The organism is Burkholderia sp. IT-111MI5 (genome assembly GCF_949752865.1).
In the GTDB taxonomy this organism is placed as follows: Bacteria; Pseudomonadota; Gammaproteobacteria; order Burkholderiales; family Burkholderiaceae; genus Burkholderia; species Burkholderia pyrrocinia_C.
The window spans coordinates 1-44271 of sequence record NZ_CATKIF010000021.1 but is presented as its reverse complement, the minus strand read 5'-3'; the positions used below and the strand labels follow the sequence as shown (position 1 = coordinate 44271).

Annotated in this window: 38 protein-coding genes and 3 pseudogenes; 24 read left to right on the top strand and 17 right to left on the bottom strand. The window is 67.0% G+C overall.

The genetic code is table 11. From position 1 onward, the window contains the following. From ACM6JT_RS18285 to ACM6JT_RS18275, 3 genes are all read left to right on the top strand, one after another. A partial coding sequence (locus tag ACM6JT_RS18285) for a YadA family autotransporter adhesin (protein WP_414857002.1) occupies positions 1 to 2335 on the top strand: 2335 nt, incomplete at its 5' end. A 94-nt stretch (positions 2336 to 2429) separates the two neighbouring features. After that, the gene (locus tag ACM6JT_RS18280; RefSeq protein ID WP_414857001.1) at positions 2430 to 3146 is read left to right on the top strand and encodes an OmpA family protein; all 717 of its coding nucleotides are present in this window, start codon (positions 2430 to 2432) and stop codon (positions 3144 to 3146) included. A gap of 322 nt (positions 3147 to 3468) precedes the next feature. After that, positions 3469 to 4194 carry a response regulator transcription factor gene (locus ACM6JT_RS18275; protein ID WP_204493971.1) on the top strand — a complete coding sequence of 242 codons (726 nt, stop codon included), beginning with the start codon at positions 3469 to 3471 and terminating at the stop codon, positions 4192 to 4194. 33 nt (positions 4195 to 4227) lie between these two features. Here ACM6JT_RS18275 and ACM6JT_RS18270 read toward each other — a convergent pair whose 3' ends face one another. The 5 genes from ACM6JT_RS18270 to ACM6JT_RS18250 form a co-directional block, all read right to left on the bottom strand. Beyond that, positions 4228 to 4923 (bottom strand): response regulator, encoded by a 696-nt coding sequence (locus tag ACM6JT_RS18270; RefSeq protein ID WP_414857000.1) that lies wholly within the window; start codon positions 4921 to 4923, stop codon positions 4228 to 4230. Between the two features lie 195 nt (positions 4924 to 5118). Next, positions 5119 to 8820, bottom strand: coding sequence for a YadA family autotransporter adhesin (locus ACM6JT_RS18265; protein ID WP_414856999.1), 3702 nt, complete (start codon positions 8818 to 8820; stop codon positions 5119 to 5121). An 813-nt stretch (positions 8821 to 9633) separates the two neighbouring features. After that, positions 9634 to 13107: an ESPR-type extended signal peptide-containing protein gene (locus tag ACM6JT_RS18260; protein ID WP_414856998.1), complete on the bottom strand. Its 3474-nt coding sequence runs from the start codon at positions 13105 to 13107 to the stop codon at positions 9634 to 9636. Positions 13108 to 13239: 132 nt separating this feature from the next. Further along, complete coding sequence (locus ACM6JT_RS18255) at positions 13240 to 16212, bottom strand: ATP-binding protein (RefSeq protein WP_414856997.1); 2973 nt, start codon at positions 16210 to 16212, stop codon at positions 13240 to 13242. A 186-nt stretch (positions 16213 to 16398) separates the two neighbouring features. Then, entirely contained in the window at positions 16399 to 17214 is an 816-nt protein-coding gene (locus tag ACM6JT_RS18250; protein ID WP_414856996.1) for a response regulator transcription factor, read from the bottom strand. An 832-nt stretch (positions 17215 to 18046) separates the two neighbouring features. Between ACM6JT_RS18250 and ACM6JT_RS18245 the strand changes: the two genes are divergently transcribed. The 6 genes from ACM6JT_RS18245 to ACM6JT_RS18220 all read left to right on the top strand — a co-directional run bounded on the left by ACM6JT_RS18245 (position 18047) and on the right by ACM6JT_RS18220 (position 23543). After that, positions 18047 to 19483, top strand: a complete 1437-nt coding sequence (locus tag ACM6JT_RS18245) for a sensor histidine kinase (protein ID WP_414856995.1) — start codon at positions 18047 to 18049, stop codon at positions 19481 to 19483. Further along, positions 19480 to 20133: a response regulator transcription factor gene (locus tag ACM6JT_RS18240; protein ID WP_414856994.1), complete on the top strand. Its 654-nt coding sequence runs from the start codon at positions 19480 to 19482 to the stop codon at positions 20131 to 20133. The genes ACM6JT_RS18245 and ACM6JT_RS18240 overlap by 4 nt, the downstream gene beginning before the upstream one ends. A 32-nt stretch (positions 20134 to 20165) precedes the next feature. Beyond that, a complete protein-coding gene (locus ACM6JT_RS18235; protein WP_407971739.1) occupies positions 20166 to 20945 on the top strand; it encodes a carbonic anhydrase in 780 nt (259 codons plus the stop codon). A 122-nt stretch (positions 20946 to 21067) separates the two neighbouring features. Next, a complete protein-coding gene (locus ACM6JT_RS18230; protein ID WP_034182183.1) occupies positions 21068 to 21778 on the top strand; it encodes an outer membrane protein in 711 nt (236 codons plus the stop codon). 254 nt (positions 21779 to 22032) lie between these two features. Next, positions 22033 to 22878 carry a hypothetical protein gene (locus ACM6JT_RS18225; RefSeq protein ID WP_414856993.1) on the top strand — a complete coding sequence of 282 codons (846 nt, stop codon included), beginning with the start codon at positions 22033 to 22035 and terminating at the stop codon, positions 22876 to 22878. Continuing rightward, positions 22875 to 23543, top strand: a complete 669-nt coding sequence (locus ACM6JT_RS18220; RefSeq protein WP_034181853.1) for a MarC family protein — start codon at positions 22875 to 22877, stop codon at positions 23541 to 23543. The genes ACM6JT_RS18225 and ACM6JT_RS18220 overlap by 4 nt, the downstream gene beginning before the upstream one ends. 325 nt (positions 23544 to 23868) lie before the next feature. Here the strand turns inward: ACM6JT_RS18220 and ACM6JT_RS18215 are convergent, their stop codons facing one another. The 3 genes from ACM6JT_RS18215 to ACM6JT_RS18205 all read right to left on the bottom strand — a co-directional run bounded on the left by ACM6JT_RS18215 (position 23869) and on the right by ACM6JT_RS18205 (position 26612). Next, positions 23869 to 24678, bottom strand: a complete 810-nt coding sequence (locus ACM6JT_RS18215; protein ID WP_105391765.1) for a TlpA family protein disulfide reductase — start codon at positions 24676 to 24678, stop codon at positions 23869 to 23871. Positions 24679 to 24688: 10 nt separating this feature from the next. Continuing rightward, positions 24689 to 25549, bottom strand: coding sequence for an ion transporter (locus ACM6JT_RS18210; protein ID WP_081938479.1), 861 nt, complete (start codon positions 25547 to 25549; stop codon positions 24689 to 24691). A gap of 478 nt (positions 25550 to 26027) precedes the next feature. Continuing rightward, on the bottom strand, positions 26028 to 26612 hold the full coding sequence (locus tag ACM6JT_RS18205; protein WP_034181855.1) for a DUF4410 domain-containing protein: 585 nt from the start codon (positions 26610 to 26612) through the stop codon (positions 26028 to 26030). 30 nt (positions 26613 to 26642) lie between these two features. On the opposite strand from ACM6JT_RS18205, the gene ACM6JT_RS18200 reads away from it, so the two are divergent. After that, positions 26643 to 26897, top strand: coding sequence for a hypothetical protein (locus tag ACM6JT_RS18200; protein WP_414856992.1), 255 nt, complete (start codon positions 26643 to 26645; stop codon positions 26895 to 26897). On the opposite strand, the gene ACM6JT_RS18195 is transcribed toward ACM6JT_RS18200, so the two are convergent. Then, positions 26858 to 27859, bottom strand: a complete 1002-nt coding sequence (locus tag ACM6JT_RS18195) for a hypothetical protein (protein WP_105391763.1) — start codon at positions 27857 to 27859, stop codon at positions 26858 to 26860. The genes ACM6JT_RS18200 and ACM6JT_RS18195 overlap by 40 nt on opposite strands. Before the next feature lie 133 nt (positions 27860 to 27992). On the opposite strand from ACM6JT_RS18195, the pseudogene ACM6JT_RS18190 reads away from it, so the two are divergent. The 3 genes and pseudogenes from ACM6JT_RS18190 to ACM6JT_RS18180 all read left to right on the top strand — a co-directional run. After that, a pseudogene (locus ACM6JT_RS18190) lies at positions 27993 to 28082 on the top strand (class I SAM-dependent methyltransferase); the annotation flags it as partial. A 94-nt stretch (positions 28083 to 28176) separates the two neighbouring features. Next, on the top strand, positions 28177 to 28431 hold the full coding sequence (locus ACM6JT_RS18185; protein ID WP_034182185.1) for a type II toxin-antitoxin system prevent-host-death family antitoxin: 255 nt from the start codon (positions 28177 to 28179) through the stop codon (positions 28429 to 28431). A 288-nt stretch (positions 28432 to 28719) separates the two neighbouring features. Further along, positions 28720 to 29769, top strand: coding sequence for a Fic family protein (locus ACM6JT_RS18180; RefSeq protein WP_034181857.1), 1050 nt, complete (start codon positions 28720 to 28722; stop codon positions 29767 to 29769). 293 nt (positions 29770 to 30062) lie between these two features. On the opposite strand, the gene ACM6JT_RS18175 is transcribed toward ACM6JT_RS18180, so the two are convergent. Continuing rightward, positions 30063 to 30539 carry a GNAT family N-acetyltransferase gene (locus ACM6JT_RS18175; protein WP_105391762.1) on the bottom strand — a complete coding sequence of 159 codons (477 nt, stop codon included), beginning with the start codon at positions 30537 to 30539 and terminating at the stop codon, positions 30063 to 30065. A gap of 198 nt (positions 30540 to 30737) precedes the next feature. Further along, positions 30738 to 31008, bottom strand: a pseudogene (locus tag ACM6JT_RS18170) (aldo/keto reductase); the annotation flags it as partial. Positions 31009 to 31121: 113 nt separating this feature from the next. On the opposite strand from ACM6JT_RS18170, the gene ACM6JT_RS18165 reads away from it, so the two are divergent. From ACM6JT_RS18165 to ACM6JT_RS18135, 7 genes are all read left to right on the top strand, one after another. After that, the gene (locus tag ACM6JT_RS18165) at positions 31122 to 31421 is read left to right on the top strand and encodes an ArsR/SmtB family transcription factor (RefSeq protein ID WP_034181860.1); all 300 of its coding nucleotides are present in this window, start codon (positions 31122 to 31124) and stop codon (positions 31419 to 31421) included. 39 nt (positions 31422 to 31460) lie between these two features. Then, entirely contained in the window at positions 31461 to 32813 is a 1353-nt protein-coding gene (locus ACM6JT_RS18160; RefSeq protein WP_414856991.1) for a pyridoxal phosphate-dependent decarboxylase family protein, read from the top strand. Between the two features lie 205 nt (positions 32814 to 33018). Next, positions 33019 to 33486: a cupin domain-containing protein gene (locus ACM6JT_RS18155; RefSeq protein WP_034181862.1), complete on the top strand. Its 468-nt coding sequence runs from the start codon at positions 33019 to 33021 to the stop codon at positions 33484 to 33486. A gap of 244 nt (positions 33487 to 33730) precedes the next feature. Further along, positions 33731 to 34444 (top strand): DUF6088 family protein, encoded by a 714-nt coding sequence (locus ACM6JT_RS18150; protein WP_181152255.1) that lies wholly within the window; start codon positions 33731 to 33733, stop codon positions 34442 to 34444. Next, positions 34441 to 35067 carry a nucleotidyl transferase AbiEii/AbiGii toxin family protein gene (locus ACM6JT_RS18145; protein WP_414856990.1) on the top strand — a complete coding sequence of 209 codons (627 nt, stop codon included), beginning with the start codon at positions 34441 to 34443 and terminating at the stop codon, positions 35065 to 35067. The genes ACM6JT_RS18150 and ACM6JT_RS18145 overlap by 4 nt, the downstream gene beginning before the upstream one ends. Positions 35068 to 35098: 31 nt before the next feature. Then, positions 35099 to 35920 carry an SDR family NAD(P)-dependent oxidoreductase gene (locus ACM6JT_RS18140; RefSeq protein WP_407971736.1) on the top strand — a complete coding sequence of 274 codons (822 nt, stop codon included), beginning with the start codon at positions 35099 to 35101 and terminating at the stop codon, positions 35918 to 35920. Between the two features lie 28 nt (positions 35921 to 35948). Next, positions 35949 to 36254: a hypothetical protein gene (locus ACM6JT_RS18135; RefSeq protein WP_414856989.1), complete on the top strand. Its 306-nt coding sequence runs from the start codon at positions 35949 to 35951 to the stop codon at positions 36252 to 36254. On the opposite strand, the gene surE is transcribed toward ACM6JT_RS18135, so the two are convergent. From surE to ACM6JT_RS18120, 3 genes are all read right to left on the bottom strand, one after another. Beyond that, positions 36187 to 36966: a 5'/3'-nucleotidase SurE gene (surE, locus tag ACM6JT_RS18130; protein WP_034181865.1), complete on the bottom strand. Its 780-nt coding sequence runs from the start codon at positions 36964 to 36966 to the stop codon at positions 36187 to 36189. The genes ACM6JT_RS18135 and surE overlap by 68 nt on opposite strands. Positions 36967 to 37299: 333 nt before the next feature. Then, on the bottom strand, positions 37300 to 37608 hold the full coding sequence (locus ACM6JT_RS18125; protein ID WP_034181866.1) for an AzlD family protein: 309 nt from the start codon (positions 37606 to 37608) through the stop codon (positions 37300 to 37302). Beyond that, positions 37601 to 38335, bottom strand: coding sequence for an AzlC family ABC transporter permease (locus ACM6JT_RS18120; protein WP_027789977.1), 735 nt, complete (start codon positions 38333 to 38335; stop codon positions 37601 to 37603). The genes ACM6JT_RS18125 and ACM6JT_RS18120 overlap by 8 nt, the downstream gene beginning before the upstream one ends. A gap of 125 nt (positions 38336 to 38460) precedes the next feature. On the opposite strand from ACM6JT_RS18120, the gene ACM6JT_RS18115 reads away from it, so the two are divergent. The 3 genes from ACM6JT_RS18115 to ACM6JT_RS18105 all read left to right on the top strand — a co-directional run bounded on the left by ACM6JT_RS18115 (position 38461) and on the right by ACM6JT_RS18105 (position 40564). Then, positions 38461 to 38919: an Lrp/AsnC family transcriptional regulator gene (locus ACM6JT_RS18115; protein ID WP_006749370.1), complete on the top strand. Its 459-nt coding sequence runs from the start codon at positions 38461 to 38463 to the stop codon at positions 38917 to 38919. A 220-nt stretch (positions 38920 to 39139) separates the two neighbouring features. Further along, the gene (locus tag ACM6JT_RS18110; RefSeq protein ID WP_027789976.1) at positions 39140 to 39709 is read left to right on the top strand and encodes a hypothetical protein; all 570 of its coding nucleotides are present in this window, start codon (positions 39140 to 39142) and stop codon (positions 39707 to 39709) included. A 165-nt stretch (positions 39710 to 39874) separates the two neighbouring features. Continuing rightward, on the top strand, positions 39875 to 40564 hold the full coding sequence (locus ACM6JT_RS18105; protein WP_414856988.1) for a YebB family permuted papain-like enzyme: 690 nt from the start codon (positions 39875 to 39877) through the stop codon (positions 40562 to 40564). A gap of 79 nt (positions 40565 to 40643) precedes the next feature. On the opposite strand, the gene ACM6JT_RS18100 is transcribed toward ACM6JT_RS18105, so the two are convergent. The 3 genes and pseudogenes from ACM6JT_RS18100 to ACM6JT_RS18090 all read right to left on the bottom strand — a co-directional run bounded on the left by ACM6JT_RS18100 (position 40644) and on the right by ACM6JT_RS18090 (position 42107). After that, positions 40644 to 40931, bottom strand: a complete 288-nt coding sequence (locus ACM6JT_RS18100) for a helix-turn-helix domain-containing protein (protein WP_034181868.1) — start codon at positions 40929 to 40931, stop codon at positions 40644 to 40646. Beyond that, positions 40918 to 41259, bottom strand: a pseudogene (locus ACM6JT_RS18095) (type II toxin-antitoxin system RelE/ParE family toxin). The gene ACM6JT_RS18100 and the pseudogene ACM6JT_RS18095 overlap by 14 nt, the downstream one beginning before the upstream one ends. 215 nt (positions 41260 to 41474) lie before the next feature. Continuing rightward, the gene (locus ACM6JT_RS18090) at positions 41475 to 42107 is read right to left on the bottom strand and encodes a LysE family translocator (RefSeq protein WP_131946554.1); all 633 of its coding nucleotides are present in this window, start codon (positions 42105 to 42107) and stop codon (positions 41475 to 41477) included. A 293-nt stretch (positions 42108 to 42400) separates the two neighbouring features. Between ACM6JT_RS18090 and ACM6JT_RS18085 the strand changes: the two genes are divergently transcribed. Continuing rightward, positions 42401 to 44173 (top strand): ShlB/FhaC/HecB family hemolysin secretion/activation protein, encoded by a 1773-nt coding sequence (locus ACM6JT_RS18085; RefSeq protein ID WP_414856987.1) that lies wholly within the window; start codon positions 42401 to 42403, stop codon positions 44171 to 44173. Positions 44174 to 44271: the final 98 nt, after the last annotated feature.

Here is a 44271-nt window from a genome sequence, read left to right as displayed (position 1 = left end):
CGAATCGCTGGCGGTGGTGTACGACAGCGCGGCGAAGAACCAGGTGACGCTGGGCGGTGCGAACGCATCGACCCCGGTTCAGTTGAAGAACGTGGCAGCCGGTACGGACGGCACTGACGCAGTCAACGTGGCCCAGCTGAAGGACGCGGGCCTCGTTGCGCCGGTCGATCCGACGAATCCGGGCTCGGGCCTGGCTTCGCTGGCGGTGACATACGGCACGAACACCGACGGTTCGGCGAACTTCGACCAGGTTGCGCTGAAGGGCGCGAACGGCACGACGATCACGAACGTGAAGGCGGGTGCGGTGAGCGCGGCCAGCACGGACGCGGTGAACGGTGCGCAGCTGCACGGCGTATCGTCGAGCGTGGCCGATGCGCTGGGCGGCGGCTCGACCGTCGACGCGAGCGGCAACGTGACGAACCCGACGTATTCGCTGGCCGATCCGGCGAACGCATCGCAGAAGCAGGACTACCACAACGTGGGCGACGCGCTGGCGAACCTCGACGGCCGAGTCGTGGACAACACGACGAACATCACGGTCATCAAGAACCAGCTCTCCGACTCGGGCCTGGTGGATCCGGTGACGGGCCAGTCGATCGCAGCGGTGACGTACGACCGCAACGCGGATGGCACGCCGAACTACAACTCGGTGAAGCTGGGCGGTGACAAGGCAACGGGCCCGGTGGCGCTGTCGAACGTCGCGGACGGCGTGGATCGCCACGACGCGGTGAACGTCGGCCAGCTGCAGGACGCGGGTCTTGTCGCACCGGTCGATCCGAGCAAGCCGGGCACGCTGGCGTCGCTCGCGGTGACGTACGGCAAGAACACGGACGGCACGGCGAACTTCGACCAGGTCGTGCTGGCGGGCGCGAACGGCACGACGATCACGAACGTGAAGGCGGGTGCGGTGAACGCGACCAGCACGGACGCGGTGAACGGCGCGCAGCTGCACGGCGTGTCGCAGAGCGTGGCCGATTCGTTGGGCGGCGGTTCGACGGTCGATGCGGACGGCAAGGTGACGAGCCCGACGTACGTGGTCAACAACCAGACGTTCAACAACGTCGGCGATGCGATCACGAACATCTCGAACAGCCTGTCGGACGGCTCGATCGGCCTCGTCCAGCAGGACGGGACGACGCGCGACATCACGGTCGCGAAGGACACGGACGGCACGGTCGTGGACTTCACGGGCACGGCGGGCGACCGCGTGCTGACCGGCGTGGCCGCGGGTGCGGTGAACGCGACGAGCAACGACGCGATCAACGGTTCGCAGCTGCACGGCACGGCGCAGAGCGTCGCGGACGTGATCGGCGGCGGCACGACGGTCGACGCGAGCGGCAAGCTCGCGGACACGGCGATCGAAGTGAACGGGCAGAAGTACTCGACCGTTGCGGAAGCAGTCCAGGCCGCAGCCGCGTACGGCGCGACCGATCCGCTGGCGGTGCGTTACGACCTGAACAGCGACGGCTCGGCGAACTACGGTTCGGTGACGCTGGGCGGATCGGGTGCGGCACCGGTGATCCTGACCAACGTCGCGGACGGTGTGAACCGCAGCGACGCCGTGAACTTCGGTCAGTTGAGCGACTTGAGCGACCGGTTCGGCGATCTCGACGGACGTGTCGGCGCGCTCGAGCAGAACCCGGGCAGCGGCGGCGGCGGTGGCGGTTCGGGCGACAACCCGTACTTCTCCGGCACGGACGTCACGCCGGGTTCGTCGACGGCGGCCAATGCCGGCACCGGCACGGGCAACACGGCGGCCGGTTCGGGTGCGAGCGTCGGCGGCGGCGCGAACAACGCGACCGTCATCGGTTCGAACGCGAGCGCCACGAAGGACAACGGCGCGGCGATCGGCTCGGGTGCGAAGAGCACCGGCGAAGGCGCGACCGCGATCGGCAGCAACGCGAGCGCGTCGGGCAGCCAGTCGGTCGCGATCGGCTCGGGCTCGGTGGCGAACGAAGCCAACACGGTCTCGTTCGGCAACGGCACCGACGACGGCAACCGCCGGATCGTCAACATCGCGGACGGCGTGAACGCGTCGGATGCGGCGTCGAAGGGCCAGCTCGACCGCGCGGTCGGCGGTCTGCAAGGGCAGATCAACGACGTGTCGAAGAACGCGTACTCGGGTATCGCCGCAGCCACCGCGCTGACGATGATCCCGGGCGTGGATCCGGGCAAGACGCTGTCGTTCGGCGTCGGCGGCGCGACCTACAAGGGCTATCAGGCCGTGGCGTTCGGCGGCGAAGCCCGCATCACGCAGAACCTGAAGATGAAGGCCGGCGTGGGTCTGTCGAGCGGCGGCAACACCGTCGGCGTGGGTGCGTCGTACCAGTGGTAATGCGCAGGGCGGGGCGAAAGCCCCGCCCGCACGACGCCAATCCGTTCACTCAATACTTTCTTACGGGCGTCCGCCTTCGGGCGGGCGCTTCATCATGACCATGAAATCACTGCTTGTGCGCGCCGCATCGATCGGCGCGATCGCGATGGCGCTCGGCGCCTGTACGACCCAATCGGGGCTGACCTACGACATTCGCGCAGTCTCCATTCCGGGTAAGCCCGACCGCCTGTTCCGCGTGAGCTGCGACGGGTTGCTCGGCAGCGCTAATTCGTGCGCGCGTGCCGCCGAGGAATTCTGTCAGGGCCAGGGCTTCACGCCGGTCGAGATGATCGATCGCGTGTACAGCCGTGCGCCGATGAAGGATCCGCGCGAGATCACGTTCATGTGCGGCAAGCCGCAACCGGTCGTGCAGCCCGCGCCGCAACCGCAACCGGCACCCCAGCCGGCCCCGCAACCGGCTCCGCAGCGCCAGGTGCTGCTGCAGGGCGACGCGAACTTCGCGACCGATAGCGCGGCGCTGACGTCGCAAGCCCGCAACGACCTCGATCGCTTCATCGCGGCCAATCGCGGCGTGGAGTTCGCACGCGTCGCCATCACGGGCTTCACCGATTCGACGGGCAGCGCGGCGCACAACCGCACGCTGTCGGAAGCGCGTGCGCGCACCGTCGTGAACTACCTGCGCGCGAACGGGCTGCGGGCTCGCTCGTTCGCAGCCGAAGGCCTCGGCGCGGCCGACCCGGTCGCGTCGAACGCGACGCCGGACGGCCGTGCGCAGAACCGCCGCGTCGAGATCCGCCTCGATGTGCAATAAAACGTTGCGCGACGCCGGCATGCCGGCGTTCCCCATGCCTGCGTCGGCCATGAGCTGACGCACGGGCGATACGCGACCGGACCGTCGCGCGTCGGTTTCCTCGGCAGGCTTCAGGCCGCCGGCTCCACAAGAGCCGGCGGCCTGTTTCTTTTGGGCGTAGGGCGCAGCGGCGGGCGGCTGTCGCCCGCCCCCGATCCGTGGATGCCCCTCCGGTTTCATGCGAAGATAGCGCCCAATCACGATCCAGAGCGGCGCGCAGCGCCGCCGTCGGCAATCGGGCGGCCATTCGGCGCCCGCGACATCAGCGGACACCCGGACGACTATGGGAAGCTATCAGATACGCGTGGTATTGGCCGACGATCATCCGGCATTGCTCGTCGGCGTCGAGCACGGGCTGTCGTCGGTGCCGACGATCCAGCTCGCCGGCAAGGCCGGCAACTCGACCGAACTCGTCGCGCTGCTCGATGCGGGCGCCTGCGACGTCGTGGTCTCCGACTATGCGATGCCGGGCAGCGCGCACGGCGACGGCATCGCGCTGTTCTCCTACCTGCAGCGCAACTATCCGGCCGTCAAGCTGGTCGTGCTGACGATGCTCGATAACGCAGCCGTGATCGGCGCGCTGGTGCGGCTCGGCATCGCGTGCATCGTCAGCAAATCGGACACGATCGATCACCTGATTCCGGCGATTCACGCAGCCGCGACGGGCGGCACCTATTACTCGCCGTCGGTCGAGAAAGTCGTGCGTACGTTGTCCGCGCATTCGAGCACGCGCGTCGCCGACCAGGCGCCGAGCCTGAGCGGCCGCGAGATCGAGGTCGTGCGGCTGTATGCGTCGGGCATGACGGTCAACGAGATTGCCGAGCAGCTGAGCCGCAGCAAGAAGACCATCAGCACGCAGAAGGCGCGGGCGATGGAGAAGCTGGGGCTGGACAAGGACATCGATCTGCTGCGCTACGCGATCGAGCACGGGATCGTCCCCGCGTCCGGCAGCGAGGGCAAGGGCGGGGACCAGGAAGGAGACGGAGAAGGGCGCGCCGATCCGGCCTGACCGGCGCGCCGTCGCGCGGCGCTGCGCCGCCAGTCAGTTCGGGTCGTTTTCACCGGCCGGCAGCGCCGCCGCATACCCGTAATCGGACACCAGCCCGCACGCGATCGCGTAGCGGACGAGATCGACGTCGCGCTCGATGCCGAGCTTCTGCATCGCCGAGCTCTTCTGCGTGCTGATGGTCTTCTTGCTGCGGCTCAGCTTGTCCGCGATCTCGTTGACCGACAAACCCGACGCAAACAGCCTGATCACTTCGAGTTCGCGCGCCGACAAGGCCGGCGCCTTGCCGCTCGCGCTGCCGGCGGCGCGCAGGATCCGGTCCATTGACGGCGACAGGTAGCGGCCGTTCGTGTAGGCCGCGTGAATCGCCATCGTCAGATGGTTGGTCATGTCGGACTTGCTGACGATGCACGCGATGCCGAGGTCCATCAGCGCGCGCAGCGCCACCGCGTTTTCCATCATCGTCATCACGACGATCCGGAGATTCGGATGGCGCTTCAGGATCGTCGTGAACATCGCGAGGCCGTCGCCGTACTCGGCGCCCGGCATCGCGTAGTCGGATACGAGCACGTCGCACGGGTGGGCCGCGAGCGCCTCCATCAGTTCCGTCGAGTTGTGCGCGCTCGCGACGACCGACAGCGTATTCGTTGCCGACAGCTCGTAGCGGGCGCCGATGACGACGGCCGGATGGTCGTCGGCGATCACGATGCGGATGGGGAAGTTTCTCGTCATGTTGGTATTGCCCGCCACGTCGCGCGGTGCGTGTGGCCGGGGTCGTTGATGAGGGAGAGGTGTCGGCGCGAATCGAAGCTGTCGCGCCGACGGCCAGTGGCGGCTCGTGCGGAACCGTCACTGGCCGTCGGCCGAAAAAGCGGGGGATGGCTCCCCCGCTTCGGGTCGACGCTCCGCCGAAGCGGAGCCGTCCGGTCAGAACTCGTAGCCAACTTGAGCTCGCACGCCCGCATCGCCCGTCGACGTGACGGACAGCGCGCCGTTCATCAGCCACTTGCCGTCGCGCGTCCGGTAGGTCGCGCCCGCTGCCACCGCCGAGCCGCTCTTGTAGTTCGCGGCGCCGACTGCCACCACCGTCTTGCCCGGCTGCGAAGGCGTCAGGTTCGGCATCGCCATCGCTGCCGCGACACCGGCGTACGCGTTCTTCGCGACGTCGTTGATCATGCGGTTCGTTTCGCCGAAACGCTGATCCACCGACTGCATCGCGCTATCGAGCTGACGCACGTTCACGGCGTCGGTCGGCGCGGTGCCGTCCGCGACGTTGGTGATCTGACGTTCGTTGCCGGCCGAGCCGACCGACACGGCGTTGTCGCGATCCGCCACCGAGCCCTGGCCGAGTGCGACCGAGCCGTTGCCGGTTGCGCTCGAACCCTGGCCGATCGCCGTGCTGTCCGAACCCGATGCGACGGACCCCTGGCCGATGGCCGAGCTGTTCTCGCCCGATGCGTTCGAACCTTGCCCGAAGGCCGAGCCGTTGTCGCCCGACGCCACCGCGCCCTGGCCGACCGCCGTGCTGTTCGAGCCCGACGCGTTCGAGCCGTCGCCGACCACGAGCGAACCGTCGCCGCCCGTGCCCGTGCCGGGGCCCATGCCGCCGCCCGAGCCGCCGCCTGCGGTTTCGAGGTCGCCGACGCGGTTCGTCAGGTCGTTCATCTGGCCGCTCAACTGGCCGTACTGCTGCGCGAACTGCTGCTGCAGGTCATGGAGCTGGCCGCCGTTCACCGCGTCCATGCTGCCCGCCGCGATCAGGCCCGGCGCGACGTTGTGCAGCGCCGTGCCAGCCGAGCCGCCGAAGGTCACGCTGCCGAGCGAGATGTCGTCATACGTGACGGCCGCGATTTCCTTGCCCGTGTAGTCGATCAGACCCGTCGCCTTCAGCTGCGCGATCGTCACGGCATCGCTGTCGTTCACGCCGTTCGCGACGCCGGTCAGCGTGCGTGCGCCACCCGTGCCGGCGAAGTTCACCGTCGAGCCGCCCACGTTCGCGCCGACCGTGATCGTGCCCGTCGCCAGATCCTGCTGGACGAGACCGATCTGGCCCGATGCGAGCTGGTCGCCGAGGTGCGTGATCGCGCCTTCGTTGTTCGTCACGCGGCCGTCGAGATAGGTGACGACGTCGCCGACGTTGTGGACCGTGGTCGTGCCGCCGTTGCCGTCGCCGACCGTGAAGCTCGGTGCGGTGATCGTGCCGTCCGGGTTGACCGTCGAGCCGGCACCGATCGCCGACGCGACGCTGTCCGCCACGCCGTGCAGCTGCGAGCCGTTGACGGCTTCGTTGCTCGATGCCGAGACGTCGCCTGCCGCGACGCCGGTCAGCTTGCGGTCGCCGGCCGTGCCGGTGAAGTTCACGGCTGCGCCGTCGGTGTTCGCGCCGACCGTGATGTCCGCGCCTGCGTTGGCTTGCTGGACGAGGCCGACCGTGCCGCTGCCGATCTGGTCCGCGAGGTTGGCGATATCGCCTTCGTTGTTCTTCACGCGGCCGTCGAGGTTCGTCACGGCGTCGCCGACGTTGTGGACCGTGGTCGTACCGCCGTTGCCGTCGCCGACCGTGAAGCTCGGTGCGGTGATCGTGCCGTCCGGGTTGACCGTCGAGGTGCCGCCGATCGCCGAAGCGACGCTTTCCGACACACCGTGCAGCTGCGAGCCGTTGATGGCTTCGTTGCTTGCCGCCGAGACGTCGCCTGCCGCGACGCCGGTCAGCGTGCGGTCGCCGGCCGTGCCGGTGAAGTCGACGGCCGTGCCGTCGGTATTCTTCGCGACCGTGATGTTGCGCGTCGTCCCGTCCTGCTGGACGAGGCCGACCGTGCCGCTGCCGATCTGGTCCGCGAGGTTGGCGATGTCGCCTTCGTTGGTCGTCACGCGGCCGTCGAGGTTCGTCACGGCGTCGCCGACGTTGCGGACGATGGTCGTGCCGCCGTTGCCGTCGCCGACCGTGAAGCTCGGTGCGGTGATCGTGCCGTCCGGGTTGACCGTCGAGGTGCCGCCGATCGCCGAAGCGACGCTCTCTGCCACGCCGTGCAGTTGCGAGCCGTTGACGGCTTCGTTGCTTGCCGCCGAGACGTCGCCTGCCGCGACGCCGGTCAGCGTGCGGTCGCCGGCCGTGCCGGTGAAGTCCACGACCGTGCCGTCGGTGTCCTTCGCGACCGTGATATTGCGCGTCGCGGCATCTTGCTGGACGATGCCGATCGTGCCGCTCGCCAGGTCGCCGAGCTGGTTGTTGATCGTCGTGATGTCGGCCGTGTTCTGCGCGATGTTGCCGTTCGCGGTCGTCAGCCCCTGGTCGAGCGCGCCGAGCGCGCCGCCGACGGTCGTCTGCGGGCCGCCGTTCGTGAGGTTGTACGTCGGGCCGGTCACGGCGCCCGTCGTCGTGTCGATCGCCGCGCCGCCGCCGAGTGCAGTCACGACGGGCGCGAGCTGGGACACGTTCACGGCGTCGGTTGCTGCGGTACCGGCGGCCATGTTGGTGATCTGGCGTTGCTGCGTCGAAGAGCCGATCGAAACGGTGTTGTCGCGATCGGTGGAGGCGCCGGCACCGAGTGCGACACTGCCGTCGTTTTGTACGTTCGCACCCGCGCCGAGCGCGAGCGATTTGACATTTCCTGCCCTGGCCGAGTAACCCAGCGCGGTCGCACTGTCTGCGGTCGCGCCGGCGATATATCCGACTGCGGTTGCGCCGTTGACGTTTGCGGTTGTGCCGGCACCGACTGCGACGCCGCGACTTACTGCGTTGGCTCCGCCACCCATTGCGAGGCTATTGCCGATCGCGGACGAATTCATACCGATTGCAACCCCCGGGTATGCAGCGCCGGTGGCGTCGGCGTGCGCGTTGCTGCCGATCGCAATGGCGCCGTTCGCCGTGGCCGTTGCATCGACGGTGCCATTCACCTTGACGTAATTGTTGTCGACCTTGGTCGCAAGCGCGGTGTTCATCTGGCCGAGGTTCACAGCGTCGGTTGCTGCGGTACCGGCGGCCACGTTGGTGATCTGGCGTTGCAGCGTCGCGCTGCCGACCGATACGGCATTCGCACGATCCGCTTCCGATCGATAGCCGAGCGCGATCGAGTTCTGTTCCGTTGCCTTCGCGTCGCCACCCAGCGTCATGGAATTAGCGCCGCTCGCCGTGGAGCGCAGGCCCAATGCAACGGCTTCGGTAGCCGACGCGGTCGAGCCGGAGCCGATCGCAACCGCACCGGCGCCGTTCGAATTTGCGTTCCATCCCAGCGCAATGGCGGGGGAGTTTGCCGGATCCGAGTACGAACTGGCGCCGCTGCCGATCGCGATGTTTGACGTGTTGCCGGAAATGGTGGCGGCAGTCGTTCCGCCGACCTTGATGACGGTGTCGTCGAGAGCGGCCGTCGTACCGATCGAACGCGCACCCTTCAATGCGACCGGTGCCTGGCACACGCCAGCCTCATCGACCGTGCCGCTCGTGCCATCAGCCGTCGTGCACGCGTCCGCCGCGAATGCGCCGCCGACCGACGCGCCACCCAGCGCGAGCGCGACCACGGCCTGACGCGCCGCGCGCGCCGTACCCTTCGAATGCGACTTCGCCGTTTCGGCGACAGCCGTCCACGTGCCCGTCGCGGCGTTCCAGATGTTGCGGTAAGTCTTGTTCATTTCCCTACTCCTTTCAGTTCGTCAGGTTGATGAAAGAATGGTAGGGATCGGGCTCGTCTTAATCTGTCGGCCACGGCTGAAACGTCGGGCCGTCTCGGTAGGGCCAGTCCTACACGTCAGCGCGCTCGCGTTCGCGCTGGTGTGCGCCAGGACGGAATTTCCGGATTGGAACCGCGCATGCGTCGACAGCCCGATCGACCCGGCGCGGGCAGGCATTGCAAGGCGATGAGCAAGCGGGAAGGTGGGGGCGTGTCGGAAGGCGCGCGGTTCGCGGGCGCGAAGCGCGAAAGTGCCGGAGCGCGGATTGACCATTCGAGCAGCGGTTTGACGCCCGGAGGCGGGAGAAAGCGGCGATTCGCGATTCACGGGCGTGCCGGCATGGCGCGGATGGGCATGCACGCGCATCCGCGCATCCGCGCCGCGATGCCGCGGAAGCTGCGCTCGCGTGAACGACGGACCGAGGGGCGGGCGCTCGGTGTTCGCATCTGGCAGCGTTTGCGTATCGATACCAACACCCATCTCTGTCGTGGCCGCGCCCACCGACCACCACCGAACGCCCGCGCCTCGGTCGGTTCACGGCCGGAACGCACGTGTTGCGCGGCGGCGATCGTCATCGGAACACGTCAGGACAGCTTACCGGCAACGCCCGCGTCAACCAATCGGACCGGGCTGATTCTCGAGCCGATCTCGCGTTTGGCCATGTCGCGCCGCATCGGCGGTCGAACGGTCGCAAAAAAAGCGGACGGATCGCTCCGCCCGCTTTCGCTTCGACGCATTCGCGATGCGCGGAGCTGCCCTGCCGGAATCGACGGCTTACCAGTAGAAACCGCCGCCGACGACCGCGCCGACCGTGCCGCGGCTGCTCGTGTTCGCGGATGCCTTGATCGTCCACTTGCCGTCGCGCGTCATGTACGACACGCCGAGCGCGCTGCCGTACTCGCCGCCGTACGTGCTGCCGGCCATCGCCACGAACGTGCGCCCCGGTTGCGTCGACTGCGGCAGGCCGGCCACGGCCATCGCTGCCGCGACGCCGCCCATCGCATCCTGGCGTGCGCTGCGAACCGAGTTCTGCATCTGCTGCACGTTGACCGCGTCGGTCGGCGCCGTACCGGCGGCAACGTTCGTGATCTGCCGTTCGTTGCCGGCCGAGCCGACCGACACCGCGTTGTCGCGATCCGCGACCGAGCCCGCGCCGAGCGCAACCGAATTGCTGCCGGATGCATTCGAACCCTGGCCGATGGCTGTGCCGTTGCTACCCGATGCACTCGATCCCTGTCCGATGGCCGTGGCGTTGCTGCCGGATGCGTTCGATCCCGAGCCGATCGCCGTGCCATTGCCGGACGAAGCGCTCGCGCCCGAGCCGATGGCCGTGCTGTCGCCGCCGGACGCATCCGCGCCGGCGCCAAGCTGAACGCTGCCGGGCGCGCTGCCGCCCGGATCGAAGCCGCCCGAACCGTTGCCGGGGTTGCCAGGGTCACCCGGCACGCCGCCGGATTCCAGCCCGGAGACGCGATCGTCGAGTCCGGAGAACCGGCTCTCGAAATCCTGCTGCATCGCGTGCAGCTGGCCGCCGTTCACGGCGTCCATGCTGCCCGACGCGATCAGGCCCGGCGCGACGTTGTGCAGCGCGGTGCCGCCTACGCCGCCGAGGGTCGCGCTGCTGAGCGAGATGTCGTCATACGTCATCGCCGAGATTTCCTTGCCCGTGTAGTCGATCAGGCCCGTCGCCTTCAGCTGCGCGATCGTCACCGCGTCGTCGTCGTTCACGCCGTTCGCGACGCCGCTCAGCGTGCGCGCGCCGCCGGTGCCCGCGAAGTTCACCGTCGAGCCGCCGGTGGCCGCGCCGACGGTGATTGCCCCCGTCGACGGATCCTGCTGCGCGAGACCGATCTGGCCGCTATCGAGCTTGTTGCTGATCGTCGTGATGTCGGTCCGGTTGTCCGCGATGTCCGACGCATTCTGTGCAACAGCCTGGTTCGTTGAGTGGAGCTGGTCGCCCGTCACCGCATCGTGACTGCCGGCCGCGACGTCGCCATTCGCGATGCCTGTCAGCTTGCGTTCGCCCGCCGTCCCTGAGAAATTCACCGCCGCGCCGTTGGTGTTCGCGCCGACCGTCAGGTCCGCGCCCGTGCTCGCTTGTTGGACGAGGCCGATCGTGCCGCTATTCATGTCGCTGCGAATCTGCGTGATCGACGTTTCGTTGCTCGTCACGCGCTGGTCGAGGTTGGCGACGCTCGCGTTCGTCGTGTTCAGTTGGTCGCCCGTCACGGCATCGGTGCTGCCTGCGGCGACGTCGCCGTTTGCGAGGCCGGTCAGCTTGCGTTCGCCCGCGGTACCGGTGAAGTTGACCGCCGCGCCGTCGGTGTTCGCGCCGACCGTCAGATCCGCGCCCGCGCCGGCCTGCTGGACGAGGCCGATCGTGCCGCTCGACAGGTCGCCGAGCTGGTTGTTGATCGTCGTGATGTCCGTCGCGTTCTTCGCGATGTTCGTTTCGTTGGTCGTTACGCGCCCGTCGAGATTCGTGACTTGCGTGCCGAGGCTCGCGATGCCGGATGCGTTTTGTGCGACACCCTGATTCGTCGCGTAAAGCTGGTCGCCCGTGACGGCGTCCTTGCTGCCTGCCGAGATATCGCCGTTTGCAAGGCCCGTCAGCGTGCGCTCGCCGGTGGTCCCGGCGAAGTTGACTGCCGCGCCGTCGGTGTTCGCGCCGACCGTCAGATCCGCGCCCGCGCCGGCCTGCTGGACGAGGCCGATCGTGCCGCTCGACAGGTCGCCGAGCTGGCTGTTGATCGTCGTGATGTCCGTCGCGTTCTTCGCAATGTTCGTTTCGTTGGTCGTTACACGGCCGTCGAGGTTCGTGACTTGCGTGCCGAGGCTCGCGATGCCGGACGCGTTTTGCGCGACACCCTGATTCGTCGCGTAAAGCTGGTCGCCCGTGACGGCGTCGTTGCTGCCCGCCGAGATATCGCCATTCGCGATGCCCGTCAGCGTGCGCTCGCCGGCCGTCCCGGCGAAGTTCACCGCGCCGCCGTTCGTGTTCGCGCCGACTGTCAGTTCGGCACCCGCGCCGGCCTGCTGGACGAGGCCGATCGCGCCGCTGTTGAGGTCGTTGCTGATCTGCGTGATCGACGACTCGTTGTTCGCGACACGGCTATCGAGGCGACTCACGTCGCCACCGAGAGTCGCGATGTCCGACGCGTTCCGGGCAATGTTGTCGTTCGCGGTCGTCAGCGCGCCGTCGAGCGCGCCGAGCGCATCGCCGACGGTCTGTTGTGCGCCGCCTGCGACGTTGTACGTCGGGCCGGTTACGTTGCCCGTTTGCGCGTCGAACGCGGCGTTGCCGCCGAGCGTCGCGACGACCTGCTTGAGCTGATCCACGTTCACGGCGTCGGTGTCCAGTTTGCCGGCGGCCATGTTGACGATCTGGCGTTGCTGCGACGACGAGCCGACCGAGATGGTATTGCTGAGCGTCGCGGTGGAGTTCGTACCGAGCGCCATCGCGTTCGTGACATTGGCTGCGACGCTCGCATTACTGCCGATCGCGACGGAATTGGTTGCGCCCGCTGCGACACCGGCGGAATTGCCCAATGCAACGGCGCCCGCAGCCAGTACCGACGCCTGATTGCCGAGCGCGGTACTGGAATTGGCCGTTGCGCTCGCCAAACGGCCGAGTGCCACGGAACCCGTGCCCGTCGCGGTGGCGGAGGAGCCGACAGCCAGAACCGACGTGCCGTTCGCAACCGCGCTGTTCCCGAATGCGGTCGCACCCGTGCCGCCGGTTGCGGTCGAGTCGTTCCCGATCGCGATCGAGCCGCTGCTGGTTGCTGCTGCAAGACGCCCGAATGCCATCGAACCGGTGCTGGTCGCGGTCGCGGCGGAGCCGAACGCCAGAACCGATGTGCCGTTGGCAACGGCGGCGTTCCCGATCGCTACTGCGGCCGTTCCGGAGGCGGACGCATCCGTTCCGCCCGTCGTGGCCGGCAGGACCTTGATGTAGGCGTCGTCCAGCGTGGCCGTCGGCGTAATCGACCGGGATTGCGCACCGATCGGCGACGGCGACGGCAGCGTGCACGTGTTCGTGCTATCCGCCGTGCTCGCCTGTTCGTCTGCCGACGTGCAGGCTTCGGCCGCCGTGGCGGTGCCGAACGGCGCGCCGAGTGCGACAACCGCGGCGACAGCGGAGAGCGCAGCGCGCGCCGATCCCTTCGAATGCGATCTCGCCGTCTCGGCGACCGCCGTCCACGTGCTTGTCGCGGCGTTCCACACAGTGCGGTACGTCGTGTTCATATCCCTACTCCTTTCAGTTCTTTGGGTCTCTGAAAGCATGGTAAGGATCGGACGCGTCCGAATCTGTCGTCCGGGGCTGAAACGCCGTGCCGCCGGTGTCGGACCAGTCCTATGCGCCGGCGCGCGCGCCGCTCAGGCCGACGGCACTTGCGCGGCGCGGCGGCGCAGCGCTTCGCGTGTGACGCGTTCGATGCGGTCGAGCAAGGTCGCGAGCGATGCGGAATCGCCGGCCTGCACGGCGTCCTGCATGTCGCGCACCGCATCGGCCGCCGCGTGCTCGTGGATGGTCGCGAACGCGCCTCGCAGCGCGTGCAGCTCGTCGCGCAGCGCGCGGGTGTCGTCGCGTGCGAGCGCGGCGCGGAGCGCCGCGAGCGAGCGTTCGACGCTTTCGGCGAGCAACGCCTGCACGTCCGGCGGCAACGGGCCTTCGGCGAGGTCGACCAGCGCGGACGCACGCGGCCGCGGGGCGCCGACGTTCGCGAACCGCCGCACCGTGCGGTCGATCGTTTCAAGCAGCACGGGTTTCACGAGCACGGCGACGACGCCGGCTTCGGCGCAGCGCGCGCGTTCTTCCGCGCTCGCATGCGCGGTGCTCGCGACGACGGGCAGGCCGGGGTATTGCGCGCGCAGCACGCGCGCGAGCGTGTAGCCGTCCATGCCCGGCATGTTGAGGTCGGTCAGCACCAGGTCGTAGCGCGTGTCCGTGCAACGGCGCAGCGCGGCCGCGCCGTCTTCGGCCGCATCCGCGTCGTAGCCGAGCGCGACGAGCTGGCTCTGCTGCAGCTTGCGGTTCACCGGATGATCGTCGACGACGAGCACGCGCGCGGCGAGCGCCGGCAGCGCCGCATCGTCGCCGGCCGCTTCGTGATGCGCGACTTCGTCACTGGTCGCCGCACGCAGCGGCAGCGTCACGACGAACGTGCTGCCGTTCCCCGCCTCGCTTTTCACGTCGATCGCGCCGTCCATCATCGTCGCGAGCCGCTTCGTCAGCGCGAGGCCGAGCCCCGTGCCGCCGAAGCGGCGCGAAATCGACGTGTCGGCCTGCGTGAACGGCTGGAACAGCGCCGCGCGCTGCGCGTCGGTCATCCCGATGCCGGTATCGCTGACGCCGATCACGACGGGCGACGCCGGATCGGTATCGTCGCGCAGATAGACTTCGAGCGTCACGTCGCCGTGGCTCGTGAACTTGATTGCGTTGGCAACGAGGTTCGCGGCGATCTGCCGGATGCGGGTCGGGTCGCCGATGTAGCGTTGCGCGAGCGCATCGTCGACGATCACGTCGAACTGCAAACCCTTCGCCGTCGCGAGCGGTTCGAACATCGCGCCGGTCTGCGTGATCGTTTCCGCGAGATCGAACGGGATCGCCTCGATCGTCATCTGGCCGGCTTCGATCTTCGACAGATCGAGGATGTCGTTGATCAGGTCGAGCAGCGTCGCCGACGCACCCTCGACCGTATGCAGCCGCTCGCTCTGCGTATCCGTCAGCGGCTCGCGGCCGATCAGCTCGAGATTGCCGAGGATCGCGTTCAGCGGCGTGCGGATCTCGTGGCTCATCGTCGCGAGGAACGCCGATTTCGCGTCGTTCGCCGCGTCGGCCGCGCGCCGCGCTTCGTCGAGATGGCGCTCGACGGCCTTCTGCGACGTGATGTCGGATACGTTGCACAGCAATACGTCCGCGTCGCGATAGCGCGTGCGCACGAGCGTCGCGAGCAGGTCGAGCGTGTCGCCCTGCGCGGTGGGCAGCGGCACATGCAGGTCGGGCTGCCACGCGTTCGCGCCGGGCGTGCGGTCGAAGCGTGTGAAGAGGCGCGCGGCGAGCGACTGCTCACCGGCGGCGCGTGCGTCGTACGCGCGCATCGTGTCGTTCTGCATCAGCACCGTGCCGTCGTCGAGCGACAGCAGTGCGATGCCGGACGGCGCGGCCTCGACGATCGTCCTGTTCAGGTTCTCGCTCTCGACGATGCGCCGCGTGCGTGCGTCGTCGGGCTTCAGTACGCGGCGGTCGAACAGCACGAGCATGGTCCACGCGAAGCCGAGCGCAATCGTCATCAGCGCCGCGTACCAGCCGACACGCTGGCCGAGCGCCGTGAGCACCGAGCGCGTCGAGAACGACTGCACGAGCGTCCAGTCGGTGCCGGGAATGCGCTGGCTCAGCGTGAAATAGCCGGCGTGATGCGCGGGATGCGGGCCGTCGGCGCGCACTGCGCGCGCATCGGCGACGAGCCGTTCGACGATCGTTGCCGCGGCATCGCCGCGTTCCGCCGCGCCGACGCGCAGCACCGTACGGCCTTCGGCGTTGGCGATGATCGCGGCGTCGCCATCGTCGCGGCCCGCGAGCCGTTCGCGCAGCAGGCTGGCGGGCAGCGTCGACACGAACACGACGTTCGGCCGGCCGCCGTCGTAGACGGTGCCGACCAGCCGGAACACGTCGCGCTGCTGGATCGGGTCGTGCGCGGGCGCGTGCCAAACGTAGCGCCCGGCCGGCGAGGGGCCGAGGTCGCCCGCGACCTTGTCGAGCAGCGCGGCGACGTCGGCCGAACCGGTCATGGCCAGCGGATCGGCCGCCGGCTGCGGGATGATGAGCGCGAAATGACGGTTCGGGTCGTACGCGTAGCCGGCGATCGCGCGGTCGGCTTCCTGCTTCGCGACGTACGCGCCGACGCGGTAGCTCATCTCGCTCGACATCGCGAGGTCGCGCGCATACGACGCGGCGGGCCGTGCGGGCGACAGGTCGGCGACGGCGAGCACCGGCGGGAACCGAGGGCTGCCTTGCAGCACGAGCCGGCCGTGCCCGTCGGCGAGTTGCGCGGCGAGCGCGGGATCGGTCGCGCGCGTGTGCCAGACCGCTTCCTCGTGCGTGACCAGCGTGTCCATGCCCGTCGCGCGCAGGTTGAATTCGAACCGGACGAAGAACTGGCGCACCGCGAACTGCGTGTAGCGCTCCTGCACGTAGTCCTTGCCCATCGCATACAGCAGCGTGCCGCTCGCGGCCAGCGCGGCAAGCGTCACGCCGATGCCGCCCGCATACAGCAGCGTGCGCTGACGGCGCCCGACGGGCGTGCGGGAGGCGGGGCGGCTGCGGTCGGAGGCGGCGCGATGATCCATCGTGGCACGGGGCGGTCGGCGAAGGTTTCGCCATGATAAGGGAGACCGGCCGTGTCGCGGTGCGGTGATTGCGCTTTGCTCGAAGCCGGTTCGCCGCCGGCCGTTCGTCGCATGGGGGAACGTGGTGCGTCAGCGTGTGGCCGGATCGGGCGGTGCGCTGCTTGTCCGGCTTCGTGCGACTCGCGTTTAGAGCGAGTGCGCGTGCATGTGCTCGTGCGGATGTTCGGACGCGGAATCGGGCTCGGCCCCGGGCTCGCATTCGACGAGCCGGTAGCCGTATCCGTACACGGTGAGCAGCTTCAACCCGTAGCGGCCGTCGAGCTTGAGCCGCCCGCGCAGGTTCGTGATGTGCGTATCGAGGCGTCGGCTCGACACCGCGACGAGCGAACCCCAGACGAGCTGGCTCATGTGCGGGCGTGACAGCGGCCGGCCCAGGTTCATGAACAGCGCCGTCGCGATCTGGAAGTGCTTCTCGGTCAGCACGTGTTCGTGGCCGTCCACGCGGACCGTGCGATTGGCGGCGTCGAACTCGAAACAGCCGACACGCCAGTGACGATGATGCGTCGTCCGGTAGTGGGCCCACCGCAGCCACGTCGACACGCTCGATACGATGGTTTCGGCGGGCGACGCGTACGGCAGGTATTCGTTCGCGCCGGCGTCGAACGCGATCGTCCGAGCGCGGTCGTCGTCGTGCTGGCTGGTCACGAGCAGCGGCATCGATACGGCGAAGCGCGCGCGCAGCGTGCGGACTGCCTCGGCGGTCCGGTAGCACGGCGTTTCGCATTGCACGACGAGCAGGTCGAACGGCCGCGCGTCGCAGGCGGCCAGCAGGTCGGGCAGGTATTCGAAACGGACGGGGCGGTAGCCGGCGCGGCGCAGCAAGTCGTCGATCCGCAGGCGGTCGTAGCCGTGGCCGGCCCGCCGCAGACGATCGTCGAATGCATGGCGCGCCGGATGATCGATCGTCAGGATGCCGATCGTGAGCGTCGAGGCGTCGGTCATGGGCGGAGAGGGCATCGGTCGTGCCGGCGGCGCGTGCGCGGATGCCGCGTGCCGGGGCGGCGCGCCTGCATGCGCCGTCGGGTCGCGGTGGCGCGGCCGTCGTCGGGCACGGCGCTGTCGCGGCGTTCGTCCGGTGCAGCAGAGGCGGTTTCGATGCGCTCGCGTCGCGCGAAGGGAGAAGAGATCATGGACGGACTCGATTCGCGCTTGAGATCCGAATGCCGGATGTCGCGCGAAAAAGATCCCGCCGCGAAGGCGGGATGAATATCGACTATCTATCTCTGGAAACCGCGGCATGCCTGCATTCGGAGGACGACAGGCACGCCGCTGAAATGATTGTCGTCGTGTGTATGCATCGCGTGAATCAGCCCAGTCTGAAATTGAAGGTGGCGATGCGTGCAACGCGCATGCGCGTTGCACGCCTGTCTCGACGACGCGCCCTGTGCTTTTCGTTGGCACTGCTTCGCACGGACCCGCCGGCACGCCGCGTGCGCGATCACAGGTATCGGGCGACCCGACCGATGCCGCACGCAGGCGTTGCCTGCCGGCCACGACGACGCGTCGTGTGCTTCCGTCGCCGCCGCTTCGCATGGAACCGCCGGCACACCGCGTGCGCAATCGCAGGTATCGGACGAGGCTGACCGATTTCGCACGCAGTATCGGACCACGCGCAACGACTTCTTGCCGACAATGCGGGAGCGGATCGCAGCCGACACCGAGGCCGCCGCACGCGTCCGGCGTTCTGCACGCTGTACCGCTCCGTCGCGGCGCGTATCGCCCGCCTTCACGCATGCTGCGTCCGGCCGCTGGGGCTTCCTTGCATGTCATCTGCATGAAACCATCCATTCGCGTCGCACTGTGCTGTGCATGGCTGGCGCTGAGCCTCGCCGGCACTGCGCTCGTCGTGTCGCGTGCCGTCGGTGATGCCTACGACCGCTTTTTCCAGGATTCGAGCATCGCGATTCGCCTGCTCGGCCAGAAGGCCGCGCAGCACGAAGCGATTCTCGCGACGCTCGGTGCGACCGCGTTGTTCGCGCCGCCGCCGCAGATGCTCGACAACCTGCGCGCGCGGATGCCGCAACTCGACGGGCTCGAATACCGGCGCGCCGGCGCGGATCGGCATATCGCGGGCAACGCATTGCGACGCACGCAGCCGCCGTCGCACCGTTTCGGCACGACGTTCTCGATCGAGTTCGCGGCCGACGGCGGTTACTGGCTCGTCGCCGATACGGGCTGGGCCGTGCGCATCGACCCGCGCCACTTGCTTCAACCGGGCGACTGGCCCGACTCGCTCACATCGGCGACGCTGCATCTGCAAGACCGCGCGTTCGACCTGCTGCACCGTGATGCACCGACGACGCCGTTCGGCTGGACGATGCGGCTCGAAAAGCATCTGCCCGCGCAACCGCAGGCGTTCGTGCTGACGACGACGCGCACGCTCACGGCGGTCGATCTGCCGTGGCTGCCGATCGCGTTGTGGAACGCGGTGGCCGCGCTGCTGGCCGCGGGCGCGTTCGGCGCGTGGCGGCTGCGCGAGACGCGCCGCCGCGAGCGCGCCCGCGCGCGTCTCGACGGTGTCGCGCGGCTCGACACGCTCGGCGAGATGGCGGCCGGCCTCGCGCACGAACTCAACCAGCCGCTGACTGCGATCGTCACGCATACGCGCGCGGCCGAGCGGCTGCTCGACACGCCGTCGGAGCGCGACAGCGTGCGCCGCGCACTGCAGACGAGCGTCGCGCAGGCGAAGCGCGCGGCGGCGATCCTCGACCGGTTGCGCACGGCGATGACATCGACCCGCGACGACGCACGCCGCGCGCTCGATCCGGACGCGCTGATGGCGTCGCTGCTGTTCCTGCACGCCGACGACGCGGCGCGCGAGCACGTCGCGCTGACGTGGCGCAACGCGACGCCGCGCGCGCAGCCGCTGGCCGATCCGGTTGCGGTCGAGCAGATTCTGCACAACCTGATTCGCAACGCGCGCGATGCGCTCGCCGGCGAGCCGCGCGGCGAGATCCGCGTGAGCGGCGCGCGCGCGGGGCGGCACTACCGTTTCAGCGTCGTGGACAACGGGCCGGGCGTGCCGGATAACGCGCTGCCGCGGCTGTTCGAGCCGTTCTTCACGACGCGCACGGACGGGCTCGGCCTCGGGCTGCCGTTGTGCGACACGCTCGCGCAGCGGCAGGACGGATCGCTGACGATCCGCAACCTGCCGTTCGGCGGCGTCGAGGCGGTGCTGTTGCTGCCGATCGACGAGGAGGAACACGCATGAGCACGAATGAAACACCGAACCCGATGTCGGCCGGGTCCGTCGTCGCGATCGTCGACGACGACGAAGCCGTGCGCGACGGCCTCGCGCTGCTGCTGCGCACGGTCGGTGTGCGGACGCGCCGCTTCGCCGACGCGCAGGCGTTTCTCGCGGAGGCCGACGACAGCACGCTCGGCTGCGTGCTGCTCGATCTGCGGATGCCGGGGATGAGCGGGCTCGATGCGCTCGATTGCCTGGCCGAGCGGCGCAATCTGCCCGTGATCGTGCTGACCGGCCACGGCAACGTCGACGCATGCCGGCGTGCATTCAAGCGCGGCGCGTGCGATTTCCTGCGCAAGCCCGTCGACGACGACGAACTGATCGACGTGGTCCAGCAGGCGATGCGCCGCCATGCGGACCGGCGCGACGGCGATGCAGCAGCGCAGGCACGCGCGGCGCGTGCGATGCGGTTGGCGACGCTGAGCGCGCGCGAGCGCGACGTGCTCGACGGCATCGTGCGCGGCAGCAGCAACAAGGAAATCGCGCGCGATCTCGGGCTGTCGCCGCGCACGGTCGAGACCTATCGCGCGAACCTGTTCGACAAGCTGCGGGTCGCGTCGCTCGTCGAGCTCGTGCGCGATTACGCGGCGCTCGCAGGCGTTTCGACGCCATAGCCTTTGTCTTTTTTTCTTCAGGGAGAACTCAAATGAATACGACCCGAACCACGATGATGCGGCTCGCGACTGCGACGCTGTTCACCATGACGGCCATGACAATGCCTGCACATGCGGCCGACGCACCGGCATCGGCAACGGCTGCATCGGTCGATCATGAATTCGACTACGACCATCAGCGCGAATGGCATCTGGAATCCGGCGATGCGCAGTCGCCGGTCGCGATCGATTCGGGCACGGCCAGGCGCGCGACGCGATACGAAGACGAAAACATCGCGATCGACGTGCACATCGCCGATACGCGCGCGAAGGTGATCGACAACGGCCACACGATCCAGATCGTGCCGGCTGGCGGCAGCGCGACGATCCGTGGCCGCCATTTCAGGCTTCAGCAGATTCATTTCCACGCGCCGGCGGAACACACGCTCGACGGCCGAACCTATCCGGTCGAGGGGCATTTCGTGTTTCGGTCGCAGGATGGCCGGCTGGCCGTCGTCGCCGTGCTGTATCGCACCGGCAGCGAGAACGCGCAGTTCGCTGCGGCGATGGATGCGCTCCGCGGCGCGGACACCGCGAGCCTGTCGTCGTTTCACGCGAGCAGGCTGATGCCCGGCAAGGTGAACGCCTACTATCACTACCTCGGTTCGCTGACCACGCCGCCGTTGACCGAAAACGTCGAATGGTACGTGCTGGACGAGCCGGTCGAGCTGTCCGCCGACGACATCGCCGCGTTCCGGATGCGCTACTCGCACAACGCGCGCACGGTGCAGCCGCTGAACGGGCGGCCGCTGCTGCGCTACGACGTGAAGTAATCGGCGACGCACGGCGCCTCCGTACCGCTACGGAGGCGCTACCCGTACGCGAACGGGTTCAATGCGCATGACGAACTTCCTACGATGACGCGATCTCCTCTCATCCACAAGGAAGCATGGTCATGATCAAGTCATTCGCACTGCCGTCGTCGCTCGCGCTGCTGTTCTCGGGCGCGGCGTTCGCCGACGTGGCTGCACCGGAAACGAAGAAGCAGGACGCGAGCGACGCGGGTTATTACGCGACCGCGCGCGTCATCGGCGCGTTCGACAACGCCGTGAACATGGAGCTGACGAGCCCGCGCGTGACGAGCCGCATCGGCGGCCCGGACGGGCAGGATCGCGTGACGGGCTCGGTCGCGGCCGGTTATCAGTTCGGCAACGGCTGGCGCGCGGAAGGCGAATACGTGTTCAAGCGTTCGGGCAATTTCGTCAGCTACTGGGCGCCGTTCGATGCGAACGCGAACGAGTTCCACGTGTCGTCGCAACGGCTGATGCTGAACGGCTATCGCGACTTCGATCTCGGCCGCGGCTTCTCGGTATACGGCACGCTCGGCCTCGGCGTCGCGATCGTGTCGGCCGACGGCTGGCAAGGCAACGATACGCGCCGCTTCGCGTCGAAGACGCAGACCAACCTCGCGTATTCGGCCGGCGCGGGCGTGAGCTACGCGATCAACAAGCGCTTCACGATCGACGTCGGGTATCGCTATGTCGACATGGGGAACGTCGAGACCGGCTTCAACACGTTCGTGAACCGCGTGTCGGCGCGCGACGAGCAGCTGAAGTCGAAGCTGTCGTCGAACGAAGTGTTCATCGGGCTGCGCGGGCGGTTCTGACAGGCGGGAGGCGGGCGTCGATTCGCGCGGCTGCGCGATCGGCCGGCCGATGCGTGGTCGGATCCGGTCCGCGACAAAGGACGGTGTGACGCGGCACGGCCGCCCGCGCTTGCTTGAACCACGCCACCGCCAGAATAAGCCCAGTCCGATTTACTCGCGACAGGCCGCGCGGCGATACTCCGATCCGTCATCCACATTCAATAGCGCGAATCCGTCCGGCGAACGGCGGGCGGTTCGCCTCCGACATCATGGGCATGCAGGACATCACCGGACATTTCGCGTTGCCGCTCGCGCGGCCTTTCTCCGACCTTCCGCCGCCGTTCGGGCGGCGACGCACGCCGTTCGTGAAGAGCAAGCGGCCGCGGCCGGGCGTATTCAATCTGCACGGCGCACGCGACGCGTCGGCGTCCACCGCCGTGCGCGCGTCGGATTTCGGTTCGGACAACAAGCCGTGGGTGAAGCCGCGCCCTGCACCCCGCCGGTGGCGGCCCACGATGATGATGCTCGCGGCCGGCCTCGTGTTCGGTTCCGTGGGCCTGGCGGGAACGCACGCGTTCCACGGCGCCCGTCGCGGCGCGTTGCGCAATACCGTCTACGAGGCGGCGATCTCGACCGCGTCGGGGTCGGCTGTCGCGGCGCCGGCGACGATCCCGGTGGACCCGGACCTCGAGCCCGGCCTGGCTGTCGCGGCGACCGTTGCGGGAACCGGCGAAACGACGGTCGTGCGCGCCGAAGCCGCGCCGACGCCCGACGCGTCGACCGCAGCACCGGCCGCGCGGAAATCCGCAAGCGTGACGCGCAGGAAGGCGGTGCGCCTGGAAACGGCGCGCGAGCGTCTGGCCGCGGCTGCACCTGCATCGGCTGCGTCAGGCGGCGCGACATCGCGCGCGCATGCAGCGGAGCAGGCCGACGCGTCGCCCGCCGCGTCCCGGTCGGCCCACGCGGCCGTCGGCATGACCGCCGCGGAATTCTCGAAATGGCTCGCCGCGACGCGCGAACCGGCGCGTGCCGCTGCCTCTGCCGCATCGCCGGGTCCGGACCTGCACGTCGCGCTGCCCAGCCATACGCGTCTCACGGACGAAAGCGCGAGCGGGCAATGACGTTCGACCGCCTGATCCCCGAAATCCTGTTCGGCTTCATGGGCCTGGTCGGCATCATCAATCCGTTCGGGATGGCGTTCGTGTTCCTCGAGCGCACGCAATCGCTGACCGAGCCTGAACGCGCGATGCTGTCGAAGAAGCTCGGAAGAAACGTGTTCTTCACGCTGCTCGTGATCTTCTTCGTCGGCGCGCCGGTGCTGAACTTCTTCGGCATTTCGATGGAAGCGCTGCGGATCGGCGGCGGCTTTGCGGTCGCTGTGGCCGGCTGGTCGATGCTCAACGCGCCGGACGTGTCGACCGATGCGTCGGTGGCGCACGGCAGCGATTTCCAGAACCTGATGGCGCGCGCGTTCTTTCCGCTGACGGTGCCGCTGACGATCGGCCCCGGTTCGATCGCGGCCGGCATCGCGCTGCACGCGAACCGCTCGCATGGCGCGAAGGACTATCTGCTGTCGGGCGTGATTTCGGTGGCGGTCGCCGCGCTCGTCGCGTTCGCGATCTGGCAGATCTACAGCCGCGCGACCACGCTCGCGCGCTATCTCGGCGGCGAAGGCACGAAGGTCGCGATGCGCGTGTCCGCGTTCCTGCTGCTGTGCGTCGGCGTGCAGATCATGCTGACCGGCATCGCCGAGTTCGCGCGATCGATCGGTGCACAGGCGGGTTGAGCGAGGACGGGGCCGGCTTCGATTGCCGCGCCGTCAGCGTTTGCCGGCGCATGAAGATCCCCGGCGATGGCCGGTCGTGCGGGAAACGGTCCGGCGGGTTGATCGGGACGGCGCCGGATTTCGCGATTGCTGCGCGGTGGTGTTTGCCCGCGCATGAAACACCCTGATGATGGCTGGTCGAGCGGGAAACAGTTTGGCCGCTGCGTCGCAAGCCGGCCTCGCGTTTCGCGTTCGCCGGCCCGCGCCGGACGACGCAGGCCCGAGATGTTCGCCGCGCCTGTCGTCGCAATGCCTGACGGTGCGTCGGCGCAGCCGTTTCCGCACCTCAGAAACCGAACCGCGTATTCATCGTGTCCTTGAGCCGCGCGGCGGTGATCTCGCCCATATGCGACTCGACCAGCCTGCCTTTGTCATCGAAGAACAGCGTCGTCGGCAGCCCGCGCGAACCGTAGGTCCGCATCGCGCCGAGCGAGCGGTCGAGCAGCACGTGGTCGAAGCGCAGCCCTTCGCGTTCGAGAAACGCGCGCACGGTCTGCACATCCTCGCCTTGATTGATCATCAGGAAACTGACGCCCGGGTAATCCTGTTGCGCCTGCGCCAGGATCGGCATTTCGCGCTGGCACGGCGGGCACCAGGTCGCCCACAGGTTCACGACGACGGGCTTGCCCGCGTAGCGGTTCGGTGCAACGGGCGTCGCATCGAGCGTCTCCACGCGCAGCGCGGACAACGGCGCCGCCGCGCGGTCGAACGTCGCCAGCACACCCTGAGCCGCCCCCCAAGCCAGCATGCCGGCGGCGATGCCGGCGAGTGCGGGGCGCGCCAGCCCCGGCAGGCGGCGCGACCGCCAGCCGATATAGGCGAGCGCGACCGGCAAGCCGATCCACCAGGTAAAGCCGCCGTCGCCGAGCGCGACGAGGGATTTCGGCGCGGCGAAGTAGTCGGGCCACCAGCGTGCGATATAGCCGACGCGCGCGGCGATCAGCCCGATCAGCAGCGCGTCGAGCAGCAGGCTCGCGGATGTCTTGTGCTGGCCGGCGGGCCGGTTGCGCTGCGCGAATCGCGCGACGATCCACGCGATCAGGGCGGCGATGGCTACGGCCACGACCCTTACGGAAAAGGGGCCGATGCTCAGCATGAGGAAGCGTTCATTGTCGTTGATCGAATGAGGAATGCGTTGATGATTGGCGGTCGGGCACACGCTGCGTTGCCGTGGCGCTGGCATCGTCGCGTTGCTTCGATGCGCATGCGCCGCAATGCGGACAGACCGTCGCACCGGCATCGCCGGACTGCGCTTGCTGCGCCCGTCCGCGTTCGAGCGCGGACGCGACGAGCTCCGCGCCCATGATACCGGTCGGGAACGCGATGATGCCGTAACCGAGCAGGATCGCGCACGACGTGATCAGCCGGCCGAGCGGCGTGTGCGGCGTCAGGTCGCCATAGCCGGTCGTGCTCATCGTCACGGCGGCCCAGTACACGCCGACCGGAATGCTCGTGATGCCGTTCTCGGGGCCTTCGACGAGAAAAATCACCGTGCCGAGGATCACGACGATCACGAACATTCCGCCGATGAACACGAAGATCTTGCGCCGCGCACGCGCGAGCGCGCGGATCAGCATCTGGCCTTCCTCCAGATAGATCGCGAGCCCGAGTATGCGGAACACGCGCAGCAGCCTGAGCAGGCGCACGTCGATCAGCGCATGCAGGCCGGGGAAGAAAAACGCGAGATAGGTCGGCAGGATCGATACGAGATCGACGATGCCGAAGAAACTGCGCGCATAGGCGGCGGGCTTCGGCGCCGTGAACAGCCGCATCGCATATTCGACGGTGAACAGCAGCGTGAACGCCCACTCGGCCGCGTACAGCGCGTTCCCGTACTGCGCGTGCAGTTCCTGCACGCTGTCGATCATCACGACGAAGACGCTCGCGACGATCAGCGCGAGCACCGCGATGTCGAGGCCGCGGAGGAAGCGGGGGCGACGGATCGCGTCGCGGATCGCGGCGCGCATCGTATGGACGAAGGGGGAGGTCGAGAGGTTCACGGGTCGGAGTTTACGAGCCACCCGACGCCAATCCTATCGGACCTGTCTGAATTGCCGGTGGGTCTTGCGCCCGAAAATCAGACCAGACTGATTCCCGGATGCGGAGCGCTCGTCAACAATGGATCTACCGGACGGCGTGGTGGCCGGACGGCGTCTCCGTCTGAACACGGTAGACCTCTCCTTTACGGCTGCTTCAGGGCGGCCGTTTTTTTGCCATCTTGCGTACGACGCAGACTGCCGGCACAACGAAGACGCGGACGAGCGCACGTCGAATCGGAATGCGGCAATCGAAGCCGCGACGCGTGCCTGTTGCTAAGGGGCATGCTCAAAGGAGAATCTGCTCGATGAAGATCGTTGCGGTCGCAACCCGCATCGTAGCCGTTGGGTGAGCGCAGCGGCTGCCGCTCGACGGGCCGCGAATCCGCGGTCCGTCGGGCGTCGGACATTACAGCTTCTTCGCGTGAGCCGCGTCCGCTTGTTGCGCGCCGGCCGAGGGGTCGAGCGTCGACAGCGTCTTCTCGGTGAAATTCTCGTACAGCCAGTCCATGCGTGTCCCGTCCATACCGGCGATGCCGCCGAGTGCGTACGATGCCGACACCTTGAAGCGGTCGACCTGACGATTGTCGGTGCCGACGAGCGTCACGGTGCCGTCGACATAATCGCTGCCCGCCATGAAGCCGAACATGACCGCGGAGAAACTCGAGCGCACCCGAATGCCGGTGACTTCAACGTTCAGGTGCATTGCATCGGTTGAATCGGCCTTTGCCAGAAGCTTGCGTGCGTCCAGCGCGCTTTCGATTTGCTCCTGCAGTTTCTTGGGGCTGAACTTCAGATTGTCTTTCAACGCTTCCTGGGCAGCCGCGTCCAGCGTAACTTGCACGATAACCGGCTTGGTGCCGAATTTGGACGTCGACGCAGTCGCGGTGGCCCCCGCCTGATTACCTGCGTCGCGTGTCACGCTGCTTGCGCAGCCCGACAGGAAGCCGATCGTCACCAGTGCCAGAGTGGCATGTCGGATAACAGATTTCATGATTTGGTCTATGGATTGAGGTTATTTGAGATGGCTCTGTGGCCGGGAGGAAATTTATCACCGGGTGATCTGATTCAAATGGTCGAATTGATAGAAAACAACCCGGCATTTATTCGCCACGGATTTTTGTCGCGGATCGAGGATATGAGCACGCTGCACGTCGATCCGGTTTCGTTCTACCCGAATGCGAACGAGGAGAAGCGGCACAGGTATCCGCTGCCGCGCCGCCGATCACTTACGTGCGGTCACTGGCCGTTGCCGGATACCGCGCCGCCGAGCCTGTAGGCCGTGAAGAATTCGTACCACGGAGAACCTTCCGCAACCGGCACCCCAAGCGCCGACGTGCGTCGCTTCAGCGCCCCGAACACGTCGTTGATGCGGGCCGTCTGCGCGACGTCGTTGAACGGATAAGGCCGGGACCGTCCCGCCGCGAACGTGCCGTATGCGATCGCGAGCAGGCGTGCGCTGTCGTCGGTGCCCGCGATCGCCGCGTCGATCGCTTCGACGAAACGCGGCCGGTCTTCGGCGCGCGACCCGGACAGGCACAGGAATACGATTGCCGACAGTTCATGCAGGTCGTTCACCTGCAGCAAGGCGGGCAGCCGCGCGACGATCCGTTCCACCGGCTCTTCACGCAGCGCGTCGCCGAAGTCGAGCACGGCGGTCATCGGATTCCTGTCTGCTTTCAGGCGATCGAGCGCAGGCGGTATGGCCGACGCGCTGTCCGGCAACGACGGCGGCGCGGATCGCAACGCATCCGCCACCTGCTGCGTCCATTCCGGAAAGATCATCCGCGCGTTACCGAACTGCTCGCCGCCTTCGGCCGCCGGATTCCATCGATAAACGATCGTGCCGCCGCGAATGAACGGCGAATACAGATGCTCGGGCGTTTGCGGCAGCGGCCGCCGATTGATCGGCAGCCACGCGAGCGTCAGCCAGTCGTAGCGGCCGGTCGCGGGCACCGACGGGCTCGAACTCGCGACGACCTGCCACGTGCCGCGATTCGCATAACGGCGGCGCGCGTCGGGCACCGGGACGGTCCGGCCTTTCGCGGTGTCGAAATACGTCGCGCCGGTCACGTTCGCGCCGCTGTCCGCAGCCGGCGTGATGGTTGAGATGACCCACGACGAACCATCGGCCGAACGGTAGTCGGACGGCTTCAGCGTGGCGACGTCGTGAACCATGCGCGTTTCCGCCGCGACGGGGCTCGGGGGAAGATTGGCGGGAGCGGCGACGATACTCGGCATGGGCTTTCCTCGGAATCGGGTGCGACTCGTCGAACGGGGACGAGGCACGGCAGCGCAGGTAGTTTTCTGTCACTGTAGAACTTCGCCGCCGGAAACGGAAAGCGCCGGATGTGGCGTAACCCGGTCATGCGTTCCGGCGCCGGACCATGCCGATACGGACCAGTTGAAGCAGTGGGTGCGCGTACCGTTGTTTTTGCCGATCAAGGCGCTGCCGGTGGGTTGAGCGGATCGATGGTCAGCCAGGGTTTCACGCGGGTATCGCGTCATTTGCCTTAGTGTAGTAACACACCTGCATGGGTGTGTTTGAGGAACTCACGATGACTATCACTACTCTCTCAAGTCGCGAATTCAATCAAGACGTGACTAAAGCGAAGAAAGCGACAAAGGATGGCCCGGTGTTTATTTCGAACCGCGGCAGGCCTACTCATGTGCTGTTGAGTTTCGAGGATTACCAGCGCCTCACGCAACAGATACGCAACATTGCCGACGCGCTGGCATTGCCCGATGTCGAGGACATCGAGTTTGACCCTCCGCGCGCGGACGTCAGGATCAAGCAGGTTGACTTCCGATGATGCTCGTTCTCGATACCGATGCCCTTGGGATTTCTTGCGTCGCGCACGTGGATAACTGGATTGCTGTTGGCGCAACACGCTCCTTGTAAAGGCCGTAGCGTTGTACGAGTGATGGTGGATTCGTCGGGGGAAGCGGATACGAATCGACACGCCGAAAGTATGGCCCTCGGGCTACCGGGGCCTGCGACGCCAGCCGTGCTGACACAAGACCGTTACCATTTTGACACCCATTTGCACCCATTAATTTGCTGCGAGAGAAATGGGTGTAAATGGGTGTAATATTGGTTTATGTTCCGAGCCGACACCCTCCAGATCACACCGGAAGTCCTGGGCCTGATTGCCCGGATTGACGAGTTCAAAGGCGCATGGCGTGCTTTGGGCACACTCGCGCCTGACCGACTGTCGGCTTTGCGGCGCGTGGCCACCATCGAAAGCATTGGATCGTCCACCCGCATCGAGGGCAGCAAGCTGAGCGACCGCGATGTCGAGCGCCTGCTATCCAATCTCGCCATCAAGCAGTTCGAGACGCGCGACGAGCAGGAGGTGGCGGGGTACGCCGAGCTGATGGACTTGATGTTCCAGGCGTGGAAGGACATCCCGTTCAACGAGAACCACATCAAGCAGCTTCACCAGATTCTGCTGCAATACAGCCAGAAGGACGAGCGGCACCGGGGACATTACAAGACTAGCTCCAACAGCGTCGCTGCTTTCGACGAGAGCGGCGCGCAGATCGGCATCGTCTTCGAAACGGCCATGCCGTTCGATACACCGCGTCTGATGGCGGAGCTCGTGCAGTGGGTGAATGACGAACGGGAACGGGCGCACCTGCATCCTTTGCTTGTTATCGCCATCTTCGTGGTCGTGTTCCTGGAAATCCACCCGTTTCAGGACGGCAATGGGCGGCTCAGCCGCGTGCTGACAACCTTGTTGCTGCTTCAGGCGGGCTATGCCTACGTTCCATACAGTTCGCTGGAAAGCGTGATCGAGGTGAACAAGGAAGCCTACTACCTCGCGCTGCGTCAGACGCAGGGCACCATCCGCACCGACGCACCCAACTGGCAGCCGTGGTTGTTGTTCTTTCTGCGTTCGCTGGCCGAGCAGGTGCGGCGGCTTGAAAAGAAAGTCGAGCGCGAAAAGATCGTGCTGGCCTCACTGCCTGTACTGTCCTTGCAGATCGTCGAGTTCGCCCGCGAGCATGGGCGCATCACGATGGCCGAGGCGATCAAGCTGACAGGCAGCAACCGCAATACCTTGAAGTCGCACTTCCGTGACCTGGTCGAACGCGAACATTTGCAGCAGCACGGCAGTGGACGCGGCGTTTGGTATGGGGTGAATTGAGGAGAACCCGCTGAACGTGTGACCAACTATCTCGATGTTGGCCCGCATCCAGTACCCGGAAGGTATGAGAAATGTTCCGGATTCGTCCGGGCGGGCAGCGAATACAAATCGACGCACAGAAATTGTGTCCCTGGGGACACAAAAATCAATCAAAAGGACGGTTTTGTATCCTTCGGGCTACCAAGGCCGTGATGGCGTACAACGTGCGGCGATGTGGAGCGCGCGACGGGCTGTCGTTGCATTCACGAACTAGTCGCGGCCGCTGAGTTGAACGCCCGCCCGCCCCGCCCCGCTCAGCGCGGCAACACCTTCCTGTAAACCACGAACCCCGATTTTTCCGCGACAGTGTCGTACAGCCGCATCGCCGTGTGATTCGTTTCATGCGTTTGCCAGTACACGCGTTCGGCGCGATGCTGGCGCGCGGCGTCGTACACGGCTTCGATCAGCGCGCGGCCGACGCCCTTGCCGCGCTCGCTGTCGAGCGTGAACAGATCCTGCAGGTAGCAGGTCGGCCCGGCGAGCGTCGTGCTGCGGTGATACAGGAAATGCACGAGCCCGACGAGCTTGCCGTCACGTTCCGCGACGAAAGCATGCACGGGTTCATAGCCGTCGAAGAAGCGCGACCACGTGAGCTGCGTGATTTCCAGCGGCAGCGCGGTGTCGCCGAAGCGGCCGTAGAAGCGGTTATAGCCGTCCCAAAGCGGCAGCCAGCGGTCGTAGTCGTCTTCCCGGACCGCGCGTACGGTCAGGCCGGCGTCGGTGGCGTTCATGTGCGCGAACCTTTCGATGAGGGTTGGACGTGTTGCCGGCTCGGCCGACAACGACGCAAACCGCCACGATAGGCAGTTCGCGGCGCGCTGGGTAGGCCCATGGCGGTCGCGGTTTCTGGTGCCACGGTAGGTGAGTTCGTCGTGGCGTGCCCGCGTTGTGCCGCTTGGGCGCCGTCGTGCCGGGTTGGCCGTCGCCGCTTACCCGCGCATCGGCGGATTGAGCCGCGCGAACGCCTGTTGCCGGCGATACGGGAAGTACGGATACGGCGCTTGCACCGCGCTCGCCGCGTCGAGTTTCGCGACCTGCGCATCGGTCATGCGACCAGCCGACCGCGCCGAGGTTCTGGCGCAACTGTTCCTCGTTGCACGCGCCGACGATCACCGACGACACGGTCGGCCGTTGCAGCAGCCAGTTCAGCGCGATCTGCGGCACGGTCTTGCCGGTTTCCTCCGCGATCGCATCGAGCGCCGGTGTCGTGATCCTGAACATGACATGACAGCCTGAAACCGGACCTCGAACAGATTGCCCACGTTTCGTCATTTAGCTAATATGCGAAACGTTAAACGAAGCCTTCCAACCGTATGGACGACGTCACCCGCATCAGCGCACTGGCCAACGAAAGCCGTCTGGCCGTGATGCGCTGGCTCAAGCAGCCGCGCAAGCATTTCCCGCCGCAGCCGCACGGCGATTTCGACGAACTCGGGGTGTGCTGCACGTACATCACCGAGAAGCTCGGCATCGCGCCGGCCACGACCACGCGCCACATGCGCATCCTCGCGGATGCCGGGCTCGTGCAGGCGACCCGCGTCGGCAAGTTCACGTACTACAAGCGGATCGACGGCGCGCTGCAGCAGCTCGGCCGCGATCTCTCGCAACTCTGATTCGATCGATCTCCACCGATCCCCACCGAGGCAACCGACATGGACGAACTTGCATTGCTGGCCGACGCCGACCGCCGCGCGCACGCGTATCTCGAAGCGACGAACGAACGGCGCGCGTTTCCCGACGCGGCCGCGCTGGCCGGCCTCGCCGCATTCGACGAGCCGCTGCCCGACACGGGCCGCCCGGCCGACGACGTGCTGCGCCTGCTCGACGAGCAGGGCTCGCCCGCGACCGTCGCGTCGAACGGCCCGAACTACTTCGGCTTCGTGATCGGCGCGACACTGCCGGCCGCGGCGGCGGCCGAGCGGCTGATGCTCGCATGGGACCAGTGCGCGTCGTCGTACGCGAATTCGCCGGTGGCCGCGACGCTCGAGCGCCAGGCCGCGCGCTGGGTCGTCGACGCGCTTGCGCTGCCCGAAGGCAGCGCGGTCGGTTTCGGCACGAGCGCGACGGCCTGCACGCTCGTCGCGCTGGTGGCCGCGCGGCGCGCGCTGCTCGCGCGCAAGGGCTGGGACATCGACGAGGACGGCCTGATCGGTGCGCCCGAGGTGAAGGTCGTGATCTCCGAGCTCGCGCACATCACGGTGAAGAAAGCGCTGCGCGTGCTCGGTTTCGGGATGAAGCGCATCGTCGTTGCGCCGGTCGACGCGCACGGCCGCATCGACCCGGCGCAGTTGCCGCCGCTCGACGACATGACGATCCTCTGCGTGCAGGCCGGCGAAGTGAACACCGGCGAATTCGATCCGTTCGCGGCGCTGATTCCGCCCGCGAAGGCGGCCGGCGCATGGGCGCACGTGGACGGCGCGTTCGGCCTGTGGGCACGTGCATCGTCGAAACGCGCGCTGACGGACGGCATCGACGGCGCGGACAGCTGGACGACCGACGGCCACAAATGGCTCAACACGCCATATGACGGCGCGATGGTGATCTGCCGCGACGCGGACGCGCTCGCGACCGCGATGAACAGCGATGCCGTCTACCTGAGCGGCGCGCAGGACGCGCAGAAGAACCTGAACCTCGAGTTCTCGCGGCGTGCGCGCGGCATTCCCGTGTGGGCCGCGCTGCGCTCGCTCGGCCGCGCCGGGCTGGCCACGATGGTCGAGCGGCATTGCGCGCAGGCGTCGCGTGTCGCGGACGGCCTGCGTGCGGCCGGCTACGACGTGCTGAACCGCGTCGTGCTGAACCAGGTGCTGGTGCGCGCCGGCACGGACGAGGAAACCGTCGCGATCCGCGAGGCCGCGCAGGATTCGGGCGACGTGTGGTTCGGCGCGACCGTGTGGCAGGGGCGTCCGGCGTTCCGGATCAGCGTGTCGTCGTGGCGCACGGAAGACGCGCATATCGATCGGCTCGTGGCGCTGCTGACTGAATTGCGCGGCACGCCCGTGCGCTGAATGGTGGCGGGGGACGGAGCGGCGGCAAACCGGCGTCGCGATGCGATGCCGAGTCTCCACGCAGCCGGAAATGTCGGACAATGCCGGAGCGCCCATGCGCCCATGCGCCCATGCGCCCATGCGCCGCATCGCCCGTCGGCCGATTGCCCGTTCGCCGGCCCGGGCGGCGCGTCCAACCGATGCAGTCACGCTAACGAGAGCCCCCATGTCGACCACCTCTCCCCGGGAATTGCTGAAGGCCGCCGATATCGCGAAGCTGGAACCGACGCGCGCCGTGCATTCGCTGAATTCCAATGCCGTTCGTCTCAAAAGACCGCTCAGCGACCTGACCGGCATCACGCAGTTCGGCTTCCATTTGCTCACGCTGATGCCTGGTCACGAATCGGCCGAATACCACCGTCACCTGTACGAGGAAGAATGTGTGTACGTGCTGTCCGGCACGGGGACGGTCACGATCGGCGAACGCCCTTACGACGTCGGGCCCGGCGATTTCCTGGGCTTCGCGCGCGGCGGCGAAGCGCACACGCTGCAGAACACCGGTGACGTGCCGCTCGAACTGATCGTCGTCGGGCAGCGCCTCGAACACGATGTGTGCGAATACCCGAGAATCGGCAAGCGGCTGTACGTCGCCGGCGAGCTCGAGGATTTTGTCGATCTGCCGAAACAGCGCTGAGCCGATCCCCGATGCGCTGATGCAGGCTGCAGGGCACCGCGCCCGGCAGTCGCTGGGTTAAGCGGTTGTGACGATCTTCGCTGTTCCCGTTTTCGCTGGCACCGCGGCTCGCGCGGCTGGCCTGCATCGATGCGAGAGCGGTCGTGTCGGACCGGCTTCCGGTAACCCGATGACCAGCTCTGGACCTGCTATGTCTTGGATTTGTCCGAAAAATGTATACAAATTTCGGACAAGGAGATTTTGCATGTCAGACATTAGTACCCGCATCGTCACGCTCGTTCGCGAGGCGGGACCTGGCGCTGTCTGGGTGCCAGCCGACTTTGCGCATCTCGGTTCGCGCGACGTGATAGACAAGACATTGCAACGTCTTGTCGCCAGCGGAACCCTGCGCCGCATCGATCGGGGGTTATACGACCTCCCAGCCGTCAATCGGCTGACCAAACGGCCGACGGCCCCTGATTATCGCGCCGTGCTCGACGCAATCGCTCGTCGCGATCAATTGCGTCTGCTGGTCGACGGCATGACGGCAGCCAACGATCTTGGGCTGACGGATGGCGTTCCTGCGCGAGTGACTATCCATACCGACGCGCGCCGGCGCGCGGTTCAACTCGATGAACTGCGAATCGACTTCAAGCAGACAGCCCCCAGTCGCCTTTTCTGGGCCGGGCGACCCGCCATGCGAGTCGTGCAGGCGCTTCACTGGCTCAAGGACACGCTGCCGGGCGACGGAGACAGGGTCCGTGCCCGACTCAAGTCCGTCCTCGCAGACCCAAAACATGGGCGAGTCATTGCCCATGACCTCGCTCAGGGCTTTGCGCATTTGCCGACGTGGATGCAGGAGTTCTTGCGCTCGGTTCCGCCTTTTGACCAGGGGGGCGCCGACTCGCCCCTGCTCAGGGTTTCTGACGAACCAGGTAAAAAGACGGTGCTGCCGGATACGGGTGGAGGTCCTCGATGAACGAGGCCTATCGGGAAATCATCGCGGCCAGTGACGCGGATCGTCGCGATTTGTTCATCGGCACAGCGACGCGTCTGGGCACGGCGGTGCAGAACGTCGAGAAAGATTTCTGGGTATGTTGGGTTCTGGATGCACTGTTCAACGGACTGCCTTCAGGCGGCCCGCGTCTCCTGTTCAAGGGCGGTACATCCTTGTCCAAGGGGTTCGGGCTGATCTCCCGTTTTTCGGAAGATATTGACATCACGGTATTTCGGGGCGATCTCGGGCAGCATGTCGAGCCGGCGGATATTGAAGCCCTGAGCGGGAAGCGGCGCCGCGTTCGACTCGACGCGATACGTGAAGCTTGCCAGGCATTCATCCAGGGGGATTTCAACGCTGGGTTACACGCCTGCGCGACACGGCTTATCCCTCAGGGCTTTACGCTGGAGTCCGACCCGGACGATGCGGACGGGCAGAGCCTGCTTTTCTGGTATCCCGCGGCAACAGCTCGACAAGACGAGTACATCCGTTCTGCGGTCAAGATCGAGTCCGGTGCAAAGTCGGCGCTGGATCCGCATGCAATGGCAACCATCAAACCCTACGTTGCCCGGAACGCGTGTCCGGTCGGGTTCACGCGCTTATGATGCGGGAACGCCACCGACAGGGTTCCCCGATATGGACGCGCCGCTCCCGCCGATGCATGCCCCGATTTCCGAAACGGAACCTGAAACCGAAGCCGCCGCCGAGCCGCGCGCGTCGCGCCTGCATCGGCCTGTCGCGCTCGTCACCGGCTCGACGTCGGGCATCGGCGCGGCCATTGCGCGCCGCCTGACGGCGGACGGCTATGCGGTGATCCTGCACTCCCGCAGTTCAGCCGACACCGGACGCGCGATGGCGCGCGCACTCGGCGCGGCCTACGTGCAGGCCGATCTCGCCGACGATGCCGAGCGCGTGCGGCTGATCCGCGACGCGCTCGCCGTGCACGGGCGGCTCGACGTGCTCGTCAACAATGCGGGGATCAGCCGCGTGATCCCGCATGAGGACCTCGCGGCGGCGACGCCCGACGTGTGGCGCGAGATACACGAGATCAACGTGATCGCGCCGTTCCGGCTCGTCGCCGAAGCGCAGCCCGCGCTGCTCGAAGCGGCGTCGCGCGGGCGGGCCGGTTGCGTCGTGAACGTCAGCTCGCATGCGGGCGTGCGGCCGAAAGGCGCGTCGATTCCGTATGCGGCGGCGAAGGCCGCGCTCAATCACACGACGCGGCTGCTGGCGCGCACGCTCGCGCCGGCGATTCGCGTCAATGCGGTCGCGCCGGGGCTGGTCGATACGCCGCTGACCGCCGACTGGACCGAAGCGCAGCAGCTCTGGCGAGAACGCGCGCCGATGCGTCGCGCGGCGACGCCGGACGACATCGCGCAGACGGTCGCGATGCTCGTCGCGTCCGATTACGTGACGGGCGAGATCGTGATGCTCGACGGGGGATTGAACCTGACTTGATGCCGTGCGGGCGGTTACGCGCGCGACGTTGCGCGCCGACGCGACCTTGCAATCGGGCAGCCTCGTGCAGGCGTCGTGCGCAAGCGCCGAAGCGGCCGAAGCTGCCGAAGCTGCCGAAGCGGCCGAAGCGGCCGAAGCTGCCGAAGCTGCCGAAGCCGCCGAAGCCGCCGAAGCCGCCGAAGCTGCCGAAGCAGCCAAAGCAGCCAAAGCAGCCAAAGCAGCCAAAGCAGCCAACGCGGCCAATATGGCCAATATGGCCAACCCGATCAGCCGAGATTCGACCGCAGCCGCGCGAGCGCGCCGTCGTGCGTGCGCTCGAACTTCAGCGGCGTGACGGCGATATACCCTTCGCCGAGCGCGACCGTTTCCGAATCCGCGTCGTCGTCGCGCGGTGCGCGCGCGAGCTTCAGCCAGTGATAGTCGATCTCGCGCGGGTCGCGGCCCGACACGATCTCGACGCCCTGCAGCGTGCCGGCGCCCTGGTTCGTCACCTTCAGCCCGCGCACGTCCTGCGCGGGGCGGGCGGGGAAATTCACGTTGAGGCACGCGTCGCTGTCCCAGCCGGCGGCGGCGAGCCGGCGAATGACGTCCGGCGCATGCGCGAGCGCGGTGTTCCATGGCACCGCGTTGCGATCGGTGAACGCCTGGCTCAGCGCGATGGCCGGCACGCCGACCAGCATGCTCGTCATCGCGGCGCCGACCGTGCCGGAAAACACCGTTTCGGTGCCGAGATTCGCGCCGCGGTTCACGCCGGACAGCACGACGTCGGGCCGCGCGTCCTTCATCAGGTGGCTGACCGCGATCGCGACGCAATCGCCGGGCGTGCCGCGCACCGCGAAGCGGCGTTCGCCCTTGCGATGCACGCGCAGCGGTTCGTGCAGGCTCAGCGAATGCGACGTGCCGCTCTGGTCTTCCGCCGGCGCGACGATCCACACTTCGCGGGCCAGTTGCATGGCGACCTGTTCGAGTACTTCAAGGCCGGGGGCGTCGAATCCGTCGTCGTTGGTCAGCAGGACGCGGTCGAAAAGCGGGCGGGTTTCTTGCATCGGGACGATCCTCACGGAGATGGGCGATGAGAGGGAAGGGCGGCGTGGCGCAAGCCACAAGGCTAGCATCCCGGCGTGAGAATCGTCGTGTCGTGTCGTGTCATGTCGCGTCGTCGGCGCGGACATGAAAACGGGCGCATTGTGCGCCCGTTCGTCGGTTGAGATGCCGCGTAAGCGGCGATCGGCCCTTCCGGCGGCTAGCCCCGCGAATGATTATTTCCCAAACAGGAGAATGTGCGTTGCCGGCCGGAGCGCGAGATCGATCGTCGCTCGTCCCCTTGGGGGACGGCTGGCAACGCACGTTCACAAGCCCGCTATCGGCGGGAACGGGCTCTATCCAATCAGATGCCGCAGCAGCCCCGCCGACACGACGCCGACGATGACGGTCGGCAGGATCGACAGGCGCGTCGCCGCGAGCAGCGTGATCGCGAGCGCGAGCAGGTCGGCCGGCCGCGTCGACACGAAGGCCGGGGCGATCACCGAGATCAGCACGCAGCCGGGCACGTTCTCCATCACCGATGCCATCCGCGGGCTGAGCGTGCGGTTGCGCAGCAGCACGTAGCCGAGGATGCGCGACAGGTAGGTCGTCGACGCCATCAGCACGATCGTCGCGACGGTGCTGAAATCCGGAAGCTCAGGCATCGCGCGGCTCCCACAGCAGCGCGGCGACGAGCCCCGCGCACGCGCCGGCCGCGACGTACCATGCGCCGGGCACGGCCAGGTGCGTGGCCGCCGCGACGACGAGGCTCACGAACCACGGGCGGCTCGCGCGCATTCCCTTCCACATCCCGCGCAGCAGCACCAGGAATACGGCCGTGAACGCCATGTCGAAGCCGTATTGCTCGACGTTGCCGATCGTCGGGCCGACCGCCGCGCCGAGCGTGGTCATCGAGATCCACGTCAGGTAGAGCCCGATACAGATGCCCGCGTAATAGGGCACGCTGATGTGCGTGGCCGAGCGCGAGCGCGCGTCGGCGAGCGACATCGCCCAGCTCTCGTCGCACATGAAGAACAGCGCGACGAACGCGCGGCGGCGCGGCAGGCGCCGGATGTACGGCTCGAACGCCGCGCCCATCAGGATGTGGCGCGAATTCACGAGGAACGACATCGCGACGATCAGCGCGATGTGCGGCGGCGAGGTCCACAGATGGATCGCCGCGAATTCGGAACCGCCGCCGAAGTTCAGGCCCGTCATCATCGGCACCTCGAACAGGCTCAGCCCTTTCTGCGCGGCCTGCGCGCCGAGCACCAGCGCGAACGGCACGAAACCCAGCATGACGGGCAGCGCCGCGCGCAAACCGCGGCCCATCTCGGCGACATAGGCGGGCTTGTCGCGAAGCCCGGACGACGTTGAAACGCTACTGCTCATTACTCCTCCTTCGGGGGAGGGATTGTCTGCTTTTTTGACTCGAATCGGGTTGCGTTGTGGCCATAACTTTCAGAGAATTTGGCATTGAACGCGTGATTTGCGAATTTTTTGGAATCGGATGCCAAATGAAACTGGATGCCATCGACCGGCGGATCCTGAGCGCGCTGCAGCGCGACGGCCGCATGCAGAACGTGGAGCTCGCGCACGAGGTCGGGCTGTCGCCGTCGCCGTGCCTGCGGCGTGTGCGGCTTCTCGAGGAAGCGGGCGTGATCGAGAAATACGTGGCCGTGCTGAATCCCGCGAAGGTCGGCAAGGGGCTGACGATCTTCACGCGCGTGTGGCTGAAGGGGCAGGACGCGGAATCCGTGAACCGTTTCGCCGATGCCGTCCAGCAGATGCCGGAAGTCGTCGAATGCCATCTGATGGCGGGCGACTGCGATTTCCTGCTGCGCGTCGTCGCGGCCGACATCGACGACTATCGGCGCTTCCAGATGGAAACGCTCACGCGCATTCCCGGCGTGCTGAGCGTGAAGACCGACATTCCGATGCAGAAGGTCAAGCTGACGTCGGCGCTGCCGACCTAGCGCCGAACGAGTGCGAGGCGATGACTCGACGAACGGTCAGGTCTCGGTGACAATCGCCGGGTAATCTGGCGAGTCATGCCGCTTCGAACGTATCGCGCGCACCGCCGCGCGATGTTCGATGCGCAAGCAACTAACGGTCAATGTCGATGCGATCGGGCAGGCGGCGCTGCGCGCCGGGTCATGCGCCGGCGCGGATGCGTTTCTTCTTGTCGGGCCATTCATGCAGCCATTCAACAATCCGTGGAATTCGCTGGAAATCGTCAAGCTCGTGCTCGGCGTGCTGACGCCGTTGTCGGTGGCCTGCCTCGGCTGGCTCGTCGCGCGTCGGCTGAAGCGGCTCGAACTCGTGCAGTGGACCAACCAGCGGCTGATCGAGAAGCGCCTCGCGCTGTACGACGCGGTCGCGCCGCAGCTCAATGCGCTGCTGTGCTTCTACACGTGGATCGGCTACTGGAAGGACATCTCGCCGGACGACGTGATCCGCGCGAAGCGCGAGCTCGACCGCACGTTTCACATCTACCGCTACCTGTTCGACGAGGATGTGTACGACGCGTATCACACGTATATCCACGCGCTGTTCGACATGCACACGGGCCCGGGCCGCGACGCGCGGATCCGCTCGCTGATCCAGTCGCCGGACGGCGACCGGAGCGTACACGGGGCGTATGAATGGAAGCCGGCGTGGTCCGAGCGTTTCGCGACTGCGAATGTCGTGCCGAAGGACGACGTGCTGCGGCATTACACGCAGTTGATGGAACGGCTGCGCGTGGCGCTGGGCGCGACGCGCTGACGGCTCGGCCTCGCATCTCACGCTTCGCGCCTTACGCCGCGCACCTCACGCCGGTATCGAAATCCGCCACCCGGCGGCACGGATTCACGCCCTCGCACAAGAAGCGGATGCGGTGCGCGGTAGCTGCTGACATCCTCGCGCCATGTTCACTCTCGCGAGGTCCGTATGATTGTCGACACCGGCTGCCAGCCGCTCATGGTCCGCTCGCCCGACGCGGGCCGGCGGCGTCTTTTCTCCACCGGTTCTCCCGAACCTCATGACATGCCGTTGCCGGTCGAACCGGAGATCGGCGATATCGTGTTTATCCGCGTGACCGTGCGGCCGTTTCTCGAAGTGGCGACCGCGACACGGTCGTGGACGAATCACGTCGGGATCGTCGTCGGCCGGCGCGGTGGCGAGCCGCTCGTCGCCGAGAGCACGTTTCCACTGTCGCGCGTCACGACGATGTCGCGGTTTCTTGCGCGCTCCGATCGCGGCGCGTGCGTGATCGCGCGACTGAAGCAGCCGCTCGATGCCGCGCAGCGGCGCCGGCTCGTCGACGCGGCGATGCGCCGGGTCGGCGTGATCTACGACACGGGTTTCAATCTCGCGTCGCGCCGGCAGTTCTGTTCGCGTTTCGTTCGGGAAGTCGTGCGTGACGCGACGCGGATTACGCTCGGCGACGTTGAAACCTTCGATACGCTGCTGCGCAGGAACCCCGATCATCCGCTCGGTTTCTGGAAGGTCTGGTACTTCGGCCGGATTCCGTGGCAGCGCCGCACGGTGACGCCGGCGAGCTTGCTGGGCAGTCATGAACTGCGCGTGGTGCTCGATACGCGCGCTTGCGCCGACGATGCGTGCGCGGGCGGGGATTAGGTGAGATGCGGGGCAGGTGGGCCGTCAGTCGCTCGAGCAACCGACGGCCGATTCAATCATGTCCGGGCCGTGATGCGACTCAGGCGAACGAGATCACGAGTTTCTTGCCGCACGCGGCCGCATACTTGCGCAGCGTTTCAATCGACGGAGAGTGCTGGCCTGTCGCGAGCGCGCGTTCGAGCCGCGTGACGGCAGGCGCCTTCGTGCCCATGCGCTCTGCCACATCGGCTTGCGAAAGACCGGCGGCTCGCCGGGCGGCCAGCATGGCGTCGAGCAGCGCGAACTCCTCGCGGTTCAATCGTTCGTATTCGGCGCGTACCTTCGGATCGGCCAGCGCGCGCTCGCGCAGTGCCTTATAGGTTGCCATCTCGAATCTCCTTCAATCGACGGCGCGCGGTTTCCAGCTCTTTCTGCGGCGTTTTCTGCGTCTTCTTCACGAAGCAGTGAAGCATGACGATCCGCCGGTTGACGACCGCTCAGCAAAACACACGTGCGATACCTTCCAGGCCCTTCAACCGCATTTCGTACAACCCGTCGCCCATCGGCCTGGTGTGAGGTTCGCCCGGATTCGGGCCGTACTGCTCCATGCGGTCAGCGAGTGCGAAGAATCTGGCGGTCAGCGTTTTCGGCAACGCAAATACGCCAGCCTCGACTTGCTCGCTGAAGAAATGGATTTCGTCCGCGACGGTTCGCATAGTAACAAATTTGTTATTTCCTTGCAGGAAGGAGCGCCGTCGTGTCTGTCATGAGGGCGGCTCGTCGAATGCACGGAAGCACCGGAGAAACGTTCAGGCGTTTCTCTGGTGCTTCGTTGCTGATGTGCGAGCCAGATTGTTTGGCTGTGGCCTGAATTCGGCTAGTTATCCGAATGGATATCAGGCCCGCCCGTGTGCTTCGGGAGGGGGCGAGATCAGTTTCGCCCCGCCACCGCGAGCCGCGCCGCAAGCCCGACGAACACCGAACCGAGCAGATATTGCGGCAGTTTCGACGGGCGGCGGCGCGCGCCGATCCGCCGGCTTAGCCGGCTCGCGGAGAGAATCACCGCGCCGTTCACGACGAGCCCGATCAGGTTGAGCACCGTCGCGAGCACGAGAATCTGCACGGCGATCGAGCCATGCTCGGGCCGCACGAACTGCGGGAACAGCGCGAGCACGAACAGCGCCATCTTCGGATTCAGCAGGTTCGTCGCCAGGCCCTGACGGAAGATCGCGGCGGTCGAGTGCCGGCGCTGCGACGCGACGGGCGATAGCGAGGTTGCGTCGGAACGGAACGTCTTCCACGCGAGATAGAGCAGGTACGCGGCGCCGGCGAAACGCACGATGTCGTACGCGATCGGCACCGCGAGAAAGAGCTGCGACAGCCCGAGCGCGGCGGCGAGCGCATGACAGTAAGTGCCGGCCTGAATGCCGGCGAGCGTCGCAAAGCCCGCGCGCCGGCCCTGGCTCACGCTGCGGGACGCGATCAGCAGCATGTCGGGGCCCGGCGTGACGGTCAGCGCGAGACACGCGCCCGAGAACAGCACGAGCGTGGAGAGGTCGATCATGGGAGTCCCTTTGGCGTGAGCGGCGTAAAAGGAATGCCAGTTTAGGAGTGCCGCCGCAGGTGGTCAACCGTGCTCGCGACGGCATTCGGTCGACGGCCGGCTGGCTTCCATCCTGCCGATAAAACGGAAGCCGTTTTTGCCGTTCACGCGATTCGTGCGGCCGCTCCGGCAATTAACAATTTCGTCACGAAATTTCGTACCTGATCTAAATACATGGGAAATGTCTGTCTGTAGCATTCGGCGCTTGAGTCACAGCTGGCAAGTGCTTTGTCGGCTAGATCCGGATGTGTTCCATGTGGGAAGTTCATATGCAAGTCGTCGGCCACCGTCGGGTCGACATCGACAGCGTCGAAGCGGCGCGGTCGCGCGAGGCCGGCTCGCAAGCGGTGCCGCGCGATGCCGGCGTCGCGCTGCGCGCCCGCCACGCATTGTGCGTGGCGCTGATCTGCGGCGGTGCCGCGGGCCTGGTCAAGCAGGTCCATGCGCAAGTGCCGGACGCCGGGCGAGCGATGCGCGACATCGAGACGCCGCGTCCGGATCTGCCTCCGGAAACCGCGCCCGAGCTTAAGGTGACGCCGTCGGAAGACACCGCCGAGAGCGCACCCGAGTCGGGGCCCCGCGTGCTCGTTCGCGCATTCGCGCTCGACGGCAATACCGTGTTCGGCAGCGACAAACTGCTGCCGCTCGTTGCCGATCTGGCCGGCAGCACGCTGAGTTTCGCCGACCTGCAACGCGCCGCCGGGCGCATCACCGCCTACTATCGCAGTCATGGCTACGTGCTTGCGCGCGCGTACCTGCCTCGCCAGGACATCGACGACGGCGTCGTGCGTATCGAAATCGCCGAAGGCCGCTACGGCGCAATCACGATCCAGAACCATTCGCGCGTGCTCGATGCCGCGCTGCGCCAGCCGCTCTCGGCGCTGCATCCGGGCGATGTCGTACGCGGGCCCGATCTCGAGCGCAGCCTGTTGCTGCTCGACGATCTCGCCGGCGTCGGTGCGCGCGGCACGTTGCGTCCGGGCGAAACGCCCGGCACCACCGATCTCGTCGTCGACGCCGACAAAGGGCCGCTCGCGTCCGGATCGCTCGAATTCGACAACTTCGGCGACGTCGCGCTCGGGCGCTACCGTCTCGGCGGCAGCATCGACGTCAATTCGCCGCTGCGGCTCGGCGATCGCCTGAGCCTGCGCGGGCTTATCAGCAACGAGCGCCAGCGCTACTACCGTGCCGCCTACCAGGTACCGGTCGGGCCCGCGTCGACGCGGGTCGGCGTCGCGTATTCGTCGCTGCACTACCGGCTCGGCGGCGCGTTTTCCGATCTCGATTCCCAGGGCCGTGCGAGCGTGCAGGCCGCGTACGTCACGCAGCCGCTCGTGCGTGCGCGCGCCCTGAGCGTCACCGCGCAGGTCCAGTACGAAAACAAGAACCTGCGCGACGACTACGGCGTATTCGACATCCGGCGCGACAAGAACGTCGGCCTGTGGACCTTCGGCGTCAGCGGCAACAGTCAGGACGGCTTGCTGGGCGGCGGCCGCAACGGGTTCTCGGTGATGTTCGGCGTCGGGCGGCTGCGCAGCAACGATCCGTTCGAGGCGGATTCACTGAAGAAGTCGATTGGCAGCTTTGCGAAGCTGAATGTGAGCGCGCTGCGCGTGCAGGCGCTGGGGCGGCGGCTCGAGTTGTACACGCAGTTCAGCGCGCAGCTCGCGTCGCGCAATCTCGACGAATCGGAGAAGTTCAGCCTCGGCGGCCCGTACGGCGTGCGCGCGTATGCGCTCGGCGCCGGCAGCGGCGACCAGGGCTGGCAGGCCAGCGCGGAGCTGCGTTATCTCGTTGCGCCGGGATGGCAGGTCAGCACGTTCGTCGACGCCGGGCGCGTGCAGGGCGACAAGCACCCGTGGACGCGAGAACGAAACATGCAGCACATGCAGGCCGGCGGTGTCGGCGCGAGCTGGTATGGCGCGAAGCGCCAGGTGACGCTGACGGCCGCGTGGCCGCTCGGCGCGGCGACCGGCTCGCCGACCCGCGCGCCGAGCGTATGGGTTCAGGCCGCTCAGTATTTCTGAGCACGCGTGATCGGTCCGTCCGGCAAGGCGGGGTTGTAAATATAAATTGAAGAGGATGCCAAAATGAACAAGGCCTATTCATTGGTGTGGAATGAAGT

What these genes read in the sequence shown, in the direction of transcription:
- ACM6JT_RS18280 (WP_414857001.1), top strand. Translation starts at nt 2,430, where the DNA reads ATGACCATGAAATCACTGCTTGTGCGCGCCGCATCGATCGGCGCGATC.
- ACM6JT_RS18275 (WP_204493971.1), top strand. Translation starts at nt 3,469, where the DNA reads ATGGGAAGCTATCAGATACGCGTGGTATTGGCCGACGATCATCCGGCA.
- ACM6JT_RS18270 (WP_414857000.1), bottom strand. Translation starts at nt 4,923, where the DNA reads ATGACGAGAAACTTCCCCATCCGCATCGTGATCGCCGACGACCATCCG.
- ACM6JT_RS18265 (WP_414856999.1), bottom strand. Translation starts at nt 8,820, where the DNA reads ATGAACAAGACTTACCGCAACATCTGGAACGCCGCGACGGGCACGTGG.
- ACM6JT_RS18260 (WP_414856998.1), bottom strand. Translation starts at nt 13,107, where the DNA reads ATGAACACGACGTACCGCACTGTGTGGAACGCCGCGACAAGCACGTGG.
- ACM6JT_RS18255 (WP_414856997.1), bottom strand. Translation starts at nt 16,212, where the DNA reads ATGGATCATCGCGCCGCCTCCGACCGCAGCCGCCCCGCCTCCCGCACG.
- ACM6JT_RS18250 (WP_414856996.1), bottom strand. Translation starts at nt 17,214, where the DNA reads ATGACCGACGCCTCGACGCTCACGATCGGCATCCTGACGATCGATCAT.
- ACM6JT_RS18245 (WP_414856995.1), top strand. Translation starts at nt 18,047, where the DNA reads ATGAAACCATCCATTCGCGTCGCACTGTGCTGTGCATGGCTGGCGCTG.
- ACM6JT_RS18240 (WP_414856994.1), top strand. Translation starts at nt 19,480, where the DNA reads ATGAGCACGAATGAAACACCGAACCCGATGTCGGCCGGGTCCGTCGTC.
- ACM6JT_RS18235 (WP_407971739.1), top strand. Translation starts at nt 20,166, where the DNA reads ATGAATACGACCCGAACCACGATGATGCGGCTCGCGACTGCGACGCTG.
- ACM6JT_RS18230 (WP_034182183.1), top strand. Translation starts at nt 21,068, where the DNA reads ATGATCAAGTCATTCGCACTGCCGTCGTCGCTCGCGCTGCTGTTCTCG.
- ACM6JT_RS18225 (WP_414856993.1), top strand. Translation starts at nt 22,033, where the DNA reads ATGCAGGACATCACCGGACATTTCGCGTTGCCGCTCGCGCGGCCTTTC.
- ACM6JT_RS18220 (WP_034181853.1), top strand. Translation starts at nt 22,875, where the DNA reads ATGACGTTCGACCGCCTGATCCCCGAAATCCTGTTCGGCTTCATGGGC.
- ACM6JT_RS18215 (WP_105391765.1), bottom strand. Translation starts at nt 24,678, where the DNA reads ATGCTGAGCATCGGCCCCTTTTCCGTAAGGGTCGTGGCCGTAGCCATC.
- ACM6JT_RS18210 (WP_081938479.1), bottom strand. Translation starts at nt 25,549, where the DNA reads ATGCGCGCCGCGATCCGCGACGCGATCCGTCGCCCCCGCTTCCTCCGC.
- ACM6JT_RS18205 (WP_034181855.1), bottom strand. Translation starts at nt 26,612, where the DNA reads ATGAAATCTGTTATCCGACATGCCACTCTGGCACTGGTGACGATCGGC.
- ACM6JT_RS18200 (WP_414856992.1), top strand. Translation starts at nt 26,643, where the DNA reads ATGGCTCTGTGGCCGGGAGGAAATTTATCACCGGGTGATCTGATTCAA.
- ACM6JT_RS18195 (WP_105391763.1), bottom strand. Translation starts at nt 27,859, where the DNA reads ATGCCGAGTATCGTCGCCGCTCCCGCCAATCTTCCCCCGAGCCCCGTC.
- ACM6JT_RS18185 (WP_034182185.1), top strand. Translation starts at nt 28,177, where the DNA reads ATGACTATCACTACTCTCTCAAGTCGCGAATTCAATCAAGACGTGACT.
- ACM6JT_RS18180 (WP_034181857.1), top strand. Translation starts at nt 28,720, where the DNA reads ATGTTCCGAGCCGACACCCTCCAGATCACACCGGAAGTCCTGGGCCTG.
- ACM6JT_RS18175 (WP_105391762.1), bottom strand. Translation starts at nt 30,539, where the DNA reads ATGAACGCCACCGACGCCGGCCTGACCGTACGCGCGGTCCGGGAAGAC.
- ACM6JT_RS18165 (WP_034181860.1), top strand. Translation starts at nt 31,122, where the DNA reads ATGGACGACGTCACCCGCATCAGCGCACTGGCCAACGAAAGCCGTCTG.
- ACM6JT_RS18160 (WP_414856991.1), top strand. Translation starts at nt 31,461, where the DNA reads ATGGACGAACTTGCATTGCTGGCCGACGCCGACCGCCGCGCGCACGCG.
- ACM6JT_RS18155 (WP_034181862.1), top strand. Translation starts at nt 33,019, where the DNA reads ATGTCGACCACCTCTCCCCGGGAATTGCTGAAGGCCGCCGATATCGCG.
- ACM6JT_RS18150 (WP_181152255.1), top strand. Translation starts at nt 33,731, where the DNA reads ATGTCAGACATTAGTACCCGCATCGTCACGCTCGTTCGCGAGGCGGGA.
- ACM6JT_RS18145 (WP_414856990.1), top strand. Translation starts at nt 34,441, where the DNA reads ATGAACGAGGCCTATCGGGAAATCATCGCGGCCAGTGACGCGGATCGT.
- ACM6JT_RS18140 (WP_407971736.1), top strand. Translation starts at nt 35,099, where the DNA reads ATGGACGCGCCGCTCCCGCCGATGCATGCCCCGATTTCCGAAACGGAA.
- surE (WP_034181865.1), bottom strand. Translation starts at nt 36,966, where the DNA reads ATGCAAGAAACCCGCCCGCTTTTCGACCGCGTCCTGCTGACCAACGAC.
- ACM6JT_RS18125 (WP_034181866.1), bottom strand. Translation starts at nt 37,608, where the DNA reads ATGCCTGAGCTTCCGGATTTCAGCACCGTCGCGACGATCGTGCTGATG.
- ACM6JT_RS18120 (WP_027789977.1), bottom strand. Translation starts at nt 38,335, where the DNA reads ATGAGCAGTAGCGTTTCAACGTCGTCCGGGCTTCGCGACAAGCCCGCC.
- ACM6JT_RS18115 (WP_006749370.1), top strand. Translation starts at nt 38,461, where the DNA reads ATGAAACTGGATGCCATCGACCGGCGGATCCTGAGCGCGCTGCAGCGC.
- ACM6JT_RS18110 (WP_027789976.1), top strand. Translation starts at nt 39,140, where the DNA reads ATGCAGCCATTCAACAATCCGTGGAATTCGCTGGAAATCGTCAAGCTC.
- ACM6JT_RS18105 (WP_414856988.1), top strand. Translation starts at nt 39,875, where the DNA reads ATGATTGTCGACACCGGCTGCCAGCCGCTCATGGTCCGCTCGCCCGAC.
- ACM6JT_RS18100 (WP_034181868.1), bottom strand. Translation starts at nt 40,931, where the DNA reads ATGGCAACCTATAAGGCACTGCGCGAGCGCGCGCTGGCCGATCCGAAG.
- ACM6JT_RS18090 (WP_131946554.1), bottom strand. Translation starts at nt 42,107, where the DNA reads ATGATCGACCTCTCCACGCTCGTGCTGTTCTCGGGCGCGTGTCTCGCG.
- ACM6JT_RS18085 (WP_414856987.1), top strand. Translation starts at nt 42,401, where the DNA reads ATGTGGGAAGTTCATATGCAAGTCGTCGGCCACCGTCGGGTCGACATC.